This is a genomic window from Aeromonas sp. HMWF016 (assembly GCF_963878195.1).
GTDB classification, from domain to species: Bacteria; Pseudomonadota; Gammaproteobacteria; order Enterobacterales; family Aeromonadaceae; genus Aeromonas; species Aeromonas lacus.
This window is the reverse complement of the sequence record NZ_CAWNWX010000025.1, coordinates 49,035-106,201: the sequence shown is the minus strand read 5'-3', so window position 1 is coordinate 106,201 and position 57,167 is coordinate 49,035. Positions and strand designations below refer to the sequence as shown.

General features: G+C 58.9%; 49 protein-coding genes and 3 tRNA genes. 22 read left to right on the top strand and 30 right to left on the bottom strand.

Annotated elements, in window-relative coordinates; genetic code table 11:
* Nucleotides 1-480: 480 nt before the first annotated feature.
* The 3 genes from AACS24_RS03745 to AACS24_RS03735 all read right to left on the bottom strand — a co-directional run bounded on the left by AACS24_RS03745 (nt 481) and on the right by AACS24_RS03735 (nt 4,841).
* Entirely contained in the window at nt 481-1,521 is a 1,041-nt protein-coding gene (locus AACS24_RS03745; protein WP_181364300.1) for a lipocalin-like domain-containing protein, read from the bottom strand.
* A 185-nt stretch (nt 1,522-1,706) separates the two neighbouring features.
* Nucleotides 1,707-4,136, bottom strand: coding sequence for an ABC transporter permease (locus AACS24_RS03740; protein WP_108572395.1), 2,430 nt, complete (start codon nt 4,134-4,136; stop codon nt 1,707-1,709).
* Nucleotides 4,137-4,160: 24 nt separating this feature from the next.
* Entirely contained in the window at nt 4,161-4,841 is a 681-nt protein-coding gene (locus tag AACS24_RS03735; RefSeq protein WP_108572394.1) for an ABC transporter ATP-binding protein, read from the bottom strand.
* Between the two features lie 197 nt (nt 4,842-5,038).
* Between AACS24_RS03735 and AACS24_RS03730 the strand changes: the two genes are divergently transcribed.
* On the top strand, nt 5,039-5,506 hold the full coding sequence (locus AACS24_RS03730) for a DUF4357 domain-containing protein (RefSeq protein ID WP_033115146.1): 468 nt from the start codon (nt 5,039-5,041) through the stop codon (nt 5,504-5,506).
* 106 nt (nt 5,507-5,612) lie between these two features.
* Here AACS24_RS03730 and AACS24_RS03725 read toward each other — a convergent pair whose 3' ends face one another.
* From AACS24_RS03725 to AACS24_RS03685, 9 genes are all read right to left on the bottom strand, one after another.
* A complete protein-coding gene (locus tag AACS24_RS03725) occupies nt 5,613-6,824 on the bottom strand; it encodes a Bcr/CflA family multidrug efflux MFS transporter (protein ID WP_043852079.1) in 1,212 nt (403 codons plus the stop codon).
* A 49-nt stretch (nt 6,825-6,873) separates the two neighbouring features.
* Nucleotides 6,874-8,154 (bottom strand): hypothetical protein, encoded by a 1,281-nt coding sequence (locus AACS24_RS03720; RefSeq protein WP_108572393.1) that lies wholly within the window; start codon nt 8,152-8,154, stop codon nt 6,874-6,876.
* Nucleotides 8,155-8,260: 106 nt separating this feature from the next.
* Nucleotides 8,261-8,821 carry a hypothetical protein gene (locus tag AACS24_RS03715; RefSeq protein WP_108572392.1) on the bottom strand — a complete coding sequence of 187 codons (561 nt, stop codon included), beginning with the start codon at nt 8,819-8,821 and terminating at the stop codon, nt 8,261-8,263.
* A gap of 34 nt (nt 8,822-8,855) precedes the next feature.
* Nucleotides 8,856-10,280, bottom strand: a complete 1,425-nt coding sequence (locus tag AACS24_RS03710) for an NAD(P)/FAD-dependent oxidoreductase (protein ID WP_108572391.1) — start codon at nt 10,278-10,280, stop codon at nt 8,856-8,858.
* A 104-nt stretch (nt 10,281-10,384) separates the two neighbouring features.
* Entirely contained in the window at nt 10,385-11,224 is an 840-nt protein-coding gene (locus AACS24_RS03705) for an FTR1 family iron permease (protein WP_108572390.1), read from the bottom strand.
* Nucleotides 11,224-14,229: a YncE family protein gene (locus AACS24_RS03700; protein ID WP_181364298.1), complete on the bottom strand. Its 3,006-nt coding sequence runs from the start codon at nt 14,227-14,229 to the stop codon at nt 11,224-11,226. Before AACS24_RS03700 ends, AACS24_RS03705 begins: the two co-directional genes overlap by 1 nt.
* A gap of 4 nt (nt 14,230-14,233) precedes the next feature.
* A complete protein-coding gene (locus AACS24_RS03695; protein WP_108572389.1) occupies nt 14,234-14,683 on the bottom strand; it encodes a hypothetical protein in 450 nt (149 codons plus the stop codon).
* Nucleotides 14,684-14,810: 127 nt separating this feature from the next.
* Complete coding sequence (locus AACS24_RS03690; protein WP_033115154.1) at nt 14,811-15,296, bottom strand: YqhA family protein; 486 nt, start codon at nt 15,294-15,296, stop codon at nt 14,811-14,813.
* A gap of 305 nt (nt 15,297-15,601) precedes the next feature.
* Complete coding sequence (locus AACS24_RS03685) at nt 15,602-16,378, bottom strand: COG4705 family protein (RefSeq protein ID WP_033115155.1); 777 nt, start codon at nt 16,376-16,378, stop codon at nt 15,602-15,604.
* A 330-nt stretch (nt 16,379-16,708) separates the two neighbouring features.
* On the opposite strand from AACS24_RS03685, the gene AACS24_RS03680 reads away from it, so the two are divergent.
* Together AACS24_RS03680 and AACS24_RS03675 are read left to right on the top strand one after the other, a co-directional pair.
* The gene (locus AACS24_RS03680; RefSeq protein ID WP_108572388.1) at nt 16,709-18,325 is read left to right on the top strand and encodes an MCR-3-related phosphoethanolamine--lipid A transferase; all 1,617 of its coding nucleotides are present in this window, start codon (nt 16,709-16,711) and stop codon (nt 18,323-18,325) included.
* A 137-nt stretch (nt 18,326-18,462) separates the two neighbouring features.
* Nucleotides 18,463-18,843 carry a diacylglycerol kinase gene (locus AACS24_RS03675; RefSeq protein WP_108572387.1) on the top strand — a complete coding sequence of 127 codons (381 nt, stop codon included), beginning with the start codon at nt 18,463-18,465 and terminating at the stop codon, nt 18,841-18,843.
* A gap of 77 nt (nt 18,844-18,920) precedes the next feature.
* Here the strand turns inward: AACS24_RS03675 and AACS24_RS03670 are convergent, their stop codons facing one another.
* The 8 genes from AACS24_RS03670 to AACS24_RS03635 form a co-directional block, all read right to left on the bottom strand.
* Nucleotides 18,921-19,625: an AcvB/VirJ family lysyl-phosphatidylglycerol hydrolase gene (locus AACS24_RS03670; protein ID WP_181364297.1), complete on the bottom strand. Its 705-nt coding sequence runs from the start codon at nt 19,623-19,625 to the stop codon at nt 18,921-18,923.
* Between the two features lie 11 nt (nt 19,626-19,636).
* A complete protein-coding gene (gene mprF, locus AACS24_RS03665; protein WP_108572386.1) occupies nt 19,637-22,189 on the bottom strand; it encodes a bifunctional lysylphosphatidylglycerol flippase/synthetase MprF in 2,553 nt (850 codons plus the stop codon).
* 288 nt (nt 22,190-22,477) lie between these two features.
* Nucleotides 22,478-22,657 (bottom strand): hypothetical protein, encoded by a 180-nt coding sequence (locus tag AACS24_RS03660; protein WP_033115160.1) that lies wholly within the window; start codon nt 22,655-22,657, stop codon nt 22,478-22,480.
* Nucleotides 22,658-22,711: 54 nt separating this feature from the next.
* Nucleotides 22,712-24,037: a two-component system sensor histidine kinase RstB gene (rstB, locus tag AACS24_RS03655; RefSeq protein ID WP_108572384.1), complete on the bottom strand. Its 1,326-nt coding sequence runs from the start codon at nt 24,035-24,037 to the stop codon at nt 22,712-22,714.
* A gap of 21 nt (nt 24,038-24,058) precedes the next feature.
* Nucleotides 24,059-24,772, bottom strand: coding sequence for a two-component system response regulator RstA (rstA, locus tag AACS24_RS03650; RefSeq protein ID WP_108572383.1), 714 nt, complete (start codon nt 24,770-24,772; stop codon nt 24,059-24,061).
* Nucleotides 24,773-25,089: 317 nt separating this feature from the next.
* Nucleotides 25,090-25,165, bottom strand: a tRNA-His gene (locus tag AACS24_RS03645).
* 42 nt (nt 25,166-25,207) lie between these two features.
* Nucleotides 25,208-25,284, bottom strand: a tRNA-Arg gene (locus tag AACS24_RS03640).
* 36 nt (nt 25,285-25,320) lie between these two features.
* Nucleotides 25,321-25,397 (bottom strand) — tRNA-Pro (locus AACS24_RS03635).
* A gap of 222 nt (nt 25,398-25,619) precedes the next feature.
* On the opposite strand from AACS24_RS03635, the gene folD reads away from it, so the two are divergent.
* Nucleotides 25,620-26,474: a bifunctional methylenetetrahydrofolate dehydrogenase/methenyltetrahydrofolate cyclohydrolase FolD gene (gene folD, locus AACS24_RS03630; RefSeq protein ID WP_043851082.1), complete on the top strand. Its 855-nt coding sequence runs from the start codon at nt 25,620-25,622 to the stop codon at nt 26,472-26,474.
* A gap of 111 nt (nt 26,475-26,585) precedes the next feature.
* On the opposite strand, the gene cspD is transcribed toward folD, so the two are convergent.
* On the bottom strand, nt 26,586-26,804 hold the full coding sequence (gene cspD, locus AACS24_RS03625) for a cold shock-like protein CspD (RefSeq protein WP_033115164.1): 219 nt from the start codon (nt 26,802-26,804) through the stop codon (nt 26,586-26,588).
* 229 nt (nt 26,805-27,033) lie between these two features.
* On the opposite strand from cspD, the gene clpS reads away from it, so the two are divergent.
* Both clpS and clpA read left to right on the top strand, forming a co-directional pair.
* A complete protein-coding gene (gene clpS, locus AACS24_RS03620) occupies nt 27,034-27,351 on the top strand; it encodes an ATP-dependent Clp protease adapter ClpS (protein ID WP_005337111.1) in 318 nt (105 codons plus the stop codon).
* 59 nt (nt 27,352-27,410) lie between these two features.
* A complete protein-coding gene (gene clpA, locus AACS24_RS03615; RefSeq protein ID WP_033115165.1) occupies nt 27,411-29,663 on the top strand; it encodes an ATP-dependent Clp protease ATP-binding subunit ClpA in 2,253 nt (750 codons plus the stop codon).
* Between the two features lie 68 nt (nt 29,664-29,731).
* On the opposite strand, the gene infA is transcribed toward clpA, so the two are convergent.
* The 3 genes from infA to aat all read right to left on the bottom strand — a co-directional run bounded on the left by infA (nt 29,732) and on the right by aat (nt 31,439).
* The gene (infA, locus tag AACS24_RS03610) at nt 29,732-29,950 is read right to left on the bottom strand and encodes a translation initiation factor IF-1 (protein WP_005300033.1); all 219 of its coding nucleotides are present in this window, start codon (nt 29,948-29,950) and stop codon (nt 29,732-29,734) included.
* A 68-nt stretch (nt 29,951-30,018) separates the two neighbouring features.
* A complete protein-coding gene (locus tag AACS24_RS03605; protein WP_033115166.1) occupies nt 30,019-30,735 on the bottom strand; it encodes an arginyltransferase in 717 nt (238 codons plus the stop codon).
* The gene (gene aat, locus AACS24_RS03600) at nt 30,732-31,439 is read right to left on the bottom strand and encodes a leucyl/phenylalanyl-tRNA--protein transferase (protein ID WP_108572382.1); all 708 of its coding nucleotides are present in this window, start codon (nt 31,437-31,439) and stop codon (nt 30,732-30,734) included. The genes AACS24_RS03605 and aat overlap by 4 nt, the downstream gene beginning before the upstream one ends.
* Before the next feature lie 19 nt (nt 31,440-31,458).
* Between aat and AACS24_RS03595 the strand changes: the two genes are divergently transcribed.
* Entirely contained in the window at nt 31,459-31,929 is a 471-nt protein-coding gene (locus AACS24_RS03595; RefSeq protein WP_108572381.1) for an outer membrane lipoprotein, read from the top strand.
* A gap of 100 nt (nt 31,930-32,029) precedes the next feature.
* Here the strand turns inward: AACS24_RS03595 and AACS24_RS03590 are convergent, their stop codons facing one another.
* The 3 genes from AACS24_RS03590 to ald form a co-directional block, all read right to left on the bottom strand.
* Nucleotides 32,030-33,277 carry a diguanylate cyclase gene (locus tag AACS24_RS03590; protein ID WP_108572380.1) on the bottom strand — a complete coding sequence of 416 codons (1,248 nt, stop codon included), beginning with the start codon at nt 33,275-33,277 and terminating at the stop codon, nt 32,030-32,032.
* Nucleotides 33,278-33,339: 62 nt separating this feature from the next.
* Nucleotides 33,340-34,290 (bottom strand): thioredoxin-disulfide reductase, encoded by a 951-nt coding sequence (gene trxB, locus AACS24_RS03585; protein WP_108572379.1) that lies wholly within the window; start codon nt 34,288-34,290, stop codon nt 33,340-33,342.
* Between the two features lie 197 nt (nt 34,291-34,487).
* The gene (gene ald, locus AACS24_RS03580; protein ID WP_005337098.1) at nt 34,488-35,603 is read right to left on the bottom strand and encodes an alanine dehydrogenase; all 1,116 of its coding nucleotides are present in this window, start codon (nt 35,601-35,603) and stop codon (nt 34,488-34,490) included.
* A 150-nt stretch (nt 35,604-35,753) separates the two neighbouring features.
* Here ald and lrp point away from each other — a divergent pair, with 150 nt between their 5' ends.
* The 14 genes from lrp to AACS24_RS03510 all read left to right on the top strand — a co-directional run bounded on the left by lrp (nt 35,754) and on the right by AACS24_RS03510 (nt 50,896).
* A complete protein-coding gene (gene lrp / locus AACS24_RS03575) occupies nt 35,754-36,245 on the top strand; it encodes a leucine-responsive transcriptional regulator Lrp (RefSeq protein WP_005300047.1) in 492 nt (163 codons plus the stop codon).
* Between the two features lie 202 nt (nt 36,246-36,447).
* Nucleotides 36,448-38,964, top strand: coding sequence for a DNA translocase FtsK (locus AACS24_RS03570; RefSeq protein WP_108572378.1), 2,517 nt, complete (start codon nt 36,448-36,450; stop codon nt 38,962-38,964).
* 80 nt (nt 38,965-39,044) lie between these two features.
* Nucleotides 39,045-39,653, top strand: coding sequence for an outer membrane lipoprotein chaperone LolA (gene lolA, locus AACS24_RS03565; protein ID WP_033115213.1), 609 nt, complete (start codon nt 39,045-39,047; stop codon nt 39,651-39,653).
* Nucleotides 39,653-40,990: a replication-associated recombination protein A gene (locus AACS24_RS03560; RefSeq protein WP_033115172.1), complete on the top strand. Its 1,338-nt coding sequence runs from the start codon at nt 39,653-39,655 to the stop codon at nt 40,988-40,990. The genes lolA and AACS24_RS03560 overlap by 1 nt, the downstream gene beginning before the upstream one ends.
* Nucleotides 40,991-41,279: 289 nt before the next feature.
* Entirely contained in the window at nt 41,280-42,575 is a 1,296-nt protein-coding gene (gene serS / locus AACS24_RS03555) for a serine--tRNA ligase (protein ID WP_017785405.1), read from the top strand.
* A gap of 187 nt (nt 42,576-42,762) precedes the next feature.
* On the top strand, nt 42,763-43,251 hold the full coding sequence (locus tag AACS24_RS03550; RefSeq protein WP_108572377.1) for a CvpA family protein: 489 nt from the start codon (nt 42,763-42,765) through the stop codon (nt 43,249-43,251).
* Nucleotides 43,252-43,272: 21 nt separating this feature from the next.
* A complete protein-coding gene (purF, locus tag AACS24_RS03545) occupies nt 43,273-44,793 on the top strand; it encodes an amidophosphoribosyltransferase (RefSeq protein ID WP_033115175.1) in 1,521 nt (506 codons plus the stop codon).
* A gap of 195 nt (nt 44,794-44,988) precedes the next feature.
* Nucleotides 44,989-45,747: a tRNA isopentenyl-2-thiomethyl-A-37 hydroxylase MiaE gene (gene miaE / locus AACS24_RS03540; protein ID WP_108572376.1), complete on the top strand. Its 759-nt coding sequence runs from the start codon at nt 44,989-44,991 to the stop codon at nt 45,745-45,747.
* Nucleotides 45,748-46,046: 299 nt separating this feature from the next.
* On the top strand, nt 46,047-46,691 hold the full coding sequence (gene adk, locus AACS24_RS03535) for an adenylate kinase (RefSeq protein WP_033115177.1): 645 nt from the start codon (nt 46,047-46,049) through the stop codon (nt 46,689-46,691).
* Nucleotides 46,692-46,789: 98 nt separating this feature from the next.
* Nucleotides 46,790-47,764 (top strand): ferrochelatase, encoded by a 975-nt coding sequence (gene hemH, locus AACS24_RS03530; RefSeq protein ID WP_108572375.1) that lies wholly within the window; start codon nt 46,790-46,792, stop codon nt 47,762-47,764.
* 34 nt (nt 47,765-47,798) lie between these two features.
* Entirely contained in the window at nt 47,799-48,191 is a 393-nt protein-coding gene (locus tag AACS24_RS03525; RefSeq protein WP_108572374.1) for an MAPEG family protein, read from the top strand.
* Between the two features lie 188 nt (nt 48,192-48,379).
* A complete protein-coding gene (locus tag AACS24_RS03520; protein WP_033115180.1) occupies nt 48,380-49,684 on the top strand; it encodes an inosine/guanosine kinase in 1,305 nt (434 codons plus the stop codon).
* Between the two features lie 180 nt (nt 49,685-49,864).
* Nucleotides 49,865-50,227 carry a DUF2750 domain-containing protein gene (locus AACS24_RS03515; protein WP_033115181.1) on the top strand — a complete coding sequence of 121 codons (363 nt, stop codon included), beginning with the start codon at nt 49,865-49,867 and terminating at the stop codon, nt 50,225-50,227.
* Between the two features lie 174 nt (nt 50,228-50,401).
* Complete coding sequence (locus tag AACS24_RS03510) at nt 50,402-50,896, top strand: hypothetical protein (protein WP_033115182.1); 495 nt, start codon at nt 50,402-50,404, stop codon at nt 50,894-50,896.
* Here AACS24_RS03510 and AACS24_RS03505 read toward each other — a convergent pair.
* Entirely contained in the window at nt 50,859-52,499 is a 1,641-nt protein-coding gene (locus tag AACS24_RS03505; protein ID WP_108572373.1) for an EAL domain-containing protein, read from the bottom strand. The genes AACS24_RS03510 and AACS24_RS03505 overlap by 38 nt on opposite strands.
* A 189-nt stretch (nt 52,500-52,688) precedes the next feature.
* Between AACS24_RS03505 and glgC the strand changes: the two genes are divergently transcribed.
* Nucleotides 52,689-53,963, top strand: a complete 1,275-nt coding sequence (gene glgC / locus AACS24_RS03500) for a glucose-1-phosphate adenylyltransferase (protein WP_041207494.1) — start codon at nt 52,689-52,691, stop codon at nt 53,961-53,963.
* A 102-nt stretch (nt 53,964-54,065) separates the two neighbouring features.
* Here the strand turns inward: glgC and AACS24_RS03495 are convergent, their stop codons facing one another.
* Nucleotides 54,066-56,063, bottom strand: a complete 1,998-nt coding sequence (locus tag AACS24_RS03495; protein WP_108572372.1) for a hypothetical protein — start codon at nt 56,061-56,063, stop codon at nt 54,066-54,068.
* 184 nt (nt 56,064-56,247) lie between these two features.
* Nucleotides 56,248-56,799 (bottom strand): lipoprotein, encoded by a 552-nt coding sequence (locus tag AACS24_RS03490; protein WP_108572371.1) that lies wholly within the window; start codon nt 56,797-56,799, stop codon nt 56,248-56,250.
* Nucleotides 56,800-57,167 lie beyond the last annotated feature (368 nt).

Genomic DNA, 57,167 nt, shown 5'->3' with positions numbered 1-57,167 from the left:
AAAGAATGTAAAGTTTTATTTTCTCCTTAGTATTCATATTCAGCCCCTAAATCATTACTTAACATTATCCAACTGTTATTAGTAATAAGTTTTCCATCAAATGAATCCTTACCGCACGGAGTTGCAGCTCCCCGAGCACAGCGTTTGACCAGATTGGACGTTGATCAAATATCGGCTTACCTCGGCTGCCTTTGGGGCTATGAGTGCCGGATGAGAAAGATATCAAACGGCGACCAATTCAAGTGAGAAAAAAGTTAGTTATCGCTCGGATTTTGAAAGGTTTTTTGACTGGGATCAGACTTGAGCCAAGTTGGCAGCGGGTTGAGTGGGTAAGGGGAGTTCAATAAACAAACAGATAAGGCATCCTTGGCTACTGGCGTCAAGTGACAGCAGTGGCTGGGCAATATCACTGTGATGCCCTGTTATCAGGGCTATGGGTTTCGGGACATCGATCAGACCGGCCACGTTTGTCGAGGGTGTTTAGTAGCCGGTCATCTCCAGATAGCCGACCCCCTTGGCATCTCCCTCCACCGTTACCGCTCCCTCCCAGTAGTCAAAGCGACCTGTCATGGCCTGATTGGGCTGACGGGCTTTGATGGTGAGCTGCATATCGGCGGCGTTTAGCTGCCACTCGACGGGGTAATCCTGCCCCTTTGGGCCGCGCCAGGTGTTGCCCGGCGTAAGGTGAATCGCGTCGGGGGCGAGCACTCGGCTGCTGCCATCCCGCTCAATCAAGATGCCGTAGCGGTTCTCGGGCTCAGTGCGTCCCGATTTGGTGCGCAGGCGAAACAGCATCAGCTCGCGGCCATCGGCCAGTTGCAGCGAAAACCAGTCCCAGCCCGATTGCCACTCCGCCAATACCGAGCTGCTCCACTCGTGATCAAACCAGCCTTGTCCGGTGACGGTGCGGGTCTCGCCATCACGAGTCAGGGTGCCGCTTAAATGCAGGCGCGGGTAGGAGTAGTAAAAGGAGGCGTTGCCCGGGCTTTTCTCGCTGTAACCGGCCTTGCCTTGCAGCACCAGCGGCTTGGCGGCAGTGACGGTGAGGTTCAGCTCGCCAATCTTGCTCTGCACCTTGAGGGTGGCGGGGAACAGCGCAGCCCCTTGGGAGGCAAGCCGCCACTCCCTGAGCCAATATTGGCCGCCGCTGGCCCCCGCCAGTCCCGGCCCCTGCCGACTGGCCCGTTCATCTTGCTGGTGGCTGCCACGGTCGAGATCCGTGATGGCAAACTGGGCCAGCCAGAGCTGGGGGGTGAGCCAGGGGTTGCCGGTGCGGAGTTCTTGCTCGATACCCTGCCTAAACAGTGTCCACTGCATGCCATATGCGCGCCCCTGTTCATCCTTGAGGTTGCCGGTCAGATACCACCACTCGGAGCGGTAATCGGGGTGGGCGGCGTGATCCTCCGGCAGCTGTATGGTTTGCCCCGGCAGCACCTTTTTAAAGCTGTCGTTGCCGCCGCCGAGCAGGGCGCCCAGATCGCTGGCCTGCGCGCTGCCAATCATGGCAATCAGCGGGATCAAGAGGGTGGCGAGCCACAGGAACCGTAAAGAGGACAAGCTTCCCCTCACCCTGGCCCTCTCCCGAAGGGAGAGGGGATGGTTCAATGCCGCACTCAGCTCTTCTCTGTGCTGAAGAAGGGGCGGATAGAGGGAAGTGGTCAATGGGGTCTTCCAACCATGGCTGAGCCAGTGCGCTAACCGATATCTCATACCACTCTCCTTGCCGCATACCAGGATGCCAATGCGCCACAGACCGGTGCTAGCAACAGGGCGGTGACCGCATGAAGGGGGGCGGCCTCGAAGGCGAGGCGCCAGCCAAAGGCGCGGGGATTGACCACCTCGATCAGCACCCAGGCGAGGCCATATCCCACCGGCAGGGCCAGCAGGGCGGTGAGCAGCCCCAATCCAGCCCCTTGCCACACCAGCAGCTGGCGGCAGTGGCGGGGGCTCAAGCCCAGACTCTGCAAGGTCTGCAGCTCACCACGGCGTGCCAGCCCCAGCACCATAAAGGCCGAGCCGATCCCGACAAAGGCGATGCCGAGGATCAGCAGTTTCAATAGCTCAGTCACCACAAAGGTCTGGTCAAACACCTTGAGGGCCGCACTGTGGATGGCGGGGGCGGAGAGCAGATTGAGCTGCTCGCCAAAGCGCTCGCGCAGGCGGTCGGCCAGCTGCTCGGGGTCGTTGCTAAAGAGGGCGAGGGATTGCACCGCTCCCGCTTCGAAGGCGTGCAGGATCTGTCCCTTGTCGCTGCCGTAGTCCTGATAGACGCCGGTGACGGTGAACTGCCTTGGCCCCTGCTCGCCGCTGATCGTCAATGTCTGGCCCACCTTGGCCCCGAGGCGCACCGTCAGCGGTTCGCTCGCCAGCACTTCGTCGGGACGGGTGGGCCAGCGTCCGGCCAGCAGCGGATAGGCCGCTTTAAGCTGGGGGATAAAGTCCATTTGCGCCCACTCGATGGGCTGCCCCTGCCAGCGGGCGGGGTACACCGAGCGGCGTGAGGCGGCGCTCACCAGCGGGTTGGCGAGCAGGGGCTCGAGGGTGGTGTCGCTCAAGGTGCCCTTGTTGCCCGCCACCCCCTTGGGGGCGGTGACATAGAGATCGGCGGCCAGACGCTGGCCGAGCCAGATTTCCACGCTGGAGCGAAAACTCGACACCATGACCCCGATGCCGATGGCCGCCGCGATGGCGAGCTGCAACGCCATCACCGCGATGGCGGTGCGATCGAGATGATAGAGGGTCTCGGCCACCCCGAGCCGGGCGGTGAGAGGGCCGCCTGTGCGCCGTCGCAACCAGCCAAGCAGGCCGCGCAGGGCATCGGGCAGCCAGAGCGCCATGGCCAGCAGCCAGCCTCCGGCGATAAACAGGGCGCCGGTCAGACCGGTTTGTGGCAGCCACAGGCAGAGGGTGCACAGCAGCAAGATGGCGATGGCCAGCCCGCGCCGTCGCCACGGGTGAGCGGGGGGACGGTTGCTTCCGGCTCGCAGTTCGAGGGGGGATTGGCGCAGCAGTTGCCACCAGCCGGGCAGGTTGGCGGCCAGCGTGCCGAGCAGCCCGATCAACAGCGCCTTGAGCAGGCTCACGGGGGAGAGGCGCAACAGATCGATGGGGTTGGGCCCATAGAGATCGGCCAGCGCCTGAGTCAGTTGCCCCATCAGTGCCAGCGCCAACAGGCTGCCGAGCAGCACCCCGAGCAGGGTGCCCACCGTGGCGAGAATAAGTAGCTCCAGAATAAGCCAGCGGAGTACCCGGCTCGGCCCCATCCCCAAAATGATCAACTGGGCCAGCTGGGGGCGGCGCACGCTCTGCACAAACCGCTGGGCGTTGAACACCAGAAACAATCCCACCGCCATGGCGAGCAATGAGAGCGCCGTCAGGTTAAGGGCCAGCGCATCGCCAAGCTGGCTGGCATCGAGCGCCGGGCTGATGGGCTCAAGCCACAAGGGCTGGTTCGGGTAACGGGTTTGCAGGGTGGCCTGCAGGGTACGAGCCTCGGCGTCGCTTAGCTTGAAGACGATGCGATCGAGCCGACCCGCTTTGCCCAGCAGCGGCTGGGCGAGGCCGATATCGGTCACCAACAGCCGCTCCATGGGCACGGCGCCGGGTTCGAAAGTGCCCGCCAGAGTCAGAGTCAGGGGGCGGGCGCTGGCATCCTCGCTGCCGCCCAATACAAAGCGGCGGCTCTGGCCCGCTTGCCAGCCAAGGCGATCAGCCTCGGGGGCCGCCAGCCAGACGCTGTCGGCACGGTTTAAGGAGAAGGTGGGGTCGCTATCAGGCGGGGTGCCAAACAGCTGGCGCAGGGGGCCGGGGTTGAAGATATCCATCCCCAGCAGTTGAAAGCTACGGCCCTGCTCATCTTTGAGCCAGCCATGGAGCTGGGGCATGGCATCGAGGGCGGGCTGGCTTGTCACCAGTTGCACGTAAAGTTGTTCATCCAGCCCGCCAGTGGGTGCCAGCCGGTAGTTGGCTTCCCCTGCCAGCTGGCTGCGGGCGGCGACAAAGTTGGTGCGCGCGCTGTGATTGAGCAGCTCGATGGCCACCACCAGCGAGACCCCCAACACCAGCCCGGCCAGACTCATCAACAGCAGCCAGGGGTGGCTGCGATAGAGGCGCAGCAGCGCTTTGAGTGGCAGCATCAGCGTGCTCCCGGCAGACGCAGCTTAGCCATGACGGGGCCCCTTGAGTTCGATCAGCAGACCCCCTTCGAGGCGAAGCACCCTGTCGGCCAGAGCGGCATAGGCCGGGTTGTGGCTCACCAGCAGCAAGCCTGCACCGGTGTCGCGCACCGCCGCTATCATCAGCGCCATCACCTGTTCGGCATTGTGCTCATCGAGGCTGCCGGTGGGTTCGTCGGCGAGCAGCCACCTGGGCTGATGGATGAGGGCGCGGGCCAGCGCCACCCGCTGTCGCTGGCCGCCGGAAAGCTGCTCCGGCCAGGCATGGCGCTTATGGGCCATATCGAGCTGTTGCAGCAAGCGGTCAATCTTGGTCTCATCCTGTGGCAGACCGTTGATGGCCAGCGGCAGGGCCAGATTCTCGGCCACGTTCAGGGTCGGCAGCAGGTTGAAATCCTGATAGACGATACCGAAATGGCGGCCCCGCAGGCGCGCCCGCTCGTCGGGGGAGCGGGTGTCGATACGGGTCTCCCCCAGCCAGATCTCCCCTTCATCCGGTGCAATCAGCCCGGCGATCAGATTGAGCAGGGTGGACTTGCCGCAGCCGCTTTGGCCCAGCAGCAGGGTGATCTCGCCAGCGGGGAGGGCGAGATCGAGATGGTGGAACAGCGGCAGTCGTTCACTGCCGTTATCGAAGCTCTTGCAGAGGTTGCGCAGGGTCAGCATGGGATAACCGTTTGATGGTCAATGGCTTTCATCATGCTTGGTACGCTAGCACGGCCAACAATGATCAACACGCCTTACGGTTGTTCAAGAGTGCCAGTTAGTGATCAAGTCGGCAAAAGAGCAGTGGATCCTCGCTGGATCCCGCTTGCCCGAGGTGGTTAGAATAGGGGCTTCCATGGGTCACAGGATGAGCAAGGATGTTACACAAGCAAGTCAGTTTTATCATCGATAGCAAGGGGAACAAGCAGGCGGCCGTCGTCCCCATCGAGATCTACAACGAGCTGATGACCCTGCAAAAGGCGCTCTCCGACAATCGTCCCGGGGAGCGTGAGCTTTACCACTTCAATGGCAAAGGGGCCGAAGCTCACGGTTATCCGGTGGGCAAGCGGCAAAATCCGGGCTTTATGGTGCTGGCCGGTTCCACCGCCAATGGCGAGGATGCCGCTTCCCTGCGCGAGGCGGTGATTGAACTACGGCTGGAGCTGCTGGAAAAGGGCATTCTGGTGCCCCGCAGCGAAGGGGGCTTTCTCTTTACCGCCGATCAGCTGTTCAACAGCCCGAGCCTGGCCGCGAGCCTGGTAGCAGGCAACAACCGAAGCGGTCTGGATGCCTGGCAAAATAGCGCGGGGTATACCCTGAAACAGTCCGGTTTTGGCAAGAAGTGACGCATATCGGAGGGGATTGAGGGGCGCCTGATACCGCATCTCTCCCCAAAAAAGAGCGCCCCCTGTCGCAAGAGAGGGGGCGCTTTTTTTATATCCCGCAGAGGGATCAGTGTGCCTTGTGGCCGGTGAGCAGCCAGTAGCTGAGGGCTGAACCTACCCCGCAGCAGGCGATGGCGATGGCCATCGGCAGCGGCGAGTGGGGCGGATTGAGGTTGACCAGAATGCCGACCAGCGCGCCGATGCCAAAGCGCAGGGTGCCCGCCAGAGCCGAGGCGGTGCCCGCCGCCTGCGGGAAGTGGCCCATCAGGCCGGTCATGGCGTTGGCGCCCACCAGACTGATATGACCGACAAACAGTACCACCGGAATGACGATGCCCCACAGGCCGCCGGTCTCGCTCCAGGCGTTGTAGACCAGCAGGGCGCCCGCGCAGGGCAGCACCAGCAAGCCGTATTGCAGCATCCGCTCGGCGCCCACCCCTTTCACCAGTCGGCTGTTGGCGAAGGTCACCACCATCATCAGCAGGATATTGAGGCCAAACAGCCAGCCGTAGTGCTCGGTCGGTACCTTGAAGTACTCGATATAGACGTAAGGCGAGCCGCTTAAGAAGGCGAACATGCCGGAGCTTGAGAGGGAGCCGCACAGCACATAACCCATGGCGCCGCGATGGGAGAGCACCCCCCAGTAGTTCTTGAGGATCTGGCCGATCTTGAGCGGCTGACGGTGCTCGGGCTTCAGGGTCTCCTCGATTTTCCACTGCATCACCAGACAGATGAGCAGGCTGATCCCCACCAGCAGCCAGAAGATCACCCGCCAGCTGGCATGGGCACTGATGTAACCCCCCACCACGGGTGCCACCAGCGGTGCCAAGGTCATCACCAGAATGACGAACGACATGGCGCGGGAAAAGGCATCCTTCTCAAACAGGTCGCGCAGCAGGGCATTGACCACTACCGAACCCGCGGCGCCGCCCGCCGCCTGCAGCATCCGGTAGGCCAGCAATTCGGGCAGGGAGTCCGCCATGGCACAACCGACTGAGGCGATGGCAAACATCACCAGCCCCGCCAGGATCACCGGCTTGCGGCCATAGCTGTCGGCGAGCGGGCCGTAGAAGAGCTGGCCGATGGCAAAGCCGCCCAGAAAGGCGCTGATGGTTAGCTGGGCACCGTCGATGCTGGTGGCCAGATCCCGGGCGATGGCCGGAATAGCCGGCAGATACATATCTACCGCGAGCGGGGTCAGGCCCGCCAGCGCACCCAGCAGGATAAAGAGAAAACGGGGGGAGAGGGCGGAGGCCCGGGTCGGAGCGGTTTGGGGCATAAGGTATCCAGTTGTGGGATGGATGGAAAAAGGGCGAAAAGGCAGTCTATCAGTTTTGTGCCAGCGGGGGATCCGGTATGGCGAGCCAGAGGCCCGGTTCGGCGTGAAATCGGGGGGCAAACCAGATCTGTCTGCTGCCAGCCTGCATTTCAGCCGGCTCAATGGCCCGGCGACTCAGGCGGCAGGCTCCTTGAGAGAGCGCCAGCGCTGCATCCCCCTGGTACCAGCCGTCCGTTACCGGCAGTGCCGTGGTCTCCCGCAGCAATCTTACCCCCCACTGGGTCACCAGCGCCGGGCACGCTGTTTCTGCCACCCTTGCTGCCTGCACCATGGCGGGCTGACGGGGCTGGATGAAGGTCGCAGCGAGCAGCAGCAATCCGGCCACCGTTACCAGCTTCTCGCCCCGACGCGGCAGCCAGCCTGCCAGCAGCACGATACCGAGCAGGGTGATGGGGGCCAGATGGCGAGGATTATCGGGATTCTGGCCAAACAGGGTCCAGAGCAGCAGGGCGAGCCAGTAGAGTGTCCAGAACGGGGAGAGGGCGGCAGTGTGGCCTTTTGAGCGCTGCCAGAGCGGCAACACCAGCAGCCCTCCGACAGCCAAGGGCCAAAGCGGAGTGAGCTGATCGTTGAAGGTGCGCGCCCAGCTTAGCAGCCGATCGCCGTGGGCCGCCGCCGTGTTGCCCCACAGGGTAAAGTGGCCGTCGGTAAAGCGCCGCCCCTCGCTGAAATAGGCCCAGCCATCGGCCTGCCAGACAAAGAGCAGACTGGTGAGGCCCACCAGTGCGATGGGGAGCACAAACCTGACGCGCGTGCCCTGCTGCGCCATCCCAAGCCAGAGCGGCAGCAGCGCCAGCACAAAATAGGAGGGGCGCAGCGCCAGCAGCAAGCCAAGCATTAGGCCTGCCAGCGCCATTCTGCGCTGCTGCAAGGCTAGCAGCGTCCCGATCCAAGCGGCGAGCGCCGGCCCGTCCGAGAGGCCGGAGAGCGCCAGCGTAGGTGTAAGCGGCAGGGCCAATACCAGCAGCCAGACGGGGGCGAGCAGACTTGGCCGTTGCCACAATCTGACCGCCAGCAAGGCGGCGAGCGGCGCCAGCAAACTGCTCCCCAAGAGGCTTGCCCACTGCACCGCGCGGGCCGGATCGTCCACTGCCAGATTAATCAGCCGCGCCAGCCAGATAAAGGCGGGATAGCCCGGGAAGTGGGGGGAGAACTCCAGCACGCTAAAGCGCGTCACCCCGTGGGCGAAATTGAGGGCATCGTCGGAATCGAGCGCCACCGGGAAGGCCAGCAGCCAGACGAGCCAGGCCAGTTGCAGAAGGATCAGCAAGTAGGGTCGATTAGCGAAGCGTAATCGGCCGTGGTGACGTCCCCCTTCTCCCCTTGTGGGAGAAGGGCTGGGGATGAGGGGGGCCGTCGTCATCAATGAGAGGCCATCAAAGCGGCGCCAGCACGGCCATCAGCGCTTTTTCCGCTGCGGCAAAGGCGGCGGCATCGGCGGGTTTGGCACCCACTCCGAATACCCCCGGGTTGCCGATGGCATCGAGCACCTTGGCCAGCGCCTGCTCGGCGGCCTTGCGATCCCCTTCACTGAGGGAGGGGAGGATCAAATCGAGGAAGCGCTTGCTCTTGACCACCAGCACCTTGGCGGTCTGGTAGTCGCCAAGATTCTGGCTGGCCCCTTCGAGGCGGCGCTCGATCTCCGCCTTGTAGGCGCGGTTGAGCAGGGCGGCGGTGGCTGCAGCATCTTTGGCCTTGATGGCGGCGGCCAGTGGCGCTTGCAGTTCCACCTTGTGGTGCTGTTCCAGATAGGTCAGCTCGTCGGCAATCTCGCTCAAGGTGGCGCTGGCATCCTTGCCATCAGTGGCGGCGCCAAGCAGCCCTTCGCGGGCGTCGATCAGTGGCTCCTTGCCGGCAGCTGCGTAGGAGTAAGCCTGCGCCTGCCCGCTCAGGGTCAGCAGCAGGGTGAGGGCAAGTAAACCCGGGCGGATGGTCATCCTGTTCTCCTTACTTATGCCAATGGCGCGGCCATCAGGCCACGCTCTGGGTCTCAATGACGGTATTTTCGTTGCGATGGTTGAAGATGGCGTGGCGTCTGTCCACCCCGTCGATCACCATGTCGGCCGCCATCATCCCCATCTCCATGGCGGTGTCGGTGAAGATGTAGCGGAATGTCCCCTGACGGCCGGTCATGATGAGGTTGTTGATCGGCATCAGCGCCTTGATGGCTTCGTTGCGGCGGGCCTGATAGCCCAGATCCATCAGCGGATAGGCGTACTCGCTGCGGGCTTCGAAGGTCTCATCGCCAAGCTTGGCGGTATCGACGCCGAGGCTCGCCAGATCAGCGGTGACCCGTCCGCGCAGATCGGCCAGCGGTGCCTGCCAGGTGGCATCCCCCGGATTGCAGGGGATCTCCAGCATTACCGAGGTCTGGCCCTGGGGTGCCATAAAGGGGCTGCGGCGGCGCGGCTCCTGCAGACGGGTGGCCAGAATATGGGGGTCGGAGAGGTACTGCCAGGTGTTGTCTGACAGGTTCTCCTGCTTGAGGGGCATATTGACGAAGCGAAGCGACCGGTAGTGCAGATCGCACGGCAAGCCCAGATGCTGGCAGGTGAGCGGCAGCGGCAGGGTGGAGATCACCTGATCAAAGCGCTCACTCTGCTCAACATCATCTTGTTTCCAATAAACCCGTTCGATGCGGCCATCAGCCTGCTCAAGGCGGATGATGGTGGCGCCGGTTTTGAGCTTAACCCCCTCGGCAACCAGCCGCTCTCCCAGCGTGGTGAAGATCTGGCCGAAGCCATATTTGGGATAGCGGTATTTGCGGGCATAGGTGCGCACCGAAATGCTGCCGTTACGTCTTGGCAGCAGACGTCGCGCCACGTCTTTCAAATCGATGAGGCTGATGCGTTGACCGGCCCAGTCGGCGGAGAGCTTGTCCGGGTTGATGCCCCACAGCTTGCCGGTGTAGCCCTCGAAGAACTGGCGATAGAGGGTGCGGCCAAAGTGACTCTGGATCCACTCGGCAAAGCTCGCCTTGGCGAAATCGGTGGGCTTCTTGCTAAAGGGCAACAGCAGCAAGTCCTTCACCGCACCGGCCATTAGGGCCAGCGGCGCTGTCTTGAGCAGGTTGGGCAGGTTCAAGGGGTAGTCATAGGTGCGCCCGCCAAAGCGGATCACGCTTTTGCGCTCGGCGTGGAGCAGGTCTTCACCCATCAGCTCGTCGATAAAGGCGAGCAGCTCGGGGTTTTTGGTGATAAAGCGGTGGCCGCCGTAGTCGAAGCGATACTCGCCATCGCGCCCCTTGAAGGTCTGGGTGGCGCACATGCCGCCGACGACCGGCTCCTGCTCGAACAGGGTGACTGCAAAACCGGCCTGACAGAGGCGCCAGGCAGCCATCAGACCGGCGGGGCCAGCACCCAGCACTGCAATGCTCTTCTTGTTGTTATCGCTCATAACCTATTCCGAAACTGCTTGTTCAAGAAGGGAACCGTGCCAAGGCGCGGCTCCCGAATAGTGTTGTTACCCCGTGGCCTGTTGCCACAGGGCGTGCGGGTTCATCAGCCCTTGCTGGATGTTGCGTTCACCTGCGGCCGATAGCTGCGCTGCCAGAGGGTAACGAAAATCGCCAGATAGAGGGCCCAGGTCAGCAGCTGCAAGCCCGCGGGTGAGGCATTGTAGCCAAACAGAGCGCGCAGGAAGGTACCAAATACCCCCTGATCGTCGAGAATGTGGCTGATGTCGAACACCGGCGTGGTCCAGAAAGTGATGATATCCGCCGCCTGCAACATATTGACGGCGGACGAGAGCAAGCCAGCGGCGATGATGATGATCAGCAGCCCGGTCCAGCGGAAGAAGGGGGCCAGCGCCACCTTGCGGGTGGAGCGCAGCAGCCCCCACACCAGCGCGATGGAGACCAGCAGCCCCGCCAGCGCACCTATCAGGCCGGATTGCAGATCCACCCCTTGGCCCGAGTAGAGCAGGGCGGAGAAGAAGAGCACGGTTTCAAACCCTTCGCGCATCACCGCGAGGAAGGCGAGCAGCACCAGCCCAAAAAGGTTGCCGCCATCGATGGCCGCATCGATGCGCGCCGTCATGGCCCCCACCTGGGATTTGGCCTGCTTTTGCATCCAGATAGCCATATAGGTAAGCACCAGAGTGGCGAAGATCAGGATCCCCGCCATCAAGAGGTGGTTGTAACGCTCGCTCTCAAACTGGCTCACCACCACCTGGAACAGGAAGGCGACGACAAAGGAGGCGACCAGACCCAGCCCCACCCCCAGATAGATGAACTTGTTGTAGCGGCTCGCTCCCAGCTTGGCGAGGTAGGAGAGGCAGATGCCGACCAGCAGGAAGGCTTCCAGCCCCTCGCGCAGGGTAATGAGAAAACTTGCAAACATCAGGATTGAGGCTCCGTAGCGGGCGTGACGGGGAGAGGCGGCAAGGTGAGTTGCAGCCGGTTGAGCATGACTATGGGTGGCTCCGGCAAGCTGGGCTCGGCGGCGCGTACCGCATCATTGACCCACTTGGGGTAGGTGCGGAAATTGAGTTTGATATCGACCTTGAAGGGCCCTTGGGCATCTGCTGGCAGCGGCCAAGCTTCATCGCGCCAGCCATCGGCTGGAATACGGGTATCTTCCAACAACTTGGCGTAGCGCCAGAACTTGAGCCCCACTGGTTTGCCCTCGGCATCGCCGAATACTTTGCGAAACAGCCGCGCATCGTCTGGCACGGCGCCATCCACCGGCTGGCCGCTTGCAAGCACCAGCTTGCCGCTGGCGTCGGTGACGGTCAGCTCCAGCCAGAGTTCACGAAAATCGGCTACCCCGGTGGGCAGGGCGTGGCCTGCGCCGGTATTGGCGACCCGCACCACCAGCTGCTGACTATCGGCAGCCTGTTCGATCCGGGCCGAGAGGGTTGCGCTGGAGCGCAAGAGTGCCAGACTCTCCTGCTCAAGGTCGGGATTGCGCAGCCCCACCAGCTGGTGCTGGGCACCGGTAAAGTTGTGGCGATAGAGCCGCGATTTCATGGTGCCGTTTTCGGTGGACTGGCCCGCCACCGGCGCGCCGCCATTGCCCGGCTCCGAGTTCATATGGCAGTCGATACAGGTGCGCCGTTTGGCAGGATCCTCGGCCTTGGCGAAGCTGGATTTTTCCCACTCGTCCCAGGTGTTGACGATATTGGCGCCGGTGCCAGGGGCAAACTCGTTGTGGCACGACTTGCACAGGGCCGCATCGCGGTAAAAATCTTTCTGATAGGAGGCTTTGTGGGCCGCCGGACGGGCGTTGATCTGCCGCTCGGCCAGCCAGTGCTGGAGGCTGCCACCCGCGGCATCCTCGAACACATAGCTCTCGCGGTCTTTCAAATTCACGGTAAAGGCGCTGTTGCCGCCCGCGTCTTCTACCTTGGTGATGCGATGGCAGAGCACGCAGCCGGTTCCTTCCTCAACCACCGGTTCGCCAGCCTTGTGGGCGGCAATCAGCGAGGCGCCGCCTTGCTCGAACATGTGTGAGCCCTTGGGCAGATCCATCTGGCCTGTCATCACCTGCTGGGGCATATGGCAGCCCTGGCACCACTGGCCGAACGCTTCCCCTTCGGTTTCGCGGGCCAGCGCCTGCACCACCTTGTAGTAGGGGTGGGAGTTGCCCATCAGCCGGTGGTTGCTCTCGCTCCAGTCCTTGAACGCTTGGCTGTGGCAGTTCTGGCAGGAGGCGGAGTTGAGCCACTCTTTCGGGTGGGTTGTAGGCGCCTTGGCGGGATCCGTGCGCGGGGCATCGAGTCGCAGCCAGTTGGCAAGATAGGGGAGGTTGCCATCGGCGGTGACGAAGGCGTGTAAGTCCTCCATCATCGCTTTCACTTCCGGTTGGGGCCTCGCGGGGTCAACTGCCTCGGCCCCATCGCGGGTGTCGTGGCCCATGCCGCCCTGGGTCTGCTGGGTCATGCGCAGGTATTCGCCGACAAAATCCCCCGCCACCATGTTGGTGAGGTTGGCGTGGCCGTTGATGGCGTTGTCGCCGCTCTGCTGGCGATGGGCCGCCATCAGATAGCGATTGGTGAAGTTGAACCCGTCCAGATGGCAGGAGTTGCAGCTCATCCAGTTGTCTCCCGCCATGGGGAAGCGTGAGTTGGACGCTGTGTTACCAAGGTTGAACAGCCGCTCGCCGCGCTGAAGCGATTTGGGACGGGGATCTGTCTCTACCAGTTTGGCAAAGTGGGGCACATCGACGGTGACCCGGGCAAACGGGCCGCTGCCGCCGCTATTGAGGCGGGTGAGATCCTGCCCCATGGCGTTGTGCACCAGAATATGGTCGCCATCGATCAGCAGATCCCGCGGATTCTGGCCCGGCAGGTGACGCAAGAGCTGGGTCGCCTTGGCGCCTCCCTGAAACTTCTTGCGGCGGTGACGGTTGTTGTTGGACTTGCCGCTGCGGGAGAGGTCGAACACCAGCAGATCTTCCGAGCCCGCCAGGGTCAGATAGACCCGCTTGCCGTCGGCGGCGAAGCGCGCCGCGAAGGGGTTTGAGACGATCTGGCTGCGGTTGCCGACGCTTGGCAGATTGATCTGCAAAAAGAGCTGCTTTCTTTCATCGACCCGCTCTTTTTCCTCATCGAGATCGATGATGGAGACCGCCGGAAAGACGGTGCTCTGAAACTGGAAGGGGTGATCGAAGCTCCAGAGCACATGTGGCAGCCAAGCCTCGCTGCCATCGGGGGAGAGGGTGATGCCATCGAGCAGGCGCGGTAATCCCTGCGAGTCGCTCGGCGTGTCGCTGTGGGTCTCGGCAAGGGTAATGAGTTTGGGTTTGGGCAGGGTAATCTCGGGCAGCGAGGAGCCCTTGGCGCCATGGCCAAGCTTGGCAAGATCATAGATGGCGAGCTGGCCCGTCATGGCGTGGGTCAGCAGCAGGCGATCATCGTTGGTCAATGCCAGTCCACGCGGAGTCTCGGCGGTTTCTGCGTCCAGCTGGAGGTTGCCGGCGCTGTCGTAAGCCTGCAGACGAGCTGATTCGAACAGCGTGACCCAGAACCACTGCCGCTTGGGATCGAAGATGACGCCGTAGGGTCTATGGCCGGTGGGGATCGCCTTTTCCAGAGTGAGATCATCATGCAGCAGCAGCAGGCGATCGCCGCTGTAGTCGGTGATCAGCAGGGTGCCGTCATCGGCGCGGGCAAGCTGGCGCAGATCGCCCCCCAGCTGCACTTCCTTGAGCCGCTTGCCGCTATCGCGCTCAAGCAGGGTGACGGAACCTGCGCTCAGGTTGGCGGTGACGAGGCGCGGGCTTTGCCCCTCCTCATAGGCGAGCATCCCGGCGCCCATCTGCTGGGCAAACGCAAAGGGGGTTACCAGCAGCAGGACGAGGGCCAGCAGGGGTGAAAAATATGCACAAAACGATGACTTCAACATGGGATCAGGAGCGCCATTTCAAGATGGTCCAGCGCCAGGCGTGGCGCAGCACCAGAGGAGTGAGCAGCAGTGCGCTCAGCCAGTGGGCCCAGCTGGCGAGGTTGCCCATGGCATCGCCCGGAGTGCCGTGCAGCACCAGCAGCAGGCCGCTGGCCAGACAGACCAACAGCAGGGCTTCGATAATCCGCCCCGTGGTGCGCAAAAAAGGTTTGTTGCTGCGGTTCAACAAGCTGCGATGGGAGAGCCAGAAGGCGCCAAACAGCAGCGGAAACAGGGTGAGCGAGAGCATCACATGCAAGAACAGATTCCAGCGCGCCAGCGACCAGAGCGGGGTCAGCGGTTCCCACAGCAGCAGGCCGGAGAAGAACATCAGATAGAGGGTGCCCTCGGCGGCCTGATGGTGATAGGCCAGCCACTGCCAGAATTGTCGGGGGGCGAGGGAAAGGGTTGTCATAACTGCTCCAACACCCGGGCAATCGGCCCGGGGGGAGCAAGTCTATAACGCAGTAAGGGTAATGAAAAGAGTTATCAATTGTATTGCTGATGAATAAAAGCTGAATCTCGCCAGTGAAGATCCACCGCTATTTGTGTTCGGCCATGCGCTCGGTGATCGCATAAATCAGTGCCGCCATCGAGAAGGCGAGAAACACCACTACAGACCACTTCATCTCCACTTCGTTGGTAATGCCATCTTCGAGGAAGGCTTTGAGCACCTCCACCCCGGCAATGGTGACCAGCGAGTTGATGACGATGAGCTTGAGGGAGGCAAAGTTGATCTTGCTAAGCCAGTTGTTGCCAAGCGCTTCGCGCTGCTCCTGGGTCTGGATGAACTGCACGTAGCCGCACACCGCCACCAGGATCAACATCTGGGCCACCAGCACAAAGTCGACCAGCGTCAGCACGCCGGTGATGAGATCCATATAGGGGATCTCGATGATATTGACGCAGAGCGCATAGAGCTGCATGAAGAACTTGACCATCAGCAGGGCAACGCAGAGCAGGATGCAGACGTAGAAGGGGTACATCATCATCTTGCTGCCATTGAGCATGAGATTGAACTGGCGCATAAAAACTCCAAGATAAGGAAACAGGGGGATTATGACGTGAACTGCATCCGAAGACAGCGCTCTGTGTTGATGACGGCTGCTTTTATCTGCAGGGCTCGAGAATGACAGTGTGAGGGCAGAGCAGCTTGTCATGCCCTCTATAAAGGATGTAGAGAGGGTTTGCGAGAGTCGCGCATACAGTCAGGAACAAAGCGGCTCTGCTGACAATGCCAAAGTTTGCAAGAGAGATACGAAAAAGCCCAGCCATAAGGCTGGGCTTTAGAATGCTTTTTCACCGGTTGGCCTCTGGCTATCACTCTGTCGCCTTACTCAGGATCCAGCTCCTGCGGGATCACCTCGCGCTTTTTCAGGGTGGAGAGATAGACCAGCAGGGCAATGGCGGCCAATAAGGCTGCCGAGGCGGAGTATCTGCTGAGCTCCAGTCCGCCTTTGCCAAGCGGCTTGTCGAGAAAATCCCCCACCACAGCACCTAGCGGGCGAGTGATGATGAAAGCCGCCCAGAAGAGCAGGGTGCGTGAGACCCGGGTCAGCAGGTAGGTGGCGACAATGGCCAGCAAGATACCGCCAAAGAGCACCATGCTGCCGGTATAGCCAAAGCCGCCATCATCGGCCACCCAGTCACCGAGCGCGGTACCCAGCGTCTGGGAGAACATGATGGTGATCCAGTAGAACATCTCGGTTCTGGATGAACTGATGTCACTGGTCGCTATGTTGCCCTGAAATTTGTACCACACCAGAAAAGAGCCCATCAGCAGCAGGAACAGCAGGGTTGACCCGCCTGCATAGCCCATCCCCAGCGAACGATCGGCAAAGTCTGCCAACGTGGTGCCCACTGTGGTGGTGGCGATAATGGTTGTCCAGTAGAGCGCCGGGTTATAGCGCTTGGCTGAAATCTGGGCGCCGACGGCAATAAAGAAGATAACGGCAAAGATGCCGGTACTGACCAGATAGCCGAGATCCATCGACATGGATACCGCATCTCCTCCGGTTTCTCCCAGAGTCGTTGCCAATATTTTGGTGAACCAGAATGCCAGAGTGATCTCCGGCACCTTGCTGACTGAGTGAGCGACGCTGTTATGCATAATGCACCATCCTGTGGTTTGACGAAGAGCCGTCAGCAATGAGCATGTCGGGGATTTCTTAAGAGAGGCTTAAGGTCACAGAGGGGATGGCAAGAAAAGATCATTTTTGACCAGATGCAAACTTTGCGGGTATCAGCGGGATCTTAATTATTCCTTAAGGTTCAAGTTTTATTGTCCGCCAGCAATTCAATAGTTGATAAAGCTCACATTGTAACAAGGTGTTACTGACTAGTTGAGAGAGTTCTCAACTAGCTCTGTTAATATCCCGATGCAGCCTTGGTTCAGGCTGCGTTCAATTTTCCGGCATTTGGTTCAAGAGGTGGTGTTTCGGTGGTAAAAATCAGAGTTGTACCCTTTATTTTCCTGTTGGCACTGATATTTGCCTTCCTGCTTAACTGGCCCGTGTTGCTTCACTTCTACGATATCCTCAGCAATCTGGAGCACTTCAAGATAGGGTTTGCCATCTCGATCCCGGTGCTGCTGGTGGCGGCGCTCAACTTCGTTTTCATGCCCTTCTCCCAGCGTTACTTCCTGAAACCCTTCTTTGCGTTTCTCTTTGTGACCGGCGCCATCGTCAGTTACACCATGCTGAAGTATCGGGTCATGTTCGATCAGGAGATGATCCAGAACATCTTCGAGACCAACCAGAGCGAGGCCTACTCCTATGTCAGCCTGCCCATCGTGGTCTGGGTGGCTCTGGCCGGTGTATTGCCCGCCGTGCTGCTCTTTTTTGTCAAAATCGAGTACCCGAAAAAGTGGTATTTGGGGCTGTTCCAGCGCGCCATCTCCATGGCTGCATCCCTGGCTGTCGTGGGCATCATAGCGGCATTTTACTATCAGGATTACGTCTCGGTCGGGCGCAACAACCAGACTCTCAATCGCGAGATCGTGCCGGCCAACTATGTCTACAGCACCACCAAGTATCTCTACAAACGTTACGTCGCCGAGCCCATTCCGTTCACCACCCTGGGTGATGATGCCAAGCGAGTCGCGAAAGAGGATAAACCGACTCTGATGTTCCTGGTGGTGGGGGAGACCGCCCGCGGCAAGAACTTCTCGATGAACGGCTACGAGAAAGAGACCAACTCCTTTACCAGTCAGGCCGGGGGCGTAATCTCCTTCAAGGACGTGCGCTCTTGCGGCACGGCTACGGCGGTGTCGGTGCCCTGCATGTTCTCCAACATGGGGCGCAAGGAGTTTGACGATAACCGGGCCCGCAACAGTGAAGGTCTGCTCGATGTGTTGCAAAGAAGCGGGGTCTCCATCTTCTGGAAGGAGAACGACGGCGGCTGCAAAGGGGTGTGCGATCGGGTGCCCAATATCGAGATCAAGCCAAAAGATCACCCGCAGTTCTGCGACAAGAACACCTGCTATGACGAGGTCGTACTGCAGAACCTCGACGACGAGGTGGCGCAGATGAAGGGCGACAAGCTGGTTGGCTTCCATCTTATCGGCAGCCACGGCCCGACTTACTACAAGCGTTATCCGGATAACCATCGCCAGTTCGTACCGGACTGCCCGCGCAGCGACATCGAGAACTGCAGCGATGAAGAGCTGGTCAACACCTATGACAACACCATCCGCTACACCGATTACGTGATTGCCGAGTTGATCACCAAGCTCAAGAGCTATGAGGCAGACTACAACACGGCGCTGATCTACCTCTCTGATCACGGCGAGTCGCTCGGTGCGATGGGGCTCTATCTGCACGGTACGCCCTACAAGTTTGCCCCTGACGACCAGACCCGGGTACCGATGCAGGTCTGGATGTCGCCGGGCTTTGCCAAAGAGAAGGGGATGGATCTGAACTGCCTGCAGCAAAAAGCGGCAGACAATCGCTACTCCCATGACAACCTCTTCTCTTCTGTGCTCGGGATCTGGGATGTCAGCACGGCGGTATACGACAAGCAGCTCGATATTTTCAGCCAGTGCCGCACCGTGCAGTAAGGTGAGGGCCGACTCGGGGCGCCAGTGCGCCCCTTTTTTATCCCCAAAATTGTTCAGTTTTCATATATGACTCTCTCCATTTGTTTAGATGCTATGTACGAAATGGAGCGGGTTGCCATCAAAAGAGGAAACAAAAAATGGCCAAACCTGGCGCTACAGGGATCACCCGGATTATCCATGCCACCCGTTACAGCATGAAGGGGCTTTCGTCCGCCTGGCTGCATGAGGCTGCCTTTCGTCAGGAGCTGCTGCTCATCGTGCTGCTGATGCCGCTGGCCTTTCTGGTGGGGGATGGTCTGACCCAGATCCTGCTGCTGATGGTCATCAGCTGGCTGGTGGTGATCGTGGAGATCCTCAACTCCGCCGTCGAGGCGGTGGTAGACAGAATTGGCTCCGAACATCACGAGCTTTCCGGTCGGGCCAAGGACATGGGCTCTGCCGCCGTCTTTATCGCGCTGGCGCTCAACGTGCTGGTGTGGGGGGCGCTGACCGGCCGCAATCTGCTGGGCTGGTGGTGATCAGCCGTAGTTGACGAGATCCCGAATACAAAAAGAGAGGGCGACCCTGTGGTCGCCCTCTCTGTTTTCATCGCCGCTCAGGGTGTGGTGAGGGTCATGTGCTTGGTGATGGCCTGATAGAGCACCGGGTAATCATCCTCAAAGTGGTGGCCGCCCGGCAGGGTGACGGTGGTGACGTTGGGCTGGTTGAGACGGGGGCAGAGGCGGTCGTCGTCATCGTCATCGGCACCTTGCAGGCAGACCATCGGCAGATCCCGGATGGTTTTCACCTGCGGCTCGGTCGGGTAGCTGCGGGCCTTGTGGGTCAGCATGTCGCTGACGTGGATCTCGAAATCCGAGCTGGTGGAGGGGGAGAGCATCACGGCCCCGACCAGCCCCTGACGATAGTGCTCCGGCAACCGGTTGATGACGAAGGGGACAATCTCGGCACCAAACGAGAAACCTACCAGCAGCCATCGGGGACGCTGCCAGCGAGCCTGATAATCATCGAGGATCCGCTCCAGATCGGCGGTCACCTGCTCCGGGGTTTTCTTCTTCCAGTAGTAGGTGAGGGAGCTCCAGCCCACGACCGGCATACCGTGCAGCTGAAACTGGGCGCTCAACCCCTTGTCGAGGGCCGCCCAGCCACCATCGCCGCTGAGAAAGATAACCATGGGGGCATCCGATGGCTGCTTGACCGGCAGCTCAATCAGGCTCAGGTCATCCTTGACCGGGGCGGCTTGGGCCGCAAAAGATGAAACGGGCAGTACGAGACTGAGTAACAGCAATATCAGGGCTCTCATTGGCCATGCTCCTATTTTTTGATCAGCCCCAACGGGCCGCGGCTAATCAGGGTGATCAGGTGAGTCAGGGTTCTGGGCAGTACCAGCTTGCTGCTGCAGAGCAGGTAGCGGGGTTCCCAGCGGGGCGAAAATTTCTCCTTGTAGCGTCTGAGCCCCTGGAAGTTGTAAAAGCGGCTGCCACGGACGAACAGGGTATTGCCAAGGCGGGCCCAGTAGCTGTTGAGCGGGTGATCGTTGAAGCCGGACATGGGGGCCATCCCCAGATTGAAGCTGGCATACCCCTGCGCCTTGCCCCACAGCAGCAGCTCGACAAAGAGAAAATCCATGATGGGGGCGGTGCCGGTATCCAGGCTGTAGCGCATCAGATCGATGGAGAGCATCTCCTTGTTATCGCTTACCCAGAGGTTGGCAAAGCCGACGATCTGCCCCTCATGCCATACCAGCGCAGCCGGGCTCAAGGTCAGGTAGTCAGGCTCGAAGCGGCCGACCGAGAAGCCCTTCTCCTTGCCCATCTTGCTCTGCAGCCAGGTATCGGAGACGGTCTGCAATCTGGGCAGCAGGGGGGCTACGGCACTAGCCTCGACCACCTCGAAGGTCAACCCTTCCCGTTTGCCCTTGGCGTGACTCTGGCGCAGGTTGCGCAGCCGGCTGCCCGCCAGATCGAAGGTAGCCAGATCGACCATCGCCTCTTCACCGAGCTTGAAGGGGATCAGCCCCAGCTCCAGATAGAGCGGAAGATAGCGGGCCGAGACCTGATAAAAGACCGGGTTGGCATCGTGCTCGTCGCAGCGCTCGCGAAATTGCCAGAGCAGCTCTTCGATCTGCTCGGGGCGACCGACGGGATCCCCCATCACAATCCAGCTGTTGCCCTCGATGCCATACATCAGGAAGGCGTCGCCGGCGGGGTGGAACAGCAGGGACTTGTCCTGCAACTGGGCCAGATAGCCGTGGATCCCCCCTTCACGCACTACCAGCTCGTGGGCGCGCGCCAGTGTCTCCTTGTCCGGCTTTTCACCGACCACGCGTAGCGGCGCAAGCAGCTGGGCAACCCCGGCAACGGCCAGCACGGCCACCACGCTACCCATGGCGCGCAGGCCGCGGGCAGCCCCGCCATGGGGCGAGAAGTGGAACCAGAGGGCGTGGTCATACTCCACCTGACGGTAGGAGAAGAGCAGCAGCCACAGCGCTCCCAACAGCACGGCGCCGACTGAAATGAGCCAGCCCGGGGTGTACTGGGGATAGAGCAGTGACCCCTTGCGATAGAAGAGGGAACGGCAGGGGGTCATGATGAGCAGGAAGCTGCCGAGCAGCAGGGCTGACTCCCAGTCACCCCCCTTGAGCAGGGAGAAGGCGATACCCAGTGCCAGCAGCAGCTGGGTGATGCGAAACGCGGCGTCGTGACGGCGATAGAGGCTGCGAGCCAGCAGGATCAGGAGGATACCGCTCACGCTGCCGAGCACGTGGGAGAGCTCCAGCAGATGGAGCGGCAGCACCTGCAGCCACACCTCGATGTGGCTGCGCATGGTCGGGATCATACCCGAGCAGAGCAGCAGGCTACCGGCGGCGAAGGTGCCGACGCTGATAAGGGCGGGCAGAAACTCCTGAATGGCGCTCATGATCCCCTGCAACCGCTGCCAGCGAGCCTTCTGCTGCAACATCTCCTGACTGGTAAAGAGCAGCAGGGCGCAGAGGAATGGCAGTACGTAATAGATGCAGCGGTAGAGCAGCAGCGAGGCGAGCAGCTTGTCGGCCGGCAGGTAGTGGGCCAGCAACAGGCTCATGCTCGCTTCGAATACCCCGATCCCGCCCGGCACGTGGGCCAGCACCCCGAGGAAGCTGGCCAGCACGAAGGCACTGAGCAGCACGGGGTAGGGGACGCTATCTGCGGGTAACAGCACAAACAGCACGGCAGCAGCAGCCATCCAGTCAGCCAGCGCGACCAGCAGTTGCAGCAGGCGTACCTTTATCCCGGGCAGGATCAGGCTGTGTTCGCGCCAGGAGAAGCTGGGATGGGGCCAGAGCAGATAGCCCAGCACCAGCAGCAGGGCGCCGGCGCCGGCCAGATGGAGCAGGCTGTAGATCCAGCTTGGCTGGTCGGGCAGCAACTGGGCCGCCGTATTGCCGAGCAACAGGGCACTGCCACCCCAGCCGAGCAGCCCGAGGAAGAAGGTGATGGAGCAGAAGAGCACCACCCGTGCCACCTCACCGGTCGCCAGCCCGAGTGCTGAGTAGATCCGGTAGCGCACCGAGGTTCCCGTCAGCAGGGCGAAGCCCAGGGTGTTGGAGAAGGTGTAGGCGATAAAGGAGGTGACACCCACCTGCTGCCAGGGGAGGCGTTTGCCCAGTGCGTGCAGTGCCAGCATGTCATAGCCGCAGAGCAGGCCATAACTGAGCAGGGTCAGCAGCAGGGCACCAGCCAGACTGGGCAGCGGTTGTGACCAGATGGCGACGCGAATATCGTGCCAGTGCCATGAATGGGTCAGATGATAGAGTACGGTCAGGGCTGCGCCCAGCAGCAGCAAGCTGCAGAGCGGGCCTAGCCATTTAATGAGATGACGCCACATTCCATGTTCCTATTGTCAGTTCAAACGATGAGCGTTGATGAGGTTACGATAATGGGTTGGATGATGCGCGATAGCCTGAATAATGTGCGGCAGTGTCATGAGGTTATTACGATAATCGGCATGATGGAACAGCAATGATCTTGTCATGTGGAACCTGCTTGGCAGAGGCAGTTTTCATCATGACCAGATGAAAAGGGAGGCAACCGGCCTCCCTTTTATCTCTCCGCTCTACTCTTGCTCTGTTATGTACTGATTGACGGTCTTGTCGTCACTCAGGGTCAGAGGCGATTACTTGGTTTTCGGCGCGACTTTGACGGACGGCGCTTTGTGAGCGGTTTTATGATGCTTTTTCACAACCTTGGTCTGGGTCGCTTGCGGGGCGGCAGTTTTGGTCGGGGTGGCAGCCATGGTGAAACCGGAAGTCAGGGCGAAAACGGCGGCCAGAGTCAGGGGGATGATTTTTTTCATGGTCAATTTCCTTATTCGGATTGGTGGTATGGAGCATTTCTCCATGACTTCATCCTATGACGCTGACCGCGGTACTTCAGTGAGCACTTGGTGACGGTTTGTATCCAAATGTACAGGGAGGGTGAGGCAGAAGCGGGCGCCCTTGCCGGCGGGAAGCAACGCCACATCACCGCCATGGTGGAGCGCTATGCTGCGCACAATTGCAAGCCCCAGCCCGGTGCCGCCGGTGCGGCGATCCCGACTCTGATCAAGGCGCACGAACGGCTCGAAGATCTGGTGTGCCAGTGCGGGGTCGATACCCGGCCCGTCATCGCTCACCTCCAGCAGATAGTTCTCCTGCAAGCGCGAGATGGAGAGGGTAACCTCGCTTTCGGCGTAGCGCAGGGCGTTGCCGATGAGGTTCTCGACGGCGCGTGTCAGCAGGCGATGATCGCCGCACCAGGGCATCTTGATGGGAGGCAGCGCGAGGGTCAGGTGTTTCTCCGGCCGCAATGCCTGCCAGTCGCCGAGGTGATGCTCTGCCCAGCTGCCCAGCTCCAACTCATCCCGCTGCAGCGGCAGCTCGGGTCTATCCAGCTTGGCGTAGGTCAGCATCTCTTCGATAAGGGAGTCCAACGCCCCCAGATCCCGCTCCAGTGCCTGCTGCTCTTCCTCAGCAGGGGTAGGATCGAGCATGGCAAGCCGATAGCGCAATCTGACCAGCGGGGTACGCAGCTCATGGGCGATGGCATCGGTCAGCTGCTTGCGACTGGTGAGCATGGCTTGCAGCTGGGCGGTCATCTGGTCGAAGGTACGTCCCACCCGGGCCAGACTGCTGCCCGGTGGCAGGTTGGTGCGGCAGGAGAGATCGCCATCGCCTACCCGGCGCGCCGTTTGTTCCAGTTGCAGCAAACCGCGCCAGTGGGGTCGCAGCCAGAGCAAGATGGGCAGCCCGAGAGAGAGACCAATGATCAGCAGCAGCCCCACATCGACCCAGTGCAGTTCGTGCAGGTAGGAGAGATAAGGCACCGGGCCAACGATCAGCACCTGATCGGTATCGGGGATCCGTTGCAGGAAGGTGTCATCCTCCTCGACGATGACGATGTTGCCGGCGGCAAGAAATGCCTGATCCTCGCTGGCAAGGGGCTGATGGGCGAGCTTGCCGACCTTGAGGGGGAGGGTGAACTGGCTGCTCTGCTCGGCCAGCCGATCTGGCCAGCGCTCGGGCGGAATTCTGGCCAGCTCGTCGGTCAGCAGGCCAAGGGAGCCCTGCATCATCCGCTCAAGATAGCGGTCGCCAGCTCGCTCGGCGGTGACCTGATAGACCACGCCAACCAGCAGGATGGCCAGGGTGAAACAGCCGATCAGCAACAGGTAGAACTGGATAAAGAGACGGCGCATGGTAGTACTCCCTGATTAAGGCTATTCCCAAGCGTGGGGGACGAAGAGGTAGCCCTTCTGGCGCACCGTCTTGATCCGCGTCGGGTTGTCAGGGTTATCGCCCAGTTTGCGGCGCAGGCGGGAGATGGCCACATCCATGCTGCGATCCTGACCGTCATACTCTCGCCCGCGCAGGCTGCGGAACAGGGCTTCCCGCCCCTGGATCTGGCCGGCGTGGCTGGCAAGCTCCCACAACAGATCAAAGTCGGCAGTCGAGAGGGCAATGCTCTCGCCATCGAGACGCACATCCCGCCCCGGTCCGTCGACCAGCAGGCGGCCAAATTGCAACTGCTGCGGCACACTCCTGGTGGCGGCGATCGGTTGCGCTGCGACCTGCTGATGCTGGCGGAACTGCACCCGCAGTCTGGCCAGCAGCACGGGGGGAGGAGTGGTCTTGAGGATGTAGTCGTTGGCACCCAACTCCAGGCTCAGGATCTGGTTCATGTCGCTATCGAGCGAAGTGAGCATGACGATGGGGCCATCAAAGCGTGGCCGTAGATCCCGGCAGAGGGACATACCATCCTGTCCCGGCAGCATGATATCGAGCAGTACCAGATCCGGTTGTTCGGCCTCGACCCGGGCCAGCGCCATATCGCCTCTGGGTTCGAGGATCACTTCCATATCGTGACGGCCAAGCCAGCTGCTGATGAGCTGGCCAATCTCGGGATCATCTTCAACAAAAAGAATGCGTTGCATAGAAAAGCTCCAACCGGAAGCAGGAGAAAAGAGGAGCTGTCAGCATATCAATGCCGCTTGGGAAATACAGAAAAAGAACGAGGGAGGGTTATATGGGGAGCGCGAGGATAAGAGCGATAGCCGGGGGCGGAGCAATGATGAGGCTCTGGGCCATTAGCATTTCAGCCACTCAGGGCGCAGTGCGATAAGAAATGCGCGGATATAAACGTAGAAAATGGCGGTGCAGAAACAAAAAAACCGGCTTGGGCCGGTTTCTTCACAAGCCAGAAGGCTTGTATCTTGCCGTATTGGCAGCTTTGTGCCAAACGACGGAATAATGGGGTGGCTGATGGGGCTCGAACCCACGACAACCGGAATCACAATCCGGGACTCTACCAACTGAGCTACAGCCACCACTGAAAACTGCATTGATCCTTCAACATACCTAAGAATCAATGGCGCGCCCTGCAGGATTCGAACCTGCGACCCACGGCTTAGAAGGCCGTTGCTCTATCCGACTGAGCTAAGGGCGCTTTTCTCGACCCGCCTGAGTGGCAAATCGATAAACTTGGTCGGTGATAAAGGATTCGAACCTTTGACCCTCTGGTCCCAAACCAGATGCGCTACCGGACTGCGCTAATCACCGAAATTGTTGCTTTCAACGTGCCAGCATAACGACATGAGCCGTACTGGGCAACGGGGCGGCATCATAACCAAGCAAAAGAGCCAGCGTCAACGTATTTTTCCCCCAGTAAATTCAAGTGCCTACTTATTGCCCGTTGCAGGCCAGACCTCTCTTGGACGCTAACATCCTGGCTAAAAAAATGCGACAATGCGCGGCAGTTGAACACATGGTGAGTGGAGAACGATGTCTGCCAAAATCATAGATGGAAAACAGGTTGCGCAAACGATTCGCAGCCAGGTCGCGGCACAGGTCCAACAGCGGTTGGCAGCAGGGAAACGGGCTCCAGGGCTTGCCGTCATTCTGGTGGGGGCGGATCCTGCTTCCCAGGTTTATGTCGGCAGCAAACGCCGTGCTTGTGAAGAAGTCGGTTTTCACTCTCGCTCATATGACCTGAGTGCTACTGCAAGTCAGGATGAGTTGCTGGCGTTGATCGATCAGCTGAATGATGATCCGACCGTAGACGGGATCCTCGTTCAGTTGCCGCTGCCGGATCACTTCGATACCACTCTGGTGCTGGAGCGGATCCTCCCTGACAAGGACGTGGACGGTTTTCATCCGTACAACGTGGGCCGTCTTGCACAGCGCATTCCTGCGCTGCGCCCCTGCACCCCGAAAGGGATCATGACGCTGATTGAAACCACAGGTGTCAAAACCCATGGTTTGCACGCCGTGGTGGTCGGTGCTTCCAATATCGTCGGGCGCCCCATGACCCTCGAATTGCTGCTAGCGGGCTGCACGACCACGACCTGTCATCGTTTTACCCGGGATCTGGAGGATCAGGTTCGCCGCGCAGATTTGCTGGTCGTGGCGGTTGGCAAACCCAATTTTATTCCCGGAGAGTGGATCAAGCCGGGGGCGCTGGTTATCGATGTGGGTATCAACCGTCTGGCGGATGGTTCGCTGGTTGGGGACGTGGAGTTTGAAACGGCGCGCAGTCATGCCTCTTTCATCACCCCGGTTCCCGGTGGTGTTGGCCCTATGACGGTTGCCAGTCTGATGGAAAATACCCTGATAGCCTGCAACGAGTACCATGACTAAAGCGTGACAATAGTGTGTTCGTAGCTAATGCCAGGCGAGTCACATAAATGAAAATAAAAAACCGGTTGCTCAGAGAGGAACCGGTTTTTTATTTATCCAACGGGTTTTCGTTTATATATTTTGTGCTTCGTTCGGCACAATGACGGAGGCGTGATTTCCTTTCGGCCCCTGTTGCAACTCAAAGTGGACAGCCTGACCCGCTTTCAGGGTCTTGTAGCCCTCCATTTGAATGGTGGAGTAGTGAGCAAAGATATCTTCACCACCCCCTTCCGGACAGATAAACCCAAATCCTTTTGCGTTGTTAAACCACTTAACTGTGCCGGTTGCCATACTTCTACATCCTTTTATTGATTACCCAGAAGTCGTTGAGTAACCTGCGCCAGCCCATTATAACTAGGGACATGAGCCCATAGCAGACGGGCACAGATTAGCAAGTAACCAATCTAGTCTAACTTTTGAGCGAGTCAAGGAGTTGTTAACAACTGATGTGATCTGGTTAACAAGTCTATTGACAAGCTTGTGTGAGACGGTAGTAATCTAGAGGTACCAAAGCGCGATTATGAGCAAGCAGAAAGAACTCTTTGCTAATGAAGAGATTGCAGAAGCAGAGAAAACAAAGCTGCAGCCGCCACCCATGTATAAGGTTGTGTTGAACAACGATGACTACACCCCGATGGAGTTCGTGGTGGAGGTGCTGCAAAAGTTCTTTGGTATGGATTTGGACAAGGCGACTCAGGTCATGCTGAGTGTGCATTATAGTGGTAAGGGTGTCTGCGGCATGTTTACCGCAGAGATCGCCGAAACCAAGGTTGTCCAGGTCAACACCTATGCACGTAACAACGAACATCCACTGCTATGCACTATGGAAAAGGCTTGAATCTGATGACTTGATGGCGAGTGTGACACCACATTGTAGCTGTACTAGGGGAGGTGCCTATGTTGAATAAAGATCTGGAAAAGACGCTGAACGAGGCTTTCAAACTGGCTCGTGACGAGCGCCACGAATTCATGACTGTCGAGCACCTGTTGTTAGCCCTTCTGGATAACAGCTCAGCCCATGAGGCGCTGAGCTCCTGTGGTGCCGATGTCGAGCAGATGCGCAAGGAGATCCGCGCATTCATCACTCAAACAACCCCGCTTATTCCACGCGATGACGAAGATCGGGAAACCCAGCCGACCTTGGGCTTCCAGCGTGTACTGCAACGTGCCGTCTTCCATGTGCAATCCTCCGGCAACACCGAAGTCAGTGGTGCCAACGTACTGGTCGCCATCTTCAGCGAGCAGGAGTCTCAGGCCGCTTACTTCCTGAAAAAGGCCGAGATCAGCCGCCTCGATGTGGTGAACTTCCTCTCCCACGGGGTGCGCAAGGACAGCAAGCCGGATGTCAGCAATAACAATCCGGAATCTGACGACGATGTCTCCGCCGCCCAGATCGAGAGCTTTGCAACCAACCTGAACCAGCTGGTGTTGGAAGGGCGTATTGATCCGCTTATTGGTCGTGATCAAGAGCTTAATCGTACAATTCAAGTGCTCTGCCGCCGTCGTAAGAATAACCCTTTGCTGGTGGGGGAGGCGGGTGTGGGCAAGACTGCCATTGCGGAAGGTCTGGCTTACCGTATCGTCAAAGGCGATGTGCCCGAAGTGATTGCCGGTAGCACCATCTACTCGCTGGATATGGGCTCTCTGCTGGCAGGAACCAAATACCGCGGCGATTTCGAGAAACGCCTCAAGGTATTGCTCAAGCAGATTGAGCGTCAGGAAGGGGCCATCCTCTTTATCGACGAGATCCACACTATCATCGGTGCAGGTGCTGCGTCAGGTGGCCAGCTGGATGCCGCAAACCTTATCAAACCGCTGCTCTCTAATGGTTTGCTCCGTTGTGTCGGCTCCACTACCTACCAGGAATATGCCCAGATCTTCGAAAAAGACCGCGCTTTGGCTCGTCGTTTCCAGAAGATCGATATCACCGAGCCGACCGTGGATGACACGACTCGTATCCTGATGGGCCTCAAGAGTCGTTATGAGGCTCACCATGGGGTGCGTTATACCGCCAAGGCGATTCGCGCTGCGGCAGAGCTGTCCGCCAAGTACATCAACGATCGTCACTTGCCGGACAAGGCAATCGACGTGATCGATGAGGCGGGGGCTGGCCAGCGGTTGCTGCCGGCGAGCAAGCGCAAGAAAGTGATCAACGTGCAGGAGATTGAAGCAATCGTCGCCAAGATCGCCCGCATTCCGGAAAAATCGGTCTCATCTTCTGATAAAGAGGTACTGAAGAACCTGGAGCGTAACCTCAAGATGGTGGTCTTTGGTCAGGACAAGGCCATCGAGGTGCTGACCGATGCTATTCGCCTCTCTCGCTCAGGTTTGGGTAACGAGCGTCGCCCGGTGGGTTGCTTCCTCTTCGCTGGCCCGACCGGGGTGGGTAAGACCGAAGTTACCCAACAGCTTGGCAAGGCGCTGGGCGTGGAGATGCTGCGCTTTGACATGTCCGAGTATATGGAGCGTCACACCGTCTCACGTCTGATTGGTGCGCCTCCCGGATATGTCGGTTTTGAGCAGGGGGGGCTGCTGACTGATGCGGTGATCAAACATCCTCATTCCGTTGTGCTGCTCGACGAGATTGAGAAAGCGCACCCGGATGTGTTCAACCTGCTGCTGCAGGTGATGGACAACGGTACGTTGACTGACAACAACGGGCGCAAGGCGGATTTCCGTAATGTGATCCTGGTAATGACTACCAACGCCGGTGTACAGGAGACCCAGCGCAAGTCGATTGGTTTCCAGCAGCAGGATCTGAGCCACGATGCCATGGCTGTGATCAACAAGACCTTCAGTCCGGAGTTCCGTAACCGGCTTGATCACACCATCTGGTTCAACCATCTCGACATGACAGTGATCCACCAGGTGGTCGACAAGTTCATCGTTGAGTTGCAGGTGCAGCTGGATGCAAAAGGAGTGTCTTTGGAAGTATCCGAGCGTGCCCGTCACTGGTTGGCCGAGAAGGGGTATGACAGGGCCATGGGGGCCAGACCTATGGGTCGGGTCATTCAGGAGCACCTCAAGAAACCGTTGGCTAACGAGATCCTGTTCGGCTCACTGGTTGATGGGGGAATTGTGAAGGTTGAGCTGGTAAATGACAGCCTCAGCTTTGATTTTCAGGTCAATGTTGAAGCTGTTTCCCACTAAGTAACCATAATTAAAAAACGACAAAAAACCCCAACCGACAGGTTGGGGTTTTTTGCTGAATTCCTGGCTTAGCGAGAGCGGAAAACAATACGTCCCTTGGAGAGATCGTAGGGAGTCAGTGCTACCGTTACTTTGTCTCCAGTCAGGATACGAATGTAGTTTTTGCGCATCTTGCCGGAAATATGAGCGATAACCACGTGACCATTCTCCAGTTCCACACGGAACATGGTATTGGGCAGGGTTTCGAGAATAGTGCCCTGCATCTCAATACTGTCTTCTTTAGCCATTGAATCCTCTTGATAAGCCACAACAAAAAACCGCTGGATCATGCCGGATTTAAGGCTATGTGTAAAGTTTACTCGGGCTTGCCGTCGATATTTTTCCATTCTCCATGAATGAGCACCTCATGAGGGAGGTAATTGCGCTTGTAATTCATCTTGCGGCACGCCTCAACCAGATAGCCGAGATAAAGCCAGCTTCGTCCGGTACGCCTGGCCAGATCAAGCTGACTCAGAATGGCAAAGGTGCCGAGCGAGCGGTCGGCATAATCGGGGTCGAAGAAGGTATACATGGCGCTGAGTGAGTGGGGCAGCAGATCCGTAGTAGCTACGCCAATAAGGCGACCCTCCTTTCTCATTTCCAGATAGAGGGGCGGCATCCAGTCGCAATGGAGAAAACCGCGGTACTGTTTGCGGTTGGGGGGATACATGCTGCCATCCTGATGGCGCTCGCTGATGTAGCGTTCATAAAGCTGGTAATACTCGGGTTTGTCATCGTAGCTCAGGACGATGTCGATATCCCTGTTGAGCTGGCGGATGCGTTTTTGTCCCCGGCTGGGCCTGAAGTGCTCGCTGTGAATGCGCAGGGATTGGCAGGCATGACAGGCGGGGCAGTGGGGACGATAGATGTCGTTGCCACTGCGGCGAAATCCGGCGGTCAGCAGGCGTTCGTAACCGTGGGCGTTGAGCAGGTTGTGATCCATCAGAACCAGCAACTGCTCCTGCTCATGATCCAGATAACTGCAGGGATGCTTGGGGGTTAGCCCAACCTTGAGGATCACTTCTTCGGTCATAAGCGGATCTCTCCCTCTTGCCAGCATGAATCCAATAGCGATTGGCGGCTAAGTTGCGCCAGCTCGGCCAGAAAGCGTGCTCTTGGCCACTCCTCAATGCCCAGTGTGGCCAGAAACGGATTCTGCATCTGGCAGTCGACAAGGGTGCCTCCGTGCCGGGCAAAGTGGCGACAGAGTGCCACCATGGCCAGCTTGGCGCCGTTATCGATATAGCTGAACATGGACTCACCACAGAACAACCGGCCAATCGACAGGCCATAAAGGCCCGCTTGCAGTTTTCCCTCTTGCCAGATCTCGAGTGAATGAGCGTGGCCCAGACGGTGCAGCTGCTGGTAGGCCTCGATCATGGGTTGACTGATCCAGATGCCATCGGCAGTGCGACGAGGCGCGGCGCAGGCATTGATTACCTCATTAAAGGCGCGATTGACGGAAATATCGAATGGGGTTCGGCGGATAATCTTCTGCAAGGTGCGTCCCACATGCAGCTGATCAGGGCGGATCACGCCGCGCGGATCCGGTGACCACCACAGGGTCGGCTGGTGGGGTTCGTTCCACGGGAAGATCCCCTTGTGGTAAGCTGCCAGCAATCTGGCAGGGGAGAGATCCCCGCCGATCGCCAGCAGACCGTTGGGCTCTTCCAGGGCATGCGAGGGGTCGGGAAACCAGCAGAGCTCATCATCCAGTTGAGTGAGATAGCGAGACATAAGGCAACGAGGTTCGTAGATGAAGGCCATTATCCTGATAGTATCCAGCTTGCTCTGCTTTGTCACTGCACCCGCCGGGGCCGAGGTGTACCAGCGCAACACGGCCCGCCCGGTCAATCAGGTGGTGTTTGGCCAGGTCGAAACGGTGCGCAATATTACCCAGCGCCAGATCCTGGAGTCGGAGCGTTCCGGCTGGAAAACTCTGGGCGGGGCAGTACTGGGCGGCTTGCTTGGCAACCAGTTTGGTGGCGGCCATGGCCGTGAAATTGCTACCGCCGTCGGGGCGCTTGCGGGTGCCGCTGCGGCGCAGCAGTATCAGTCAGGCGACACGGTAGTGGAGAACAAACTGGTCGAGTTGCTTATTCGCAACGAGCAGAACGGGCTGGTCAATGTGATCCAGGATTATGATCCCGCCATGGTATTCAGCAGCGGCGATAAAGTACGCATTATCTATTTTGATGATGGCGTGCGAGTCGACAAGACGTTTTAAGCCGGCTGATGTCAAAAGGTGTCGAGAGGGGAGATAACCCGCAGACTTTCCGGTTGGCTGAAAGTCTTGCGGGCGGTAATACACGGGACTGCGCAGGGAATTAGATGGCGCTCTCTTGCGAGACTATCTTGTCACGGCCGGTGTTCTTGGCCTGATACAGGAGCTGATCCGCTTCGCTCAGCGCCTCGTCCATGGATACCCGCCCGACACTGACCACACCATAGCTGGCGCGAACAAAGAGCGGAACATCCGGTGACAAGGGGTGCTGGCGCAGTTGCTGGCGTAACCCTTCCAGCCGTTTGAGCAGCACGGGTACGGTGCAGTGGGGCACCATCAGGGCAAACTCCTCGCCGCCAAAGCGTGCGATCATGGCATCGGGGAAGAACTGGGTCAGCTGGCGGGTCAGATGGCAGAGCAGCTGATCGCCGATGGCATGGCCCCAGTGATCGTTGACCTGCTTGAAGTGATCCACATCGAGCACACAGAGTGAAAGCGTACTCTGCAGCCGCTGCTGCTCCTCGAACCATTTCTGCCCTTCATTGAACCAGTAGCGCCGGTTGTAAAGACCGGTCAGGTAGTCGCGATTGGCCGACTCCTGAATGCTGTTGAACTGCTCGAGCGCCTCCAGATTGTGGCTGACCCGACACTGCAGCTCTTCCGGCTCGAACGGCTGGTTGAGAAAGTCGTTGGCCCCCTGTTTGAGGTAGCGAGCAGAGAGGCCGCGTTTGTCCGAGACCGAGATCCCGATAATCGCCAGCTGCTGCTTGCTGTAACGCTCTCTCAGCATTCGCACCAGACTGATGCCATCGATCTCCGGCATATAGTAGTCGACCAGTGCCAGCCGGATGCCGGGGTATTGCTCCAGCATCGCCATCGCTTCGCGCGCGTGACTCGCCTCGTGCACCTGCAGCAGTTGCTTGCGCAACTGGGCCATGGTGCGGTGGCGGGAAGTGCGCGAATCATCGACGACCAGCACTTCGATGGACTGGTTGAGATAGAGGCGGTGCACCAGGCTGACCGCATATTGCAGCGAGTGGCGCGAATCCTTCATTACATAGTCCAGTACACCAGTTTCCAGCCAGGCGGCACGTTTATCCTCGCTGATATCGGCGGTGAGGATCACCACTGGCAAGCCGCGCTCCAGCAATACGCTGACCGCTTCTCCGCGAGGTGCGTCTGGCAAGGTAAGGTCCACCAGGGCGACCACATACTCCTCTCCCCGACAGTGACGGGCGCCTTCGAGGGTATCAAAGGCATCTATCTCCAGACCGGTCTGCTGGGCAATCGCCTGGGTCAGCATACGGCGGATCGTCAGGCTATCTTCGACAATCAATATCTTCTGTTTCATTAGACTCCTTCAAATAAAAAAGGCATACCGACTGGTATGCCTTATATCACATATGCGCTTATTTATTGCGCATCGAGATAGCGTTCTGCATCGAGGGCAGCCATGCAGCCGGTACCTGCAGAGGTGATGGCCTGACGGTAGTTGTGGTCAGCCACATCGCCAGCAGCAAAGACACCTTCAATGCTGGTCTGGGTGGCAAAACCGTCGAGGCCGCCACGTACTTTCAGATAGCCGTTTTGCATCTCCAGCTGGCCATCGAAGATCTGGGTGTTGGGCTTATGGCCGATGGCAATGAAGACGCCCATCAGCGGCAGCTCGCTGGTGCTGTTGTCCTGGGTGTTGCGCAGGCGCACACCGGTAACCCCCATCTGATCGCCCAGCACTTCATCCAGGGTCTGGTGAGTGTGCAGTACGATGTTGCCGCTCTCGACCTTGTCGTGCAGACGCTTGATCAGGATCTTCTCGGCGCGGAACTCGTCGCGACGGTGAATGAGGTGCACCTTTTTGGCGATGTTGGCCAGATAGAGCGCCTCTTCCACGGCAGTGTTGCCGCCGCCGATCACGGCCACTTCCTGATTGCGGTAGAAGAAACCGTCGCAGGTGGCGCAGGCGGAGACGCCGCGGCCCTTGAAGGCCTCTTCAGAGGGAAGGCCCAGATATTTGGCGGAGGCGCCGGTCGCGATGATCAGGGCATCGCAGGTGTATTCGCCGTTGTCGCCCTTGAGGCGGAACGGGCGCTGGGTCAGTTCGACGCTGTTGATGTGATCAAACAGAATGCGCGTATCGAACTTCTCTGCATGAGTTTTCATGCGCTCCATCAGGGCCGGGCCGGTCAGGCCTTCCGGATCGCCGGGCCAGTTTTCAACCTCGGTGGTGGTGGTCAGCTGGCCACCTTGCTGCATACCGGTAATGAGTAGGGGATTGAGGTTGGCGCGGGCGGCGTAGACGGCAGCGGTGTAACCGGCCGGGCCGGAGCCCAGGATCAGCAATTTGCTGTGAGTGACTTGGCTCATGATGTGATTTCCGAGACGTGATGAGTTTGCGCGATTGTAGGTAATTCGTGATCCGGGGTCAAAGGCCAGTGAGTCGATTGTTTCAATCGCCTTCCCGCATCAACGCACGGTTTTGCCGAGCACTAAAAAAGAGATAAAAAAACCGCCCATCGCGGGCGGATTTTCACTCATCTCCAACTGGCGCAGGCCAGAGCAGATCAGTTCAGCAGGGTCAGGGGATCCGTGTAGGCAAGGCCATGTGCCACGGCCACTTCCTTGCAAGTGAGCTTGCCCTCCATCACGTTGAGCCCGTGCAACAGGTTGGGGTCGCTCAGCAGTGCCTGACGATACCCTTGCTGGGCCAGCTTGATGATAAAGGGGAGGGTTGCATTGTTGAGCGCCACGGTCGAGGTGCGGGCCACCGCCCCTGGCATGTTGGCGACACAGTAGTGCACCACCTCATCGACGATATAGGTCGGATCCTGGTGGGTGGTGGCGTGGGAGGTTTCCACACAGCCGCCCTGATCGATGGCCACATCAACGATGGCAGAACCCGGCTTCATGCGCGCAATGTGGTCACGGCGGACAAGTTTTGGCGCAGTGGCACCCGGTACCAGCACGCCGCCGATGACCAGATCGGCTGCCAGCAGATGGCGCTCCAGCGTCTCGCTGTTGGAGTAGACCACTTTGGCCGCTCCCTGGAACTCGTTATCGAGACGGCGCAGGGTATCGACGTTGTTGTCGAGGATGGTCACATCCGCGCGCAGGCCAATGGCCATGCGGGCCGCATTGGAGCCGACCACGCCGCCACCGATGATCACCACCTTGGCCGGTTCGACACCGGGTACGCCGCCAAGCAGCACTCCGCTACCGCCACGCGATTTTTCCAGCGCCTGGGCACCCGCCTGAATAGACATGCGTCCGGCCACTTCCGACATGGGGGCCAGCAGGGGCAGGCCGCCACGGCCGTCGGTGACGGTTTCATAGGCGATACAGATGGCGCCGCTTTTCAGCAGGGCTTCGGTCTGGGGCAAGTCTGGCGCCAGATGCAGATAGGTGAACAGGGTTTGACCCGGGCGCAGCATGGCACATTCGACAGGCTGAGGTTCCTTGACCTTGACGATCATCTCGGCTTTGGCGAAAACCTCTGCTGCAGAGGCCAAAATTTCGGCTCCAACAGCGATATAATCTGCATCGCTGAAGCCAATGCCGTTTCCAGCACCGCTTTGGACGAAAACAGTATGGTTTCGTGCTGTCAGTTCACGTACACTGGCCGGAACCATGCCTACGCGGTATTCATGGTTTTTTATCTCTTTAGGTACACCGATAATCATGCTATCCCTCGTCTATAGATTGGTGTTTCATGTTGCCAAAATGTTAACCAACATTTGCGCCTAGTATATTCAGGTATTGACAGGATTTGTGACCATAATTATAAAATGACTGGTGATTCTTACCAAAAAATAGCCAAAGGATGGAATAAAATGATGGAAGCTAAGAGTCGGCTAAAGGATTTGGACAGGATTGACCGCAACATTCTTAATGAACTGCAAAAGGATGGCAGGATTTCGAATGTTGAGTTGTCCAAGCGAGTTGGCCTGAGTCCTACACCGTGTCTGGAACGGGTTCGTCGCCTCGAGCGACAAGGTTATATCGAAGGATATGCCGCTATTCTGAACCCTCATTATCTGGACGCATCTCTGCTGGTGTTTGTAGAGATAACCCTCAATCGCGGGGCGCCTGATGTGTTTGAACAGTTCAACAAGGCTGTTCAGGTGCTCGAAGAGATCCAGGAGTGTCATCTGGTTTCCGGTGACTTCGACTACCTGCTCAAGACCCGAGTCAGCGACATGTCGGCTTACCGCCGTCTGTTGGGGGAAACCCTGCTGCGTCTGCCCGGTGTCAATGACACCCGCACCTATGTGGTGATGGAAGAGGTCAAGCAGAGCAGTCGTCTGGTGATCAGCACCCGATAAAGCAGGTTATGCCGTGGTATCTTTTCCATATGAGACACCATGACAGTCAGAAACGAGCGGCCGGTCCGCTCGTTTCTTCTTGTAAAGATAATTGCAAATATGGCCCCGTCCCATCAGGCTCTGGCTGACAATCGATGGGCTTTTCGGGGATACTAGGCCCCCTTATTTCCTGCATTACATGTTTTCAGAAAGGAGCCGGAGTTTGGCCGATAAAAAGCTGTTTACTCCTTTATCAGGTACACAACGGATCTTCGAAGCCGTCTTGATCGCCATCACCCTGATGGCTGCTTATCTTCTGCTTGCCCTGTTGTCCTATCATCCCGCTGATCCCGGCTGGTCCCAGACCTCCTGGCAAGGGGAGGTGAAGAACCTCGCCGGTAGTGCCGGTGCCTGGCTCGCCGATATCACCATGTTTACCTTTGGTGCCTTCTCCTATCTGGTGCCGCCGCTGGTGGTGCTGCTGGGCTGGAGTCTGTTCTGGCGCCCGAGCCGTCTGCTCGATGTGGATTACCTCACCCTGGGGGTGCGGATCATCGGCTTTATCCTGACCGTGCTCGGCATGTCGGCCATTGCCAGCATGAACTTCAACGATATGCAAAACTTCTCCGCCGGTGGTCTGGTGGGGGATGTGATCGCTTCTGCCGTGGTGCCGCTGTTTGGCGGCGTCGGGGCCAACCTGATGCTGCTCTGCTTCGTGGCAACCGGCATAACCCTGTTTACCGGCTGGTCCTGGCTCACCATCGTCGAGCAGATCGGCGCGGCCTGTACCGGTTCGGTCAGCGCTGTTTACCACTTCCCGACCACCCTCGGTCGCTGGCTGACCGGTGGCTGGCGTCAACCCCGCAACGAGGGGCCGGATCCCTTGCTGGAAGGCGGGGTAGGGGCCATCGCGTTTGATGACGAGGAAGATGAGCCGCACACCAGCTGGACTCGCAAGCCCAAGGCCAAGAACCAGAAGGCTGCCGCCGAAGAGTGGCTGCCCGAACTCGACGACGATACCTTCGAGTTCGATCCTCAGTTTGATGATGAAGAGGACGAGCCGGCTCCGGCTGCCAAGCCCAAACGTGCGGTGGCGGCCGCCAATGGTCGCCGTCAGCCGGTACTGGCTGTGGCCGATGACGATGATGAGGACGATTTGGATCTGCCCTGGGCCGAAGGGGACGACGAGGTTGCCGCGCCGGTAGCCGTCGCACCAACCAAGCCCAAGCGTCGTCCGCAATCTACAATGCCGCCGTTGCCGAGTATCGAGCTGCTCGACCGTCCACCCGCCAAGACCCAGATGATGAGCAAGGATGAGCTGGATCGCATGGGCCGTCTGGTGGAGGCCAAGCTTGCCGACTACAACGTGCAGGCCAAGGTGGTCGGTGTCTATCCGGGCCCGGTCATTACCCGTTTCGAGCTGGATCTGGCGCCGGGCATGAAGGCGAGCAAGATCACCAACCTCTCGCGCGATCTGGCCCGCTCCTTGTCTGCCAGCAGCGTGCGGGTGGTTGAGGTGATCCCGGGCAAAACCTATGTCGGTATCGAGCTGCCCAACCGGGTACGTCAGACCGTTTACCTGCGCGAAACCCTCGACTGCGATGCTTTCCGCGATAGCCGCAACCCGCTCACCATGGGCCTGGGTCAGGACATCGCCGGCGAGCCGGTGGTGGTGAACCTGGCCAAGATGCCGCACCTGCTGGTGGCCGGTACCACAGGTTCCGGTAAGTCGGTGGGGGTCAACACCATGATCATCTCGATGCTCTACAAGTCATCCCCCGATGATCTGCGCTTTATCATGATCGATCCCAAGATGCTGGAACTCTCGGTCTACGAAGGGATCCCGCATCTGCTGACCGAGGTGGTGACCGACATGAAGGATGCCGCCAACGCCCTGCGCTGGTGTGTGGGCGAGATGGAACGCCGTTACAAGCTGATGTCGGCGGTCGGGGTGCGTAACCTCAAGGGCTACAACGACAAGGTGCTGGCCGCCATCGAGGAGGGGGAACCCCTGCTGGATCCGTTGTGGCGCCCGGGTGACTCCATGGATCAGATGCCGCCGGAGCTGGAGAAGCTGCCCCACATCGTGGTGGTGGTGGACGAATTTGCCGACATGATGATGATCGTCGGCAAGAAGGTGGAAGAGCTGATCGCCCGTATCGCCCAGAAGGCGCGGGCCGCCGGTATTCACCTTATTCTGGCGACCCAGCGTCCGTCGGTGGATGTCATTACCGGTCTTATCAAGGCCAACATCCCGACCCGGATTTCGTTCCAGGTGTCGAGCAAGATCGACTCCCGTACCATCATCGATCAGGGCGGCGCCGAATCTCTGCTCGGTATGGGCGACATGCTCTACATGCCGGCTGGGACCTCCAACCCGACCCGGGTACACGGTGCATTCGTCGATGATCATGAAGTGCACAAGGTAGTGGCAGACTGGAAACTGCGCGGCGAGCCGAACTACATCGAAGAGATCCTCTCCGGTGAGTCGGGTGGCGAAGGTGGCAGCGGCGAATATGGCGGTGGTGGCGATGAAGAGCTCGACCCCCTGTTCGACGAAGCTGTCGCTTTTGTGGTGGAGTCCCGCCGTGGCTCGACCTCCAGCGTTCAGCGCAAGTTCAAGATTGGTTACAACCGGGCAGCCCGTCTCATCGAGCAGATGGAAAATCAGGGCATTGTGAGCGCTCCGGGTGGCAACGGTCAGCGCGATGTGCTGGCTCCGCCGCCGGTGCGGGACTAAGGCCCACCCTTTTACTGTTATCTTGGCCATGCCCCTCACGGGCGTGGCCTTTTATCGAGATGGTCGTTATGAAAAGCATGATGAAAAAACAGCTGTTGATCGGATCCATGTTGCTGGTTGCCAGCAGCCAGGTGTGGGCCGACGCGGCCAGCGATCTCAAGCAGAAGCTGGCCAGTGTCAGCCTCTTCTCCGCCAAGTTCTCCCAGACTGTCTACGACAGCAAGGGCAAGGAGCTGCAGCGCGCCAGCGGCGATCTGGTGGTGCAGCGCCCCAACCATTTCAACTGGCATACCACGGCGCCTGACGAGAGCCTGATCGTGGCCGATGGCAAGGATGTCTGGGTATATGACCCCTTCGTTGAGCAGGTGACCGCCCTTAAATTGAAGGATGCGGTGCTCAATACTCCCTTCGTGCTCATCACCGGCAATGACGACAAGCTGTGGAAGAACTACGACGTAACCCAGCAGGGGGATGTCTACACAGTCACCAGCCGTGACCCGAGCGAGCTTATCGCCTCCTTCCGTGTCACCTTCGATCGCGACAACAACATCAGCCGCTTCGATGTGAAAGAGGCGCAGGGGCAGTGGACAGAATTTACCCTCAATAACTTCAACCGCAAGCCGGTGCTCAAGGGTAACGAATTTGTCTTCAAGATCCCGAAGGGGGTCGAGCTGGATGATCAGCGCTGATGAGCAATCTCTCGCTGGATTTCTCGTCGGACTTTCGTCCGCTGGCGGCCCGGATGCGGCCGCAAAACCTCGACCAGTACATAGGTCAGCAGCATATCCTGGGGCCTGACAAGCCCCTGCGTAAAGCGATCCTGGCCGGTCACTGCCACTCGATGATCCTGTGGGGACCACCGGGTACCGGCAAGACTACTTTGGCGGAGCTGATGGCTCACTACTGTCAGGCGGAAGTGGAGCGACTCTCGGCGGTCACCTCCGGCATCAAGGAGATCCGCGCCGCCATCGACAAGGCCAAAGAGAACAGCTGGCGCGGAGTGCGCACCATCCTCTTCGTGGACGAGGTGCACCGCTTCAACAAAAGCCAGCAGGATGTCTTTCTGCCCCACATCGAAGATGGCACCATCACCTTCATCGGCGCCACCACCGAGAACCCTTCGTTCGAACTCAACAACGCGCTGCTCTCCCGGGCCCGGGTCTATCTGCTCAAGCGACTGGAGGAGGAGGATATCCTCGCCATGATCGATCAGGCGATGCAGGATCCCCGTGGTCTCAATGATCCAGCTCTTGCCTTTGCCCCCGGTGTCAAGGAGGCACTGGCCAAGGCGGTGGATGGCGACGGGCGCAAATCCCTCAACTATCTGGAGCTGCTGGCTGATATGGCCGAGCTCGATGGCAGCGGCCACAAGCTTATCGACAGCGCGCTGCTCGCTGCTGTGGCGGGGGAGCATGTGGCCCGTTTCGACAAGGGGGGGGATCACTTCTACGACCTCATCTCGGCGGTGCACAAATCCATTCGCGGCTCGGCGCCGGATGCGGCGCTTTACTGGTATGCCCGTATGGTGAGTGCCGGCTGCGATCCGCTCTATATTGCCCGCCGCTTGCTGGCCATTGCCTCGGAAGATGTGGGCAATGCCGATCCCCGAGCCATGCAGGTGGCGCTATCTGCTTGGGATTGTTTCCACCGTATCGGACCGGCGGAAGGGGAGCGGGCTATCGCCCAGGCGATCGTCTATCTCGCCTGTGCGCCCAAGAGCAATGCGGTCTATACCGCCTGGAAGGCAGCGCTCAATGATGCCAAAAACCTGCCCGACTTCGAGGTTCCGGTGCACCTGCGCAATGCACCGACCAGGCTGATGAGCGATCTGGGCTATGGCGCCGAGTATCGTTACGCCCACGACGAACCGGGCGCTTACGCCGCAGGCGAGGAGTATTTCCCGCCCGAGCTTGCCGGCAAGCAGTACTATCAGCCGACCGATCGTGGTCTTGAAAAACAGATCGGCCAGAAGCTCGATTATCTGCACGAGCTGGATCGACAGAGCCCGCAAAAACGGGGCCGATAGCTACGCATTTTGGTCAGCAGAATGAAAATTGGTCAGACACCGGAATAATTGGGGTGTTTGACCCCACAAGTTGGCAAAAACGAGCCAAATAGTCCCTGTTCGGGCAGGGGGGCGGTCTGCTACACTGCCCCTCTGACCCCGTTGGTTTCGGCCTGATACCATCTTCTTGATTTCGAAGGCCTGACTCTCAAAACGACGGGGGCGCCAACCGATGTTAACTTCCGGATCTGTTTTCCCGCCCGTCATGATGACTCAGGCCCAGATCCCTTTTACAAAAAGTAGGTAACCCATGCTGGATCCCAAATATCTGCGCAGCGACATCGACGAAGCTGCCGCTCGTCTGGCGACACGTGGCTACGCTCTTGACGTAGCGGCTGTCAATGCTCTGGAAGAGAAGCGCAAGGATCTGCAGTCCCGTACTCAGGAGCTGCAGGCCGAGCGCAACGCCCGCTCCAAGTCCATCGGTGAGGCTGCCCGTCGCGGTGAAGATGTTGCTCCGCTCAAGGCTGAAGTGACCAAGATCAACGACGAGCTGGAGACCAGCAAGGTTGAGCTGGATGCTTTGCTGGCCGAGCTGAAAACCATTGCCGACGCCATCCCCAACCTGCCGAGCGAAACCACCCCGGTTGGTCGTGACGAAAACGACAACGTGGAAGTGCGCCGCTGGGGTACCCCGCGTCACTTCGACTTCCCGGTTCGCGATCACATCGATCTGGGTGAAGCGGCCAAGGGCGTAGATTTCAAAAACGGCGTCAAGCTCTCCGGTTCCCGTTTCGTGGTGATGAAGGGCCAGATTGCCCGTCTGCACCGCGCCCTGGCCCAGTTCATGCTGGATCTGCACACCTTGCAGCACGGTTACACCGAGTGCTACGTGCCTTATCTGGTCAACCCGGACAGCCTGTACGGTACCGGCCAGCTGCCGAAGTTCTCCCAGGATCTGTTCAATACCGGTATTGACGGCGAAGGGGAGGAAGAGGGCAAGGTGCGCAAGTTCTCCCTGATCCCGACTTCCGAAGTGCCGCTCACCAACATGGCGCGCGACGAAATCTTCGAAGAGCAGGAGCTGCCGATCAAGATGACCGCTCACAGCCCGTGCTTCCGTTCCGAAGCTGGCTCTTACGGTCGTGATACTCGTGGCCTCATCCGTATGCACCAGTTCGACAAGGTCGAAATGGTACAGCTGGTTCACCCGGAGAAATCCTGGGAAGCGCTGGAAGAGATGGTGGGTCACGCCGAGAAGGTGCTGCAACTGCTGGAGCTGCCGTATCGCGTGATGGCGCTCTCTACCGGTGACATGGGCTTCTGCGCTGCCAAGACCTACGATCTGGAAGTGTGGCTGCCGGCCCAGAACACCTACCGCGAGATCTCCTCTGTCTCCAACTGCACCGACTTCCAGGCGCGCCGCATGCAGGCTCGCGTGCGTGTCGATGGCAAGCCGCAGCTCATTCACACCCTGAATGGCTCCGGTCTGGCTGTAGGCCGTACTCTGGTCGCGGTGATCGAGAACTACCAGCAGGCAGATGGCCGTATCGCCATCCCGGCTGCGCTGCAATCCTACATGGGCGGCCTGACCCACATCGGGTAAGCGCCCGTTGCAGACGACAACGCCATGGCCATGCCATGGCGTTGTGCATTCTGGCGCCGGTCAACCGTTTTTATCGTGAATAAATCTGCGTTTCCAGCGCCTCTTTGAACATGTAACACAATTTTATCAAGCATTGCGCAATCGTTTTTGTTAGACTGCGCCGCAATTTCGCAGGACATCTTTTTCTATGGTCTGGATTGATTACGCCATCATCGGCATCGTCGGTTTTTCTGCACTCATCAGCCTGGTGCGCGGCTTCGTCAAAGAGGCCATGTCTCTCGTCACCTGGTTCGTTGCCTTCTTTATTGCCAGCCACTTCTATCCTGATCTCGCCGCCTATTTTACCTCTTTCTCCGATGCGCTGGTGCGCAACGGTCTAGCCATCGCGGCCCTGTTCGTGGCAACCCTGATCCTGGGCAGCGTGGTGAACTATGTGGTGGGTCTGCTGGTGGACAAGACGGGGCTCTCCGGTACCGATCGGGTGCTCGGGGTCTGCTTCGGCGCAATTCGCGGGGTACTGATCGTCAGTGCCCTGCTTTTTTTCATGGATACCTTCACCAGCCTCTCCCAGAGCGATTGGTGGGTGAAGTCCAAGCTGGTGCCGGAGTTCAAGCCGGTGATCCAGTGGTTTTTCGGGTTCATGCTGAACTCTTCGAGTTTTCTTAAACAGGTATAGCGACTTCGAGGTAGCAAATACATGTGTGGTATTGTCGGTATAGTAGGCACCACTCCCGTCAATCAGGCCCTCTACGACGCCTTGACGGTGTTGCAGCACAGGGGACAGGATGCCGCCGGGATTGTGACCATTGACAGTGGGAACTTCCGGCAACGCAAGGCCAATGGCCTGGTCAAGGACGTGTTTGAAGTGCGCCACATGCAGCGCCTGCAAGGGAACATCGGCATCGGTCATGTCAGATATCCCACCGCAGGCAGCTCCAGTGCCGCAGAAGCCCAACCTTTTTATGTCAACTCTCCTTACGGGATCGTGCTTGCCCACAACGGCAACCTGACCAACGCGAAGGAGCTCAAGGAGCAGCAGTTCCGTGTCGCGCGCCGTCACATCAACACCACTTCGGATTCCGAAGTGCTGTTGAACGTGCTGGCTCACGAGCTGGACCGTTGTGACAAGATGGCGCTGGCGCCTGCGGACATCTTCGCTGCAGTGCGCAAGACCCATCAGCAGATCCGCGGTGCCTATGCCGTGGTGGCGCTGGTCATTGGCCACGGCCTCATAGGGTTCCGTGATCCCAATGGGATTCGCCCGCTGGTCCTCGGCCGTCGTCAGGATGAGCAGGGGCAGGTGGAATACATGCTCGCCTCCGAGAGCGTGGCGCTAGATGCCATCGGTTTCGAGACGGTGCGTGACATCGCGCCGGGTGAGGCCATCTATATCACCGAGCAGGGCCAGCTCTTCTCCGAGCAGTGCGCGGAGAACCCGCAGATGAGCTCGTGCATCTTCGAATATGTCTATTTTGCCCGTCCCGATTCGTGCATCGACAAGGTGTCGGTCTACGCCGCCCGTCTCAATATGGGTCGCAAGCTGGGTCAGAAGATTGCCCGCGAGTGGGAAGATCTTGATGTGGACGTGGTCATCCCCATCCCCGAGACCTCTTGCGACGTGGCGCTGGAGATTGCCCATACCCTCGACCTGCCGTACCGTCAGGGCTTCGTGAAAAACCGCTATATCGGCCGCACCTTCATCATGCCGGGCCAGACCCAGCGCAAGAAGTCGGTTCGCCGCAAGCTCAATGCCATCAGCTCCGAGTTCAAGGGCAAGAAGGTGTTGCTGGTGGACGATTCCATCGTGCGCGGTACCACCTCGGAGCAGATTATCCAGATGGCCCGTGAAGCAGGGGCTGCCAAGGTTTACTTCGCTTCGGCTGCGCCGGAAATCCGCTTCCCCAATGTCTACGGCATCGATATGCCCACCGCCAACGAGCTCATCGCCCATGGTCGCGAAGTAGAAGAGGTGTGCAAGCTTATTGGCGCTGATGGCCTCATCTTCCAGGATCTGGAAGATCTGGAAGCGGCGGTGCGGGAGATCAACCCCGAGCTGCGCCACTTCGAGACCTCGGTCTTCAACGGCCACTATGTCACTTCCGATGTGGATCAATCCTACCTCGACCACCTCAATGCCCTGCGCAGCGACGACAGCAAGGCTGTGCGCGAGTGGCAGGAAGGCACCAGCAATCTGGAAATTTTTAACGAAGGCAGTTAAACGTTTTCTTTTGGTCTGGTTTGCATAACGCAATGGGAGCCTTGGCTCCCATTGTTGTTTTTGCTGGGAGGTGACGAAAGGGGAGAGATGGCATCTGTTTGAAAAAACAGCGCTTATCTTGCCAGATATGGGCATGCAACGGCTGATCCGCTAGCATAGGGCCACTTTTCTCATACGCCTTTAACGAGAGTTCAGATGGATGATCTGCTAGCCCCCGTGCGCCAGTTCTTGCAGTGTGAAACCCCTGACGAGTGGGTGGAGATGGCGCGGGATCCGGCCCGTTTGCCAACCCTGCTTATCGATCACGCCAACTGTGAAACCAAGGCTGCACTCACCGCCCACAGTCTGGTGCGCCGCTACTGCCTGCCCAAGGGAAAGCGTCATCTGCTGCCCAAACTGGAGTTTTATCGCGAGCTGGACGCCATTCCGGAGAAGGCCGAGATCCTGGGCAAGCGCACCATGGGCGAGTCTGATCGCTCGGTCTTTGCCGAACTGGAGCGCAATCCGCTGCTGTTTCCCATGGTGCGGCTCATTCAGGAGGAGTTGCACCACTTCGAGCAGGTGCTGGAGATCATGCAGGCCCGCGGCATCGAATATGGTCCGGTCACCGCTTCTCGCTATGCCCGGCAACTGATGCTGCATGTGCGCACCCATGAGCCCGCCACCATAGTCGACAAGATGATCATCGGTGCCTATATCGAGGCGCGCTCCTGCGAGCGTTTTGCCAAGCTTGCCCCCCATCTGGATGAGGAGCTGGGCCGCTTCTACGTCTCCCTGCTGCGCTCCGAGGCACGCCACTATCAGGATTACCTCGCGCTGGCCGCGCAGTATGCGGGGGAGGACATCAGCGAACGGGTCGCCTACTTTGGCAAGCTGGAAGCCGAGCTTATCTCGTCGCCAGATCCCCAGTTCCGGTTTCATAGCGGCCTCCCTGTCACATCTGACAGTTGTTGACGTACACGGGGCCAACTACTATTGCCCTGTTCCTACTACGAGCGACAAGTAGTTACTTTTGAGCGCAATTCCCGGCCTTGAGCCGGGATTTTTTTTATCCTCGTCATCAACTCACTGTCAGCACCTCTGTTGAATTTTCACTCACTTTTCCCTTGCACCCGCCAATTTGTGTGGCGCCGTGTCACCGTTTTTTATGGCGATAAAGTGGCCATTCAGGCGGCACGAGCTTGTAGAAACGGGCGAAACCGTGTACTTTTTTGCCTTCGCAAGATTTGAATAACCAATCAATAGGAGCGTGTATGCGCATTGTTCTGTTGGGGGCTCCGGGCGCCGGCAAAGGTACCCAGGCTCAGTTCATCATGGAAAAACACGGTATTCCCCAGATCTCCACCGGCGACATGCTGCGTGCGGCGATCAAAGCGGGCACCGAGCTCGGTCTGAAGGCCAAAGCCGTGATGGACGCAGGTCAGCTGGTCTCTGACGACATCATCATCGGTCTGGTCAAGGAGCGCATTGCTCAGCCGGATTGTGCCAAAGGCTTCCTGTTGGACGGTTTCCCGCGCACTATTCCTCAGGCGCAAGCCATGAAGGATGCCGGCGTCAACGTTGATTTCGTGCTGGAGTTCGATGTGCCGGACGAAGAGATCGTCAAGCGCATGAGCGGCCGTCGCGTTCACTCCGGCTCTGGCCGTACCTACCACGTGGTGTTCAACCCGCCGAAAGTGGAAGGTAAAGATGACGTGACTGGCGAAGATCTGGTGATCCGTGCCGACGATGAAGAGACCACAGTGCGCAAGCGTCTGGATGTATACCATCAGCAGACTGCTCCGCTCATCGGCTTCTATGGCAAAGAGGCGGAAGCGGGCAATACCCGTTACGTCAAGATCGATGGCACCCAGCCGGTTGATCTGGTCAGCAAGCAGCTTGCCGCCATTCTGGGCTGAGCGTTACTGCCGGCACAGTCCCCTGGGCCATCAGGCAAATGATAAAAAGGGCCCAGCGGGCCCTTTTTTGCATCATGACAGATAGACAGGAAGCCAATGTGACCACGAAAACCGGAATCTTGCTGGTCAATCTGGGTACCCCAGCCGCCCCCACCACCGCAGCCGTCAAAGCGTTTCTCAGCCAGTTTCTGCACGATCCCCGGGTCGTCGATCTGCCACGCTACCTCTGGTGCCCGTTGCTCCACTTCATCATTCTGCCAACCCGCTCTCCCAAGGTGGCCAAGCTCTATCAGCAGGTGTGGACCGAGCAGGGTTCGCCACTGATGGTGATCAGCAAACAGCAGCGGGCAGCGCTGGAGCAGGAGCTCAAGCGTGAAGGGGTCGATGTACCGGTCGAGCTCGCCATGACCTATGGTTCCCCTTCGCTGGAGGAGGGGTGGCAGGCACTCAAGGCCAAGGGGGTCAACCGGGTGATCCTGTTGCCGCTCTATCCGCAATATTCGGTCAGTACCACGGCATCCGTGTTCGATGCCTGGGGCCGGGCGATGAAGCATGAGCGCAACCTGCCTGTGGTGCGGCTCATTCGCGATTACCATGCCCACCCCGAATACATTCAGGCGCTGGCGATGAGCGTGCGTCGCCACTGGGAGCAGCATGGCAGGGGCGAACATTTGCTGATGTCGTTTCACGGTATTCCCGAGCGCTATGAGAACGAAGGGGATCCCTATGGCCACCAGTGTCGCCATACTGCCACGCTGCTGGCCGAGGCGCTCGGGCTGGAGGCAGGGCAGTGGACGGCCAGCTTCCAGTCGCGCTTTGGCAAGGAGGAGTGGCTGAAGCCCTACACCGACGTGACCATTGCGGGCCTGCCGGCTACCGGGATTAAGCGGCTCGATGTGATTTGCCCCGCCTTTGCCGCCGACTGCCTTGAAACCCTTGAGGAAATTCAGGTACAGAACCGGGAGATCTTCATGGAGGCCGGTGGCGAGCGGTTTGAATATATTCCGGCCCTCAACAGCGATCAGGCCCACATCAGGATGATGGTCTCGCTCATTTGCCGCGAATTGGCATGAGTGGCCGGCAGCCAGTCAAACAAGGAGTCGTCTTATGGTGCATATCACGCTGATTTACGCAGGCCTGCTGGGGCTGCTGTTTTTGGGGCTCTCCTTCTGGGTGGTCAGACGCCGTGCCCAGTTCGGGGTGATGATAGGGCAGGGGGAAGCCCCTGAGCTGCTGGCGGCGATCCGGGCTCACGGCAACTTTGCCGAGTATGTACCGCTGACCCTGTTGCTGATGGCCCTGAGTGAAATGGCCGGTGCCAGCGCACTCTTGCTGCATGCCGGCGGCATCATGCTGCTGGCCGGTCGCGTACTGCATGCCATTGGCATCCAGATCCCGCGAGCACCCAATGTGCCCCGTTTTGTTGGCACCTTGCTGTTCTGGCTATCCCTCGCGCTGTTCTCCGGGTTGACCCTTTTTCACGGCTTGCTCAACGGGTGAATCATCCCTCTGAATCGAGTGTCAAAAACCACCCGCTTTCGGGTGGTTTTTTTGTGGTTAAAGGGCAAACGTTTTTCCTCGCAACCCTTGTCTATACTGACTCCATTATTTAAACAGAGCGACTTTTCGGTGCGACAGATTGTGTTAAAATCCCGCCCCTCTTTCCCCCAGAGCACAAGAACATTGCCATGAAATTTCCCGGTCAGCGCAAGTCCAAACACTACTTTCCTGTGGATCGTCGTGATCCCCTCATCTCCCAGAGTGCGGTGCTTTCGGAGCGGGGCAAGGCCTATGTGGTCGGGATTGACCAGACGCTGGTCGACATCGAAGCCCATGTCGATCTGGCGTTTCTCGAGCGTTATGGCTTGAGCCGTGGCCACTCCATGCTCATCTCCGATGAAGTGGCCGAGCAGATCTACGACGAGCTCAAGAGCAACAACATGGTAGTGAGCGAATTTGCCGGTGGCACCATCGGCAACACCATGCACAACTACTCGGTGCTGGCTGATTCCCACTCCATCCTGCTTGGCGTCATGAGTCAGGATATCCGCATCGGCAGCTACGCCTATCGTTACCTCTGCAATACCTCCTCTCGCGTCAACCTCGACTACCTGCAGCCGGTAGACGGCCCGGTCGGTCGCTGCTTTACCTTCATCACCGAAGGGGGCGAGCGCAGTTTTGGCATCAACGCCGGCAAGATGGATCATCTGGATGTAGAGCACATCCCTGAAGAGATCATCAAGGAGTCCTCCGCTCTGGTCATCACCGCCTATCTGGTGCGCGGTGAAGATGGCACCCCCATGAAAGATGCCGCCATGGCCGCGGTGCGTTATGCCCGCGAGGCCGGTGTGCCGGTGGTGCTGACCCTGGGTACCCGTTTCGTCATCGAGTCCGATCCCCAGTGGTGGCGTGACTTCATCAGCGAAAACGTCACCGTGCTCGCCATGAACGAGGAAGAGGGCGAGGCCCTGACCGGTTTCTCCGATCCGCTGGCCGCAGCCGACAAGGCGCTCGACTGGGCTGACATGGTGCTTTGTACCGCCGGTCCGGTGGGGCTTTATATGGCGGCCTACACCGAAGATGACTTCAAGCGCGAGACCACCTTGCCGCTGCTGCCCGGGGTTATCCCCGAGTTCAACATGTACGAGTTCAGCCGGCCCATGGCGCGGGCCAAGTGCCGCAAGCCGGTGCGGATCTACTCCCATATCTCTCCCTACATGGGCGGACCGGAGAAGATCAAGAACACCAACGGGGCAGGGGATGGCGCGCTTTCCGCCGTGCTGCACGACATGGTGGCCAACTCCTATCACCGGATGAATGTACCCAACTCTGCCAAGCACATCTCCGAGTTCCTGACCTATTCTTCGCTCTCCCAGGTGTGCAAGTACGCCAACCGGGTGAGTTACGAGGTGCTGGCCCAGAGCAGCCCACGTCTCTCTCGCGGTCTGCCGGAGAAAGAGGACAGTCTGGAAGAGGTTTACTGGGAGCGTTGATCCCGAATTGTTGCAAAACACCGCCATTGGCAGACGTTTTGACGTGAAAAGGGGCCTTTAGGCCCCTTTTTTCCATCAATAACCCCAATATGCTTGAGTCCATGTCGCTTTTGCGACACCATTTGGCCACCGCATTGCCGGCCGGCAATGCCGCCGCACCTGAGAAAATGAGAGAGCCCCATGAGCATGCTTACCGAGAACCTTGACGCCAATTTCCAACTTTTTATCGAACAAGTCCGCGAGTCGGGTCAGGTGTGGGGCCTGCGCTATGGTGAGGACTGGGTGGTCTGCCGCTCTGCCGAGTTTGAAGATGCCGACGTCATGCCGCTCTGGTCTGCCGAAGAAGATGCCCGTCTGCACTGCGTGGACGAGTGGGCCGATTACGAGCCGGAAGTGATCGATCTGGAAGAGTTTCTCGATATCTGGATCAACGATCTGGATGAAGACGATGTGCTGGTCGGCCCGAACTGGAACGCCGATCTGGAAGGTCAGGAGCTTGAACCCATTGAGCTGGCCAAAGCGCTGGTTGAACTGGACGCCTGAAAGCGCCTCCATTGATGGTCTGAACGTACAGAGCATCAAGATAGAGACTGGTATCCTCACGGATGCCGGTCTTTTTTTATGGTCGAATGGCCACGTTGATGAGTTAAATGCCAATTTGCCTTTGCACCTCGTCGGGGGATGGTCCATCATCAACCTTTTGCCATGGGGGGCGCCATGTTTCTATTCGATGTCGCAGGTGCGACGGGGGGACGGGCCAGCATCCGCATTCAGGCGCTGGACTGGGCACAATCCGGGCCGGTCATTTTCCAGTGTGACGATGATGCACTGGCGGTCGTGCTGCTGAGCGGCTGTCGCTGCGACTCGGTCGGTTTCTTCAATTTGCTGGCTGGCTGCAAACCGCTCTATGTCGAGCAGTGGCTTGCCTATCTGCAAGAGAGTGGCCGTATCGGCAAGTGGAGTTTCCAGACCGAAAGCCCGGCCGACAGCCACTATCTGGCAAGAGCCGGTCTGGATAATGAGGAGTTGAATACCCTGCTGGCACAGGTTTATCAGGTGGCGGGGTTCAATCGCCTGCAGATCAACCGCTACCTCAAGAACCGCCACAACCCCACAACCTTGGCTACCCGTTACGATCAGAAAGAGCTGGAGCGTTATCGCCAGCTCAACGAGATCATTCTGACTCTGTTGAAGTTGAAACATCCTCAGTAAAGAGACCAAGCTGGCTGATATCCGGTCGCAAAGGTTGCGGCCGGGCGATCAGGTAGCCTTGCAGTCCATCCACATACATTCCCTGCAGCAGCTGCTTTTGTCCCAGCTGCTCCACCCCCTCGGCAATCACCTGGCACCCCATCCGGTGCGATACATCGACAATCATCCGCACAAATTGCTGATTGGTCTGATCCTGCTCCAGTCCGGTGATGAGTGCGGGATCGAGCTTGATGTAGTCAGGTTTCAGCTCGCGAAACAGGGTGAATGAGCCAATCCCCTTGCCGAAGCTGGCGATGGCCGAGCGGCTGCCATTGCGTCTGAGCAGTTCAAATACCCGCTTGGCACCAGTCAGGTTGCGTTCCAGATGCTCTTCATCCAGTTCGAACACCAGATTGGCGCTGGTGTTGGGATCCTTGAGCAGCTGCCTGTCCAGCCAGATCAAAAAGGCACTGTTTTGCAACAGGTTGGATGAGAGATTGATCCCCCAGCGACTCTGGTTGGAGCCAAATGCCCGGTACTGGCGCATGATGTGGGTGATGACCAGCTGCTCCAGTCGCATCACCAGGTCCAGCCGCTGTGCCATGGCAAAGAGGGTATCGGTGGGCAGCGCGGTGCCATCGCTGCCGGTAAAGCGGGTATATATCTCGTTGTAGGCCAGCATGCTGCGATGCAGCGGCTGGATCGGCTGATAGGTAAAGCTGAGTCGCTCCTGTGCCAGTACCTCGGTTAGTACGTCACGCCAGTGTTGCTGGCCCTGCATATCGGAGACATTGTCATCCTGCTGAATGGCCCAGCCATTGATGGTTTCGGTCTGGGCACGGGCCAGTGCCAGATCGGCCCGGGCCAGCACGGCCTCGATTTTCTGGCCGCTGCTGAGCTTGGTCAGTCCGGAGTAGCCTGTGCTCTCCAGCTCGTGTTGCTCCTGATAGTGATCGAAGGCGACTTTCAGATCCTGCCCCAGCAGGTGAGGGGGGATATTGGCAGCCGGTTGCACCAGCACCGCGAAGTCAGCCCCCGAAATGCGATAGACCTGATTGCCGGGAAACCGGCTGACCACCCGCTTGATGAGCGCAGCCATGTCCTTGATATAGGCATCCCCCGATTGAAAACCACGCTGGGCGTTGATCTTGCCAAGCTCGGTGGCGCGCACCAGCACCAGCGTCGCGGTCTGGGTATCCTGATCCCGCTGCAACAGCTCAGTCATGTCGCGGCGAAAGGCGTAGCGATTGAGCAGCTGGCTCAGCTCGTCGGTGGTGGCCAGATTGCTCAGCTCGGTGAGTTGGCGATGGACGTGCTGTTCGGCGCTTTCAAACTGCTCCAGCAGCTGTTGCAGCGCTTCTTGCGACCGGGGCTCTGCCAGTAGCTCCGGATCCCGGCTGCGCAGTGCTTTTATCCAGACCTGTTCCTGATGTTGCTGAATGCCGCTCAGGGTGCGCAGAGCCAGCATCAGCAGTAGGGCCATGCCGATCAGCGTGGTGCCCAGAATCAGAACGAGCGTCAGCGGAGTGCTCTGCATAGCCAGCCAAACCCCTTGCAGAAGCAATAGAGGTATGGCCACTATGAAGGCGAGCAAAACGAAAGGGCGTCCGAGCTTGTGAACCATCTTGTCATCCTTGAAGTGGCTGCTTTATGAGGAAATTTTAACCAAGCTTACCAAGCAAAACATGTTATGACTCGCAACTCGGATAAAAGGGCCAATTGAGATCGGTTAAATGTGAGTGAAACCACTTTCAGTGCTACTGAAACAGGCGAAGATGGGTTGAAAATAGATCAAACAAGGCAGAGGTAAATCATGTTGTTAGAGCCCGAAAATAGTGCCAAAGCACGTCAGTTGTTGAACCAGAGTATGGCACTGGTGTTGGCGGGAGGACGTGGCAGTCGCCTGAAGCAGTTGACCGACAACCGCGCCAAACCGGCCGTCCATTTCGGCGGCAAGTTCCGCATCATCGATTTTGTACTCTCCAACTGTATCAACTCGGGGATCCGCCGCGTGGGGGTGGTGACTCAGTACAAATCCCACAGCCTGCTGCGCCATCTGCAATCAGGCTGGTCTTTCCTGCGCTACCAGATGAACGAGTTCATCGATCTGCTACCTGCCCAGCAACGGGTGGACGAGGTGCACTGGTATCGCGGTACTGCCGATGCCATCTATCAGAACGTCGACATCATTCGCGACTACGGCCCCAAATACATAGTGGTGCTGGCGGGGGATCACATCTACAAGATGGACTACGCCGCCATGCTGCTCGATCACGTGCGTCTCGGCGCCAAGGTCACGGTAGCCTGTATCGAGGTGCCGCGCGCCGAGGCGTCAGCCTTCGGTATCATGGATATCGACGAGCAGCGCAAGATCCGCGCCTTCGTGGAAAAACCGGCCAACCCGCCCGCCATGCCGGGATGTGATGATCGCTCCCTTGCTTCCATGGGGATCTACATCTTCGAGGCGGAGTACCTCTACCAGCTGCTGGAGGAAGACATTCTCAATCAGGACTCCAAACATGACTTCGGAATGGATGTGATCCCCCGCATCGTGGAGGAGGGGCTGGCCTTTGCTCACCCCTTCAACATGTCCTGTGTCGGGGCGCGCGAGGGACAAAAGCCCTACTGGCGTGATGTAGGTACCCTGGATTCATTCTGGGAAGCGAACATGGACCTCGCCTCCGTGTTGCCCGAGCTCGATATTTACGATCAAAACTGGCCTATCTGGACCAGCCAGACCCTGACGCCACCCGCCAAGTTCGTGCAGGACAGAAATGGCCAGCACGGCATGACCATCAACTCCATGTTTGCCGGCGGAACCATCGTCAGCGGTTCGTTCGTGCTTAACTCGGTGCTCTTTACCAACGTGCGGGTGCACTCCTTCTGCACCCTTGATCAGGCAGTCATCTTCCCGGGGGTCGAGATCGGTACCGGCTGCCGTCTGCGCCGGGTGGTGGTGGACAAGGGCTGCAAGGTACCCGACGGGTTGGTGGTTGGCGAGAATGCCGATGAGGATGCACGCCGCTTCTATCGCTCCGAGCAGGGCATTGTGCTGGTGACCAAGGAGATGTTGGACAAGCTGGGTTAACACCGGGTGAATTAATTGAAGTGCCCTGAAATGAAGAGTCAGACGCTGTAATGCAAAGGGAGCCATCAAGGCTCCCTTTTTCATCCGGGTGAATGGTGCGGATTACTCACTGACCACCGCTTTGGCGGCCATCACCATGGCGGTGCCGTGCTTGCCACCGGCCGCGGTCACTTGCGGGACGCCATCTTCATCGGTATCACCACCGGCGCCCTCGATGACGTTCTCGCCGGAGTCGCCGACCCACTCGGCCATCTGCATGCCGCCGTTGACGGTGCCGCGGAACCAGCTGACGTACTGACCGGTCAGCTTGGCCAACTCCAGCTCGGGTGCTTTTTCTGCCCCTTCATTGCGCAGGTTCAGCATGGCAGAACGCAGCGCGCCCGAGATGGTAGCCTGGGTCCAGGGGGTGTATTCACCCTGTTTGCCTGCCAGCCAGGTGCCCGCTTTGGCACTGAAATAGGCCTTGTCGGCAGCGATAAACAACTCGCGCGCAGCGGTGCGGTACTTGGCATCGGAAGTCGCGAGGAACGCAGCGGTCAGGCCGCGGATAGCGGCAAACTGGGCATCAACGGATTGCGCCTTGTCTACCTTGCCACCCAGTGTCAGACCATCGTGTACCAGCCCGTTGCTTCCCTTGAGATTGGCAAGGATGAAATCGGCCTGCTTGCGGATAAGCTCGAGAGCCTGCTTACCCTGCTTGGTCTTGAGGTTCAGCTCGCCGTTGTCGCCAGCGGCGTAACCGACCGGCAGCGCATCCTGAGCGCGCTGGAAGATCTGCAGGGCGACCAGGGCGTAAGCGGCGTCAAAGGTGGTGACGTGCTTGCCCTGTTTGCCTGCCTGCCAGCTGTCGACCAAGGTGCCAGCCTTACCATCAAAGTGCAGGGCGGTCAGGTTTTTGAAGGTAAAGCTGGAGAGGTTGAGCGCCAGCGAGAAGGCGTCGCTGCCTGCAACAGCCTTGCCCAGATCATTGGCCTGGTTGGCCTTGGGTGTTGCAGCAAACGGCTCGCCGTCAAACACGGCGTGGAAGGCCGGATTCTGGTTGGTGTTGGCCGAGCGCTGGTCGCTGAAGGCGTAGAACTCGGAGAGCGGCCACAGCATCATCCAGGCATCGCGTAGCCGGGCTGAGCTATCCACTACGTCGAGTTTGCCGATAGCGCCAACGTCATTCTTGTCGGTCTCGGTCACTTTCACCTGATGGGGGAAGTAGATAACGCCCTTGGCCGGATCATACTGCGGGGTGATCTTGGCTCCCAGTTGTTTGCCATCGAAGCCGAGCTGGTTCTGCATGATGGTCAGCTTGTCGATGGATTGTTCGGTCAGCATCATGCCGTTGAAGCCGTCGGCGGCGGAGACGCCGAGCTTGTGCTTGCCATCCTGATCCATGGTGGCGGAGGCGGCTTCAACCTCTTCATCGCTCTCGGCCACATGCATGCCGCCGAGGAAGTCCTGGGACCACATGACCTCTTTAAGCAGGATGCCGCCCACAGCAGCCGGTACCAGCAGGTTGTCACTGCCGCTCCAGCGCAGGGTGGTGTAGTCGCGGAAGTAGGCCGGAACCTGGGTCTTGACAGTTTTCTCGACACCTTTGGCGGTCTTGATGGTGATCTGGTCACCATTGACCGGAGTGGTATTCACAGCCTCGGCAAACTCCGGGTTGGCGGAGGCGTAGGGCAGGGAGAGGGGATACATGCCTTGCGGGATCTCGTCAGCCGGGAAGCCAACTGCCTCCGCCATGGCCATGACCCGTTTGCCGAGATCTGCCATGGTGCCGCCACGGGCCAGGTTTTGCGGCCCGTTCACCAGATGGGGGCCCATGCCGGACTGATAGTTGAGGGCGTACATCGCCTCTTCGGAATATTCATAGGATTCGATGCCGGCGGCGAAGTCGAACGGGGTCGGTTCATCGGCGCGATTGGCATCCAGCACGTCCAGATCCAGCCCCAGCGCTTCGGCCAGCGGCTCGCCGGAGAGTTCGAATTCGGTATAGGCCAGCATGTTGGCGGCGGTGTTGAAAGTCTTGTCTTCAACCTTGACGGCTGCGTGTGCGATGCCACTCACCAGAGCACAGGCAACGGCTTGTACCAGAACGGTTTTTCTCATGTCCCTTTTCACCATTGGTTTTATTATTGACGCTTCTCATGACGAATCTAAATGAGAATGGTGTGCATTATGCTCTGTTCGCACCGGGTTGAGAAGCAAAAAACCGCCCGGCACCTTGTCTGGGAAACAGGACAAGAGGCCGGGCGGTTTGAACAACAAAGGTGAGGGGGGAGAAATTGCCTGATCAGAGTACCTTGAGAGGGATCACCAGACGGCCCGGCTCTACCTTGAGATCTTCGACCTTCTCCTTGATCCTCGCTTCGTTTTTACGGCTGCTGTCGAGGCGATAGACCGGTGTCTGCGACAGGAAGAGGGAGAGTGACTGATTGAAGGTGGGCAGGATAGGGGTCAATGCGGCACCTATGTTGGCCGGATCGGTCTGCACCGAGACCAGTTCGAGATCACGCAGGTAGATAGCACCCTGATCGGCTACATATTCCGGGCGGGCGCTCAGGGCAAAACGAACCTTCATCTGCTGGCTGCCAAGGGGGCTGCTTACCTGCAGGTCGCCGGCAGCATCGAGTTCGATGCGATCAGGTTGCTTGCGGCCGATACGGCTTTGCATCTCGTCAAGACGGATCTTGCTCGACATGATGCCGGGGATCCCCAGCTGTTTTTCAAAAGAGACCTGCTTTTTGAGGTACTGATTGATTTCGGCTTCGCTGACGTTGTACTGGGTCAGTGAGCAGGCCGCCAGCAGCAGGGCGAGGGGGAGTAACAACAGCTGTTTCAGCATGAGAGGTTCCGGTTGGTCAACATAATGGGGCGTATCTTACGCGATAACCCGCCCCGGGCGGGAGTCTGGTGACTAGGTTGTTGTGAGGGGCATCTCTGTGGTTGTCTTTTGCCTGTGACGGGGTTCATCATCGAACAGCCGGTTCGGGTCTAGGAGGAGATGTGATGGGCAGTCTGACGAGATATGGATGCAGGTGGCTGCTGTGGCTCTGCTGTATGGCGGGGATATGGAGTTCACCTTCGTGGGCCGAGGTGAAGGTGATCCCGGTGTTTGAGGCGCAGGCCGCGGTGCAAACCCTCAAGGAGATTTATCCCCGGCTAGGGGTGAGTGCCATGGGTAATCAGCTGGTGCTGAGCGGGACGCCAGCC

Bases quoted from the DNA above. Each gene is read 5' to 3' on its own strand.
- AACS24_RS03590 (WP_108572380.1), bottom strand. From the start codon at position 33,277: ATGAAACAGAAGATATTGATTGTCGAAGATAGCCTGACGATCCGCCGT.
- purF (WP_033115175.1), top strand. From the start codon at position 43,273: ATGTGTGGTATTGTCGGTATAGTAGGCACCACTCCCGTCAATCAGGCC.
- trxB (WP_108572379.1), bottom strand. From the start codon at position 34,290: ATGAGCCAAGTCACTCACAGCAAATTGCTGATCCTGGGCTCCGGCCCG.
- AACS24_RS03735 (WP_108572394.1), bottom strand. From the start codon at position 4,841: ATGCTGACCCTGCGCAACCTCTGCAAGAGCTTCGATAACGGCAGTGAA.
- mprF (WP_108572386.1), bottom strand. From the start codon at position 22,189: ATGTGGCGTCATCTCATTAAATGGCTAGGCCCGCTCTGCAGCTTGCTG.
- AACS24_RS03705 (WP_108572390.1), bottom strand. From the start codon at position 11,224: ATGTTTGCAAGTTTTCTCATTACCCTGCGCGAGGGGCTGGAAGCCTTC.
- lolA (WP_033115213.1), top strand. From the start codon at position 39,045: ATGAAAAAACAGCTGTTGATCGGATCCATGTTGCTGGTTGCCAGCAGC.
- infA (WP_005300033.1), bottom strand. From the start codon at position 29,950: ATGGCTAAAGAAGACAGTATTGAGATGCAGGGCACTATTCTCGAAACC.
- AACS24_RS03510 (WP_033115182.1), top strand. From the start codon at position 50,402: ATGTTTCTATTCGATGTCGCAGGTGCGACGGGGGGACGGGCCAGCATC.
- AACS24_RS03595 (WP_108572381.1), top strand. From the start codon at position 31,459: ATGAAGGCCATTATCCTGATAGTATCCAGCTTGCTCTGCTTTGTCACT.
- serS (WP_017785405.1), top strand. From the start codon at position 41,280: ATGCTGGATCCCAAATATCTGCGCAGCGACATCGACGAAGCTGCCGCT.
- rstA (WP_108572383.1), bottom strand. From the start codon at position 24,772: ATGCAACGCATTCTTTTTGTTGAAGATGATCCCGAGATTGGCCAGCTC.
- aat (WP_108572382.1), bottom strand. From the start codon at position 31,439: ATGTCTCGCTATCTCACTCAACTGGATGATGAGCTCTGCTGGTTTCCC.
- AACS24_RS03725 (WP_043852079.1), bottom strand. From the start codon at position 6,824: ATGCCCCAAACCGCTCCGACCCGGGCCTCCGCCCTCTCCCCCCGTTTT.
- AACS24_RS03690 (WP_033115154.1), bottom strand. From the start codon at position 15,296: ATGCGCCAGTTCAATCTCATGCTCAATGGCAGCAAGATGATGATGTAC.
- lrp (WP_005300047.1), top strand. From the start codon at position 35,754: ATGATGGAAGCTAAGAGTCGGCTAAAGGATTTGGACAGGATTGACCGC.
- AACS24_RS03710 (WP_108572391.1), bottom strand. From the start codon at position 10,280: ATGAGCGATAACAACAAGAAGAGCATTGCAGTGCTGGGTGCTGGCCCC.
- adk (WP_033115177.1), top strand. From the start codon at position 46,047: ATGCGCATTGTTCTGTTGGGGGCTCCGGGCGCCGGCAAAGGTACCCAG.
- AACS24_RS03495 (WP_108572372.1), bottom strand. From the start codon at position 56,063: ATGAGAAAAACCGTTCTGGTACAAGCCGTTGCCTGTGCTCTGGTGAGT.
- AACS24_RS03560 (WP_033115172.1), top strand. From the start codon at position 39,653: ATGAGCAATCTCTCGCTGGATTTCTCGTCGGACTTTCGTCCGCTGGCG.
- AACS24_RS03490 (WP_108572371.1), bottom strand. From the start codon at position 56,799: ATGCTGAAACAGCTGTTGTTACTCCCCCTCGCCCTGCTGCTGGCGGCC.
- AACS24_RS03675 (WP_108572387.1), top strand. From the start codon at position 18,463: ATGGCCAAACCTGGCGCTACAGGGATCACCCGGATTATCCATGCCACC.
- AACS24_RS03605 (WP_033115166.1), bottom strand. From the start codon at position 30,735: ATGACCGAAGAAGTGATCCTCAAGGTTGGGCTAACCCCCAAGCATCCC.
- AACS24_RS03685 (WP_033115155.1), bottom strand. From the start codon at position 16,378: ATGCATAACAGCGTCGCTCACTCAGTCAGCAAGGTGCCGGAGATCACT.
- AACS24_RS03550 (WP_108572377.1), top strand. From the start codon at position 42,763: ATGGTCTGGATTGATTACGCCATCATCGGCATCGTCGGTTTTTCTGCA.
- AACS24_RS03515 (WP_033115181.1), top strand. From the start codon at position 49,865: ATGAGCATGCTTACCGAGAACCTTGACGCCAATTTCCAACTTTTTATC.
- AACS24_RS03695 (WP_108572389.1), bottom strand. From the start codon at position 14,683: ATGACAACCCTTTCCCTCGCCCCCCGACAATTCTGGCAGTGGCTGGCC.
- ald (WP_005337098.1), bottom strand. From the start codon at position 35,603: ATGATTATCGGTGTACCTAAAGAGATAAAAAACCATGAATACCGCGTA.
- miaE (WP_108572376.1), top strand. From the start codon at position 44,989: ATGGATGATCTGCTAGCCCCCGTGCGCCAGTTCTTGCAGTGTGAAACC.
- AACS24_RS03740 (WP_108572395.1), bottom strand. From the start codon at position 4,136: ATGCTGCCACTCAAAGCGCTGCTGCGCCTCTATCGCAGCCACCCCTGG.
- AACS24_RS03670 (WP_181364297.1), bottom strand. From the start codon at position 19,625: ATGAGAGCCCTGATATTGCTGTTACTCAGTCTCGTACTGCCCGTTTCA.
- cspD (WP_033115164.1), bottom strand. From the start codon at position 26,804: ATGGCAACCGGCACAGTTAAGTGGTTTAACAACGCAAAAGGATTTGGG.
- AACS24_RS03715 (WP_108572392.1), bottom strand. From the start codon at position 8,821: ATGACCATCCGCCCGGGTTTACTTGCCCTCACCCTGCTGCTGACCCTG.
- AACS24_RS03700 (WP_181364298.1), bottom strand. From the start codon at position 14,229: ATGTTGAAGTCATCGTTTTGTGCATATTTTTCACCCCTGCTGGCCCTC.
- AACS24_RS03505 (WP_108572373.1), bottom strand. From the start codon at position 52,499: ATGGTTCACAAGCTCGGACGCCCTTTCGTTTTGCTCGCCTTCATAGTG.
- AACS24_RS03525 (WP_108572374.1), top strand. From the start codon at position 47,799: ATGGTGCATATCACGCTGATTTACGCAGGCCTGCTGGGGCTGCTGTTT.
- AACS24_RS03730 (WP_033115146.1), top strand. From the start codon at position 5,039: ATGTTACACAAGCAAGTCAGTTTTATCATCGATAGCAAGGGGAACAAG.
- AACS24_RS03520 (WP_033115180.1), top strand. From the start codon at position 48,380: ATGAAATTTCCCGGTCAGCGCAAGTCCAAACACTACTTTCCTGTGGAT.
- folD (WP_043851082.1), top strand. From the start codon at position 25,620: ATGTCTGCCAAAATCATAGATGGAAAACAGGTTGCGCAAACGATTCGC.
- AACS24_RS03660 (WP_033115160.1), bottom strand. From the start codon at position 22,657: ATGAAAAAAATCATCCCCCTGACTCTGGCCGCCGTTTTCGCCCTGACT.
- glgC (WP_041207494.1), top strand. From the start codon at position 52,689: ATGTTGTTAGAGCCCGAAAATAGTGCCAAAGCACGTCAGTTGTTGAAC.
- clpS (WP_005337111.1), top strand. From the start codon at position 27,034: ATGAGCAAGCAGAAAGAACTCTTTGCTAATGAAGAGATTGCAGAAGCA.
- rstB (WP_108572384.1), bottom strand. From the start codon at position 24,037: ATGCGCCGTCTCTTTATCCAGTTCTACCTGTTGCTGATCGGCTGTTTC.
- clpA (WP_033115165.1), top strand. From the start codon at position 27,411: ATGTTGAATAAAGATCTGGAAAAGACGCTGAACGAGGCTTTCAAACTG.